Below are 57,407 nucleotides of genomic sequence, written 5' to 3' on the forward strand. Positions count from 1 at the left end.
CGTAAAACTATTCAACAGAACGGGGCACCGCATGTCCGATCAGGAACAGGCCGAAATCAGATTGGCCGTCGCACGACTGAAACAGGAACACGCGGATTTCGATGCTGCCATAAACGCCATGATAGCGGTTGGCTGCGACCAATTGCGCGTCCAGCGCATGAAGAAGAAAAAACTCGCAATCAAGGACAAGCTGCAGGAGATGGAAGATCGGGTGATCCCCGACATCATCGCCTGAATGTCCATAATGATCGATGATAGAGCCGGGGTTCGCCCGGCTTTATCATTTTAATATCACCCGAAACATGCACGAAAGAAGCGGAGCAGGAAGATCAATGAGCGTTACTGCCGATGTCGCCATCATCATGGGAAGCCAGTCCGACTGGGAAACCATGCACCATGCAGCGGACACACTGGAAGCACTCGGCATTTCCTTCGATGCCCGGATCGTTTCCGCGCATCGCACGCCTGACCGGCTCGTTGCCTTTGCCAAAGGTGCCAAAGCGGAAGGGTTCAAGGTCGTTATCGCAGGCGCGGGCGGCGCGGCTCACCTGCCCGGCATGGCTGCAGCCATGACACCGCTGCCTGTCTTCGGCGTTCCGGTCCAGTCCAAGGCGCTTTCGGGTCAGGATTCGCTCCTCTCCATCGTGCAGATGCCAGCTGGCATTCCCGTCGGCACGCTCGCCATCGGTCGCGCCGGTGCGGTCAACGCCGCCCTTCTCGCCGCCGCCGTTCTGGCGCTTTACGATGAGGCGCTTGCAGCCCGCCTCGATGAATGGCGCACTGCGCAAACGGAAAGCGTGGCTGAGCGCCCTTCAAACGAGGCCTGATATGAACAACTCCGCACTCAATTCTGTACTCAGGCCTGGTGCAACCATCGGCATCATCGGCGGCGGTCAGCTCGGCAGAATGCTTGCCATGGCCGCAGCACATCTCGGTTTTGAAACGGTAATCCTGGAGCCACAGGCCGATTGCCCGGCAGCACAGGTTGCCAATCGCCAGATCATTGCCGCCTATGACGATCCGAAAGCGCTTGCAGAACTTGCAGCAGCGTCCGACGTCATTACCTACGAGTTCGAGAACGTGCCGGTCAGCGCTGCCGACAGGCTGGCCGAAACCGCTCTGGTCTTTCCTCCCCCGGCAGCGCTTGAAGTCTCGCAGGATCGCTTTACAGAAAAGCAGTTCCTCAACTCCAGCGACATCGAGACGGCACCCTGGCGTCTTGTGGACGATGAAGAAACCCTGATTGCAGCTCTGGGCGCACTTGGCGAGCGCGGCATCCTGAAGACGCGGCGTCTTGGTTATGACGGCAAGGGACAGGTCCGCCTGACATCACTCGACGAGTCCGAAGCTCACAAGGCGATTCTCGCGATCAATCGTGCCCCGGCCATCCTCGAAGGCTTCGTCGATTTCGAGCGCGAAGTTTCGGTGATCGCAGCACGTGACCGCTCCGGCAATGTCGCAATCTTCGATATTGCCGAAAACGTTCACAAGGACGGCATCCTTGCGACTTCGACCGTACCGGCTGCCGTTTCCGAAAACACGGCCGAAGCGGCTCGCAAGGCCGCTGCAAAGCTTCTGAACGCGCTTGATTATGTTGGCGTGCTCGGACTTGAGTTCTTCGTCCTGAAGGATGGCACGCTACTGGCAAACGAATTCGCCCCGCGTGTCCATAATTCGGGCCACTGGACGGAAGCGGCCTGCGCCATTTCGCAATTCGAACAGCATATCCGTGCCATCGCCGGTCTGCCTTTGGGTAACACCGACCGGCATTCGGATTGCGTGATGGAAAACCTGATCGGCGACGATGTCGAGAAGGTGCCAGCGATTCTCTCTGAAAAGGATGCCGTGCTGCATCTTTACGGTAAAAAGGAAGCACGTCCGGGCCGCAAAATGGGCCATGTGACGCGCATTCACCCCCGCGGGAAATAATGTTCATCGGGAATCCCGTCGATTCCCGATGAATCTTTGCCACCTGCCAAGAATTTCAGCTCCAGTGCCCTGAATCTGCGGCTCAGGAGTTGACATTTGCCTGAAACCTTGTGTATTTCGGCCAACCCTTCGGGCATCTAACAGTGCCTGTAATCAATTGGCGCCTCGAGCGCCTGTTTTTATGAAGCCCCGCGGCATCTGCACGTCAACGGGCCAACAAGACCGGTGATTGACATGAAGATCAAGAACTCGCTTAAAGCGCTCAAGGGCCGTCATCGTGACTGCCAGCTGGTCCGCCGCAAGGGCCGCGTTTACATCATCAATAAGACCGCCCCGCGCTACAAGGCTCGTCAGGGCTAATCTTATTTCTGATTTTGCATTTGACGTTTCGCTGCGCATGGTAAAATCTATGCGCATGCGGAACGTTTTTGCATGTCTGGTTTCTTTTTCTGTACTCGCGTCGCTTGGTACGACGATGCCTTTGGCTTATGCCGAAGTGGCACCCGGCAAAATACCGCTCACCGCACCTCTGACACCCGTTCAAACCGGTCCCGACAGCGAACAGAAACCTGCCCCCGAAAAGCCCGCACCAGCGGCAACCCAGACGCCTGAAGAGCGTCTCGACAAGCTCTTTGCCGATCTTCGCCGCACGACGGACGAAGCCAAGGCGCGGCGCATTGCTTCACAGATCAATACGCTGTGGTCGCAGTCAGGCAGCGCAACAGTCGATCTTCTGATGCAATGGGCCAATGCGGCGATGCTCGAGCGGCGTTATCCCTCGGCAATCGACTTCCTGAATGAAGCGATCGCGCTCGACCCGGAATATGCGGAGGCCTGGAACCGCCGCGCTACGGTCTATTTTCTGCAAAAAGACTACGCCCACGCCATGTACGATATCAATCGTACCCTGGAGCTGGAACCGCGCCATTATGGCGCCCTGACCGGCATGGCGGCCATCTTGCGCCTGCGCGGCCTCAAGGAACAGGCGCTAAAAGCCTATGAGCAGGCTCTCATCGTCTATCCGATGATGCGCGACGCACAGAAGAACTTCAACGATTTGGCCGACGAACTGACGGATACGCGGACTTAGAGCCTGTTCCAGAAGTCGCCTGTATCGCTTTTTGATTCAGGCTCTTAGAACGGCTTCTGCCTCCCCACAAAACATTCTCAAAATTCGGCAAGACCAAAACAAAAAACGCGCTCCAAAGGAGCGCGTTTCTTTAGATGCCGTCCGCCATAACTGGATGAGATTTCGGCTGTGGCGAGCCGGAATCGAAGATGGGCGCTTTAGCGACCAAACTGGTGGAGTTTGAGAACCGGAGCGGAATGTACTGTTGGGTACATGAACACCGGAAGCGCAAAACAACGCCATTTGCCGGCCGTCACGGCTGGCATATTTTCAGTTTAAATGCCTGACTTTCCGTCTGGTCCAATATAGGCGATGCGCAGCATGTTGGTCGCGCCCGGCGTGCCGAATGGGACACCCGCGGTAATGATGACGCGGTCGCCAGCCTTGCCGAATTCTTCATGGAAGACAATTTCGCAGGCATGGTTGACCATATCTTCCAAATCATGCGCATCGGCTGTCACCACGCAATGCAGGCCCCAGACGAGCGACAGCTTGCGCGCAGTATCGACGACCGGCGACAGGGCGATGATCGGCGTGCGCGGACGCTCGCGAGCGGCGCGCAGGCCGGTCGTGCCGGAAGCGGTGTAGGTGACGATGGCCGAAAGCTTCAACGTCTCTGCGATCTGGCGTGCAGCAAGCGAGATCGCGTCGGCACCCGTTGGTTCTGGTGCAGCACGCTGCGCATCGATGATGGTCGAATAGGTCGGTTCCTTTTCAACCTGTTCGGCAATGCGGTTCATGGTGGCAACGGCTTCGACCGGATACTGGCCCGAAGCCGATTCCGCCGACAACATGATCGCATCGGCGCCTTCGAACACTGCCGTCGCAACGTCGGACACCTCTGCACGGGTCGGGACCGGAGCCGTAATCATCGATTCCAGCATCTGGGTAGCGACGACGACCGGTTTGCCAGCGCGGCGCGCCTTGCGGGTAATCTGCTTCTGAATGCCTGGAACGCTTTCAAGTGGCACTTCAACGCCAAGATCACCGCGCGCAACCATCAATGCGTCCGAAAGCTCGATGATTTCATCGAGACGCGTCACGGCTTGCGGCTTTTCGATCTTCGACATCAGGCCGACCTTGCCGCGCGAAACCTTGCGTACCTCGGCCAGATCTTCCGGACGCTGGATGAAGGAAAGCGCAACCCAGTCAATTTCTTCCTTCAGGACGGCATCGAGATCCTTACGGTCCTTTTCCGTCAGCGCACCGACGCCGAGCGTCGTGTCCGGCAAGCTGACGCCCTTGCGGTCCGAAATACGCGTTCCGGAAATCACCTTGCAGCGGATCGACTTGCCGTCGCTTGCCTCGGCAACCAGATGCAGCTTGCCGTCATCGATCAGCAGGCGATGCCCCGGTTCAACAGCTTCAAGAATTTCCGGATGCGGAAGATAGACGCGATGTTCGTCGCCAGGCGCTTCATTGTTGTCGAGGGTGAAGGTCTGGCCGGGAACGAGATCGACCTTACCGTCCTTGAACTTGCCAACGCGCAGCTTCGGGCCCTGAAGGTCGGCGAGAATGCCGATAGGGCGGCCCAGTTCCTTTTCCACATTACGGATGCGCTTGACGAGGGTGCGCATCAGGTCATGGTCGGCATGACTCATATTGATGCGGAACACATCCGCGCCTGCCTCAAACAGCTTGCGGATGACGGCTTCTTCACCCGACGCCGGACCTAGCGTGGCGAGAATCTTGACCTTGCGGTTGCGCTTCATTGACTATTCGTTCCTGTAACGGTGGGGTTTGCTGTCGGCGTTTCATCGGTGAGCTGAACCATCCAGCTCGATTGTTCCCCGGTGTCGTATTCCTGAAAGCCGTTGCGCTGGAAACCGCGCGCGAAGCAATCCTGGACGCCAGTAATACGGAATTCTTTCTCGGCCACGCACATATTGACCTTGCCCTCCAAGCGTCCGCCGCCCTGAGCGTCTTCGGCATAGAGGTAATAATAGCGCGATGTCAGCGGCCCCTCGATGAGGGTTTTGCAGCTTGATCCGTCGATATGCCACCAGCCTTCGGTCACCCAGCCGGTTTTGGCTCTGTAGCCGATGGACACACCAACCAGGTTCTGGGTTGCATTGCATACGCGGAAATCCGCACGAGCCTCTATGGATGTCATGCCCAGCGCAGTCATCAGCACACCGGCAAACAAAACTAGAGATAGTGGAAGTCGCATACGCAGAACCCCTTCAGCCCGCTATCGGTTTTATCGAACAATTTATATTGCACAGGGAAATCCCATCTCGGGCAAATCCCATCTCGGGTCGCTCTCTTTTCGGCAGTTTCGCCTTTGATGTCAACGCAATCCCATTGAGAACAGGTACTCTTCATCAAAGAATGATCGTTGCAATCCGGGCTTTCTCATGACAGACCTGAAACAGCTTCCCGCACAACACAGAAATAATCCCCTTATTTAGCCTCGGATTTCGCTCCATGCCGCTTCAATCCGGATCAACCGCTTCGCCGCCATTCTCACCGGCATACAGTGTCGACGGCGATTTTAGTCTCGGCCTGCTCCTGACCGCCGATCATGCACGGCGTGATGTTCCAGCCGAATATGGCACGCTTGGTTTGCGGACAAGTGAATTCGACCGGCATATCGCTTATGACATTGGCGTCGAGAATCTGACCCGCAAACTTGCAACCCGCCTGAACGCGCCTGCCGTCCTTGGCGGCTTTTCACGCCTTTTGATCGATCCCAATCGTGGCGAAGACGACCCGACGCTTATCATGCAATTGTCCGATGGGGCGGTCATTTCCGGCAATTACCCAATGTCGACAGGTGAACGCGAGGAACGGCTTGAACGCTTCTATCGTCCCTATCACGACACGGTCGCGCGAGCGAGCGAACGCGTGGTGGCTGAAAGCAGGGCAGCGCCTTTCATCGTCTCGATCCATTCCTTCACGCCGCGCTGGAAGGAAAAGTCCCGCCCCTGGCAGATCGGCCTTCTCTGGGACAAGGACGACCGCGCCGTAAAGCCGCTTTTGTCGCTGCTGCGTGAAAACGTCGATCTGACGGTTGGCGATAACGAACCTTATGACGGCGCCCTCAAGAACGATGCCATGTATCGCCACGCGACGGCAAAGGGCTTCGCCCATGTCCTGATCGAGGTACGACAGGACCTGATTGCCGATGACAAAGGAGCAGCTGAATGGGCTGACAGGCTGACGCCAATGATCGCGCACATCAACACCTTGCCCGGCATTCATGCGGCCCAGTATTTCGGCTCACGTGCTGATCGCAGTGAGTAGCAGGCCTGTCAGGAGAGGCTTTACCCGCTATCCACAGGGCTTGACCCGCCAAATCGGGTCGTGCATCGAAAAAGGCTCTTAATTTTGCCTGCGACTCGCGGGAAAAACGGTCCAGACTTTCGATAAGCGGTTTTCACGCAATGCGTGTCCGCATCATCACAGATTTTGAATTGGAGAACTCCTCGTGAGCGACGACATTACCAGCGAAGCCCAAACCATTGCTGTCGGCCAGTTGCGTGCTTTCATCGAGCGCATCGAGCGCCTGGAAGAAGAAAAAAAGACCATCGGTGACGATATCAAGGAAGTTTACGCGGAATTGAAGGGCTCGGGGTTTGACAGCAAGGTCGTGAGGACCATTATTCGTCTGCGTAAAAAAGAAGACCATGAACGTCAGGAAGAAGAAGCCATGCTGCAGCTTTATATGGATGCGCTTGGCATGAGCTGATTTCGGCTCTTCCCGGAGCCTTCCTTCTTCCCGAAATCGAAACCCGACGGATCGTCCGCGATTCGTATTCAGAGGAAGGGGATAAGGTCTATGGAGTTCAGGAAGCTCGGACGTACCGAACTCAATGTTTCGCCACTTTGCTTCGGTGGCAATGTATTTGGATGGACGGTCGATGAAGCGACGTCTTTTTCGCTTCTCGACCGTTTTGTCGATGCCGGATTCAATTTCATCGACACAGCGGATGCTTATTCCGCCTGGGCGCCCGGAAATGTGGGCGGCGAATCCGAAACCATTATCGGCAACTGGCTGAAATCTCGCGGCCTGCGCGACAAAGTCGTCATTGCCACCAAGGTCGGCTCCGAAATGGGGCCTGACGAAAAAGGTCTTTCCCCGGCCTATATCCGCAAAGCGGTCGATGCCTCCCTCAAACGGCTGCAGACGGATTATATCGATCTCTATCAATCGCACTGGGACGATCCCGAAACACCGTTCGAAGATGTGCTCGGCACCTATAAAGAGCTGATCGACGCAGGCAAAGTGCGCGCCATCGGTGCGTCCAATCTCACGCCTGAGCGACTGACTGAAGCGCTTGATGTCGCCCGGACCAACAATCTGCCGCGCTATGAAAGCCTGCAGCCGCTTTATAATCTGTATGATCGAGCAGATTTCGAGAATGGGCTGGAGAAAATCTGCCACGAAAACGAGCTTGGCGTTATTTCCTATTATTCGCTCGCAGCAGGGTTCCTGACCGGGAAATATCGTTCTGCTGACGATCTCGGACAAAGCGCACGCGGCAAATCGGTCGAAAAATATCTGACGGATCGTGGTTCGCGGATCATAGCGGCACTCGATGACGTAGCACGAAATCTCGATGTCACGCTTGCGCAGGTTGCAATCGCATGGCTCATCGCGCAGCCATCAGTCACAGCCCCTATCGCCAGCGCCACACGCTCGGCTCAGCTCGGTGAGCTGATTAGCGCAGCCGAACTGAAACTCAGCGACAATGAAATCGCCTTGCTGAACAAGGCGAGCAGTTAAGTTCGAAGATTATGTCGAAGGGTAGCCCTACCCTTCGATTTCCTCTCGCAGCATTTCCAGCTCCAGCCATTCTTCTTCAATGGCCGCATTTTCGGAGCGCTTCTTCTCAAGAAGATCGGCAGTCTTGGCAAAAAGCGCCGGGTCCTTGGCATAAAGCTGCGGATCGGCGAGCTTGCCTTCCAGCACTACGATTTCCTTCGAGAGAGCGTCCATCTTGCCGGGCAGCGTTTCGAGCGCGAATTTCTGCTTGTAGGAGAGCTTGCGCTTTTCCTCACGCTTGGGCTGTGGCGCGTCCTCTTCCGACTTCTCGTCACTGCGGACGCCTGAGACCTTGACCGAGCGGCGGCTCAAGGCCTGCTCCTTGCGCTGCGCCATCATGTCGGCATAGCCGCCTGCATATTCGAGCCAGCGCCCGTCACCTTCCGGCGCAATCACCGACGTAACCGTGCGATCCAGAAAATCACGGTCGTGGCTGACCAGAATGACTGTGCCGGGAAAACCTGCGACCAGTTCCTGCAGCAGATCGAGCGTTTCCATATCAAGATCGTTGGTAGGCTCATCGAGGATAAGCAGGTTGGCGGGCCGCGCCAAAACACGGGCCAGCATCAATCGCGCACGTTCACCACCGGAAAGCTCCCGAATGGGGGTACGCGCCTGCTCAGGCTGGAACAGAAAGTCCTTCATATAGGATACGACATGCCGCTGCTCGCCGTTGACGACAAGGCTTTCGCCGCGCCCATCCGTCAGATAATGCGCCAATGTCTCATCCAGATTGAGACTTTCGCGCTTCTGGTCGAGTTCGGCCATTTCGAGATTGACGCCAAGCCGCAATGTTCCGGAATCCGGCGCAAGCTTGCCAGTCAGAAGCGACAGAAGCGTGGTCTTTCCGGCACCGTTGGGTCCAACGAGACCGATACGGTCACCGCGCTGCACACGGATCGAAAAATCCTTGACCAGAACACGCTCGCCATAGGCCTTGCTCAACCCCTTGGCTTCGATCACCAGCTTGCCGGATTCCTTGGTATCGCTTGCCGCCAGTACCGCCGTCCCTTGTGCCTTGCGATGATTGCGAAAATCGGCACGCATGGAATGCAGTTCGCCGAGACGGCGCATATTACGCTTGCGCCGGGCGGTGACCCCGTAGCGCAGCCAGTGCTCCTCGCGCGCGATCTGCCGCCCCAGCTTGTGATGGTCGCGCTCTTCCTCTTCCAGCACCTTGTCGCGCCATTCCTCGAAATGGCCAAAGCCCTGCTCCAGACGACGCGTAAGACCGCGATCCAGCCAGACCGTCGCCCGGCTGACATTTTCCAGAAAGCGGCGGTCATGCGAGATCAGCACAATCGCCGAGCGAATCTGGCGCAGTTCGCTTTCCAGCCATTCGATGGTGGTCAGATCCAGATGGTTGGTTGGTTCATCCAGCAGCAGAACGTCGGGCTGCGGCGCGATCACTCGCGCCAGAGCGGCACGGCGTGCCTCGCCGCCGGACAGATGATCCGGCTTTTCGTCGCCAGTTAGTCCGAGATGCTCGAGAAGATAAGTGACACGATGCGGGTCATCGGCAGGCCCCAGCCCCGCTTCCACATAGGCGCGAACATTGGCAAAGCCATCCATATCCGGCACCTGCGGGAGATAGCGGACAGTTGCACCCGGATGTTTGAAAACCTCACCCGACGTCGCTTCCACCATACCGGCGGCGATCTTGAGCAGCGTGGATTTACCCGAACCATTGCGTCCGACCAGCGCGATGCGATCGCCTTCGCTTACCGAAAGGCTGGCATCTTCCAGAAGCGGCGTGCCTCCGAAGGTTAGCTTGATCTCGTCGAGGCGAAGGAGCGGTGGTGCCATGGTTCTCTTCGATAAACAGGGTTAAAAATTCCGCCCTGCTTGTCCGCGACAAAAGCCGTTCTGTCAAATGGTACGGCACGAAAAGACCCGTGAAAAACAAACAGGCCGGGTTTCCCCGACCTGTCAGCAAACTTATTTATCCAGCTATTGCTGGCCCAGTCAGCACTGGCCCAGTGTTACTGGCAAGGCGCTTCGTAGACGCGGCCATAAGGATCGCGGTAACGGCAGTACTGCGTTCCGTTGCGCGTCTGGGCTGCACCAAGGAGCGTACCGGCAACGCCGCCGATAGCAGCACCGGCAAGAGCGCCACGGCCATTGCCGCCAATTGCACCACCGGCGAGTGCGCCGAGTGCTGCGCCACCAACGCCGTACCCGGCCGTGCGCTGTTCATTCGTCGTGCATGCAGCCGTCGAGAACGCGAGCACGCCAGCAACAGCAATCATCGTAAGACGTGACTTCATTGAAACATCTCCTACAAGAGTTGAACTAATCACCGACTTTGCGTCCCCAATTTCGGCGTAAAGCAGATGACACCCGCTTGGCCCATTTACAATACGTTTCGCCTGCCAGCGTCAAGCTCTTTCGATTGATAAGGTTATCGGCCCCGGAGCGGTGTTTCCTCCATCGCCAAGTTGGCGATAAGTATCGCTAATCCAGAACTCGCAGTAACGCGAAGTGTTCCACGAACTACATTGGAAACTGTCCATGAAGAGCCGAATGGCAGTGTCACATTATCTAACGGCCACTCCGCATTCGTGATCGAAAGGCCTTCGATAGTGCTGAAATTAATCACACTGAACGGCGTCCCGTCCGGAAAATCATAAACATAATCTCCGGGCGGCAAAGGCCAGGCCTCCTCGGAACCGCTGGACAACAGCACGTTCCGCCCTTTTGCAGCCTGCGCTGTTGCCATGGTCAGATGCAGAAGCGTGTGATCGGTGCGCTGACCGCCGAAGGCTCCGCAAAGGATCACCCGATCCGCACCCCGCATATAGGCCTCCTCGAAGGCCAGTTCCCCGTCCGTCATGTCCTTGGCAGCAGGGAACCTCTTTTGCGGCACGTGTCCATATTGCACGCGAAGCTCAGCAGAAGCCGAATCGAAATCGCCAAGCCAAAGTTCCGGTTCGACACCAAGAGCAGCAGCGTGCCTGATCCCGCTATCGGCAGCGAGAATACGCGCACCTGCAATTTGGCGTTTCAGGCGATCGGTCACGACCAGATCACCGCCGAGAAGAATGACGAATGTGCTCATAAGCCGCTCATAACACGGGCAAATCCATGCCGGAAGCCTGCATTCGCCGCCATTGCGCTCCCTTGCCCTTCCCGTTGCGAAAGATTATTGTCGCAACCGCTCTAACGGGGTGCCGTCTGCTTTCGCGGATGGCTGAGAGGTCGCATTCCCGGCCAACCCGCTGAACCTGATCCGGTTTGCACCGGCGGAGGGATTAGATGCTCCATAAACGGCGCTCAATCCTCTTGTTGTAAAAGAAAGGAAGTGCCGTGATGCGGCTTTTATCTTTGCTGGCCTTTTCATTCTCCACAGCCCTCGCTTTCACGCCTTCTGCGCAGGCGAAGGACAAGCTCACTGTTTATACCTATGACAGTTTCGTTTCCGAATGGGGTCCGGGCCCGAAGATCAAGGAAAACTTCGAGAAGGAATGCGATTGCGAAGTGGACTGGATCGCTTCGGCCGACGGTGTCGCGCTGCTCAACCGCCTGAAGCTTGAAGGTGGCAATACCAAAGCCGATATCGTCCTCGGTCTCGATACCAATCTGACGACCGAAGCACGCGCCACCGGCTTTTTTGCTCCAAGCGGCATCGACCAAAGCAATGTGAGCATTCCGGGCGGGTTCAAGGACGATATCTTCGTTCCCTATGATTATGGCTACTTCGCCGTGGTTTACGATTCGGAAAAATTGCCCAATCCGCCCAAGAGCCTGAAAGAACTGGTGGAAGGCGATGCTTCCCAGAAGATCGTGCTGCAAGACCCGCGCACGTCGACGCCAGGGCTGGGCATGTTGCTCTGGATGAAATCGGTTTATGGCGACGAAGCGGAAGCGGCCTGGCAGAAACTGCAGAAGCGTGTTCTCACCGTCACACCCGGCTGGTCGGAAGCCTATGGTCTTTTCACCAAGGGTGAAGCGCCGATGGTGCTGTCCTATACAACGTCTCCCGCCTATCACATGATTGCGGAAAAGACGGAGCGCTATAAGGCTCTGGCCTATCCGGAAGGTAATTATCTCCAGATCGAGCTGGCCGCCCAGACCACCACTGGTGCGAAAAATCCACTGGCACAAAAGTTCCTGGCTTTCATGACCAGCCCCGGCTTTCAGGATGTTATTCCTGAAACCAACTGGATGTATCCAGCGAGCAAGACATCCACCCCGCTTCCAGCCGCTTTCGACGCGATGCCGAAGCCGGAAAAGACTCTTCTCCTGCCTTCCGACGAAGTAGCCAAGAACCGGAAGTCATGGGTCGATGAATGGCTGGCGGCGACCAGTAAATGACGACATTCCCGGCACAGCACCGCTCGAAAGACGCACCCGCCGCCAGACCGGCTGCGGGCGTACTGGCGCTTGTCTTTCTGGTCGTGCTTGCCGGTGGTGCGCTTGTCGCACTGGCATTCGAAGCGGGCCGCGGTGGTTTTGACGCCGCGGTTAATTTCGACACCTATCTGTGGCGGGTTGCGCGCTTCACGATCCTGCAGGCGATCGCTTCAAGCCTGCTTTCCGTGCTGTTTGCGGTTCCGGTCGCCCGTGCACTTTATGCCGAAGCGAGCTTTGCGGGGCGCGGGCTTATTCTGCGCCTGTTTGCCCTGCCGCTTGCTCTGCCTGCACTCGTCGCAGTGCTCGGCGTCACCAGTATCTATGGTCGCAACGGGTTCATTGCGCATCTGTCAGAAGCCGCAGGACATCCGTTCCAACCGGACATTTACGGTATTACGGGCATATTGATCGCCCATGTTTTCTTCAACATGCCGCTCGCTGTCCGTCTCATTCTTGCAGGCTACGACTCGATACCAACCGATTACTGGAAACTATCCGCGCAGCTTGGCATGGGCAATGGAGCGCGCTTCCGGCTCATCGAATGGCCCGTAATCCGGCGCAATCTGCCGGGCATGATCGGCCTCCTGTTCATGCTCTGCGTGACGAGTTTCACAACTGTGCTGACGCTGGGCGGCGGCCCGCGTGCCACCACGCTGGAAGTCGCAATCTATCAAAGCTTGCATTTCGATTTTGATCCGGGTCGCGCGGTCGCCCTCACCTTCACGCAGCTTGCATTGACGTTGCTGGTCCTTCTGGCCCTGCGGATGACCGGTAGTCCGTCTGAAGAAGGCTTCACCCACGCGGCGACACCGCGACGCTACGGCAAGATGTCAACAGCTGAACGTGTTACGAACGTCATCGTCATCGGCATAGGTTTCCTCTATGTCGCACTGCCGATTGCCGGCGTTGTCATCTCCGGCCTCGCCGCAGATCTTGCGCGACTTCTGACCGAGAGAACAGTCTGGCGCGCCATTGGCACCAGTCTGGCCCTCGGTTTTTCTGCGGCATTGCTCTCGGTCATCCTGTCACTTGCGCTTGTGTCGGCACGTGAAGCGATGAAAAAAAGCAAGGTCGCCAGTATTTTCGATACGGGTGCCAGCCTGATCCTCGTCATGCCGCCTATCGTCATCGGTGCCGGCTGGTTCATCCTGCTTCGTCATTTCACCGATCCGTTCGCGATGGCACCGTTTATGGTCGTCAGCGTCAATGCGGCCATGGCCATGCCCTTTGCCGTGCGTCTTCTACGCCCCGCGTGGGATACGGCAGCAAGCCGCCACAACCGGCTTTGCGCACAGTTGGGCATTCGCGGCATCAGCCGTTTCCGGCTCATCGACTGGCCTTCGATCCGCAAACCTTTCGGCATGGCCTTCGCCTTTGCCATGGCACTTTCCCTTGGCGATCTCGGCACGATTGCCCTGTTTGGCAGTGACGCGCTTTTGACGCTGCCCTATCTCCTCTTGCAGCGCATGGGCAGCTATCGCACATTCGACGCGGCAGGTCTGGCGCTTATTCTCGGGCTGCTTTGCCTCGTATTGATGATGATCGCGGATCGCGCATCCCGAAAGGAAACGCCTTCTCTATGAATGCCCGGATGGATGCCTCGATGAACGCCCCAATAAACGTCCTCGCCGAAATTCGCCTTGATGACGTTCGTTTCAGCTATGGTGAAACCGCCATGCATTTCGATGCGACGATAGAGGGCGGTGTTATTGCTGCAATTGTCGGACCAAGCGGTTCGGGCAAGTCGACACTTCTTAACCTGATTGCCGGTTTCGAATTTCCGCAATCCGGTCGCATCTTCATCGGCGATAAAGACGTCAGTGAACTTTCGCCAGCGGACCGGCCTGTTTCGATGGTGTTTCAGGAAAACAACCTGTTTGCCCATCTGACCGTCGAACAGAATGTCGGCCTCGGACGCTCGCCGAACCTGAAGCTCTCCGCGCAAGACCACGCCGATATTGCGGAGGCTTTGTCGCGTGTCGGGCTCGCAGGCAAAGAACAGCGCAAGCCGGAAGCGCTTTCCGGTGGCGAACGCCAGCGCGTGGCGATTGCCCGGGCTCTTATACGCCAGCGCCCGGTTCTGCTCCTTGACGAAGCCTTTGCCTCGCTTGGCCCAGCGCTACGACACCAGATGCTGGATCTTGTCAGGGAGCTTCAACTTGAAACCCGTATGATGGTGCTGATGGTGACCCATACGCCTGAAGATGCGCTCTATCTCGACGCGGTGTTGCTTTTTCTCGACAGTGGCCGGATTTCCGCAATAGGCCCCGCCACTGAACTACTCTCTCCGACTGGACCGGAAGCATTGCGGCACTATATCGGCGAAAAGCAGAATTCGGCGCTAAACCTCAAATAGAGTTACGGTTGCGGACATATTTTGTTCGCAATCTGCCGGAAGAACCGGCTACAGCTTTCTTATAGTGCCCATGTACGGCTTGTACGCTTTCTGGTCTGTGGCTAGATTTGGCCCCGGATCAAGCAATCTGATTCAGAAGCGAGGATAAAATACTGTTCCGTCAATCGACCCGTTCCCGGGCCTTCCTGTGTCTACCCATCTCCCTGCCAGAATGGACGCAGCACAATTGGCGGAAACCAGCCATCGGTCTTGGCTTGCTTGCGGTCGCCCTGATTTCAGGTTGCCAGTCGATCAATTCCAGCAAGGATCTTGGACTGCAGCCTTCCGACAATCCCGTGACGGTCGACAATGTGACGCGCAATGACCGGCTGGCGCAGCTCGGTGCGCAACAACATCCGCGCATTCTCGCGACCTATGGCGGCGAGTACAAGGACCAGAGGCTTGAACGTATGGTGGCCAAGATCGTCGGCAAGCTGACGACGGTTACCGACAAGCCGGACCAGACCTATCGCATCACCATTCTCGATAGTCCCAATATCAATGCCTTCGCATTGCCGGGCGGCTATCTCTACGTTACGCGCGGCCTGCTTGCACTCGCCAACGACTCTTCCGAAGTCGCCGCCGTGATTGCCCACGAAATGGGCCATGTCATCGCCAATCACGGCATTCTGCGCCAGGAGAAGGAAGCCGAAACGGCCATCGCCGGACGTGTCGCCAGCGAAGTGTTACACAATGAATCTGCCAGCCGCGAGGAAGCCCTGCGCGGCAAGCTTCGGCTTGCGCAGTTCTCGCGCAATCAGGAATTGCAGGCGGATGCCATCGGCATCAAGATGATCGGCGAAGCCGGTTACGATCCGTTCGCTTCGGCGCGTTTCCTGCAATCTATGGAAGCCTATCAGGGCTTTCGTTCGGTTTCGGGCGCGACCGATGCCAGCCTCGACTTTCTTGCAAGCCATCCGGCAACGCCGCAGCGCATCCAGCTTGCGCTTGGTCATGCACGCCGCATCGGCGCACCCGGCGTCGGCACAACCGATCGCGATTCCTTCCTCAACGGAATTGACGGCCTTCTCTACGGCGACTCGCCCAATGAAGGTTATGTCCGCGAACAGACCTTCATCCATCCGAAGCTCGGTGTCACTTTCCGCGCACCAGATGGCTTCACCATCGACAATTCGGCCAATGCGGTCATGGCAAGCGGCCCCGGCGAAGTTGCCATTCGTTTCGATGGCGCATCTCTTCCGGCGGGATCAAACCTTGCCGACTATATCCGCTCGGGCTGGGTAACCGGTCTCGACGACAGTTCGATCCAGACCACCACCATCAACGGGTTGCCCGCCGCGACTGCGCGCGCCAGCGCCGACCGGTGGCAGTTCGACATTGTGGTCATCGGTGCAAACAACAAGGTCTATCGCTTCCTGACAGCAGCACCGAAAGGCAGCAACGCCCTTCTGCCTGCTTCGCAGACGGTCACGCAATCCTTCCGCTTGCTGTCGCCTGCCGAACAGAACGCCATCAAGCCGCTGCGCATCCGCGTCGTGACGGTGAAGCCGGGCGACACGCTGGCCAGCCTGTCGGCACGCATGCAGGGCACCACCCGCAAATTGGAACTGTTCCGCCTTCTCAATGCCATGTCGGCAGGGGCGACGGTTTCGGTCGGTGACCGCGTGAAGCTGATCAGCGAGTAGGTCGTGATGACGGAAACATGCATCCACTCTGTCCTTGCCGGAAAAATCGCTCCTCTCGGACCGCGTAGCGTTCCAAGCGGCATCGACAAACAGCCAGTTACTGGCAAAGTCCGCGTGACTTTCGAGGGGCTGGACTGCGATGCGCAGGGCGACCGGAAAGTGCATGGTGGACCGGAAAAAGCGCTCCATCATTATCCGCACGATCATTATGCGGTCTGGCGCGAAGAGATCGGCGAAAACCCGCGTCTGAGCGCGCGTGGTGCTTTCGGCGAAAACATCTCCACATCGGGTCTGAACGAGCACAATGTCGCCGTAGGCGACAGGTTCCGGCTCGGCAGTGCACTTGTCGAGGTTTCACAGGGCCGCCAGCCCTGCTGGAAACTGAACGAACGCTTTGCAACCGCCGACATGGCCGTGCGCGTGCAGAAGACGGGGCGGACAGGCTGGTATTATCGTGTTCTGGAAGAAGGCAATGTTGAAGCTGGCGATTCGATGATCCTCGCCGACCGCCTTTCACCAAACTGGACACTGCATCGTGTCTGGCACCTGCTTTATGTCGACACGTTGAACTATGACGAACTGTCCGTGATGGCGGAGCTTTCGCACCTCGCCGACAGCTGGAAACGCTATGCCGTGCGCCGCCTCGAAAATCGCAAGGTCGAGGACTGGTCGTCACGGCTTGAAGGCAAGGCCACCGAACCACAAAAGTAAGGAGCCGTTCGGCCCCTCTACTTGTGTTGCGCTGATTGTAACAGCTTACGCCTGATAGGCTGCCAGTTCGTGCTGGCTCAACAAGGCAATCTTCAGCTTCTCCATCGCACGGCTTTCGATCTGTCGCACCCGCTCCTTGGAAATACCAAGCTTTTCGCCCAGCGCTTCGAGCGTCACGCCGTCATCATCAAGGCGACGCTCGCGAATAATGTGCAATTCGCGCTCGTTCAACGTATCGAGAGCAACATTGAGCCATTGATTGCGACGTTCCATATCGATGGAACTTTCGGCGATCTCATCCTGCAAGGGATGGTCGTCAACCAGAAAATCCATGCGACGCACTGCACCCGATTCCTCGTTGTTCACTGGTGCCGACAAGGAGCTATCCGGCCCCGAAAGACGGCTGTCCATGATCTCGACATCGCTTGTCGAAACGCCCAGCTGATCGGAAATTTCGCGATACATCTCGGCCTTGGTCATATTGTCGTCGGACTGAGCCAATTTTGAACGAAGCCGCCGCAGATTGAAGAACAGCGCCTTTTGCGCCGAACTTGTTCCGCCGCGCACGATGGACCAGTTACGCAGGATATAATCCTGCATAGACGCACGAATCCACCACGATGCATAGGTCGAGAAGCGCACTTCCCGTTCGGGGTCAAAACGGGCAGCAGCTTCAAGAAGGCCGACATAGCCTTCCTGGATGAGATCGTTCATCGGCAGTTTGAACTTGCGGAAGCGCCCGGCCATGGAAATGACCAGTCGCATATGTGCGGATGTTATGCGGTGAAGTGCGTCCTGATCTTTCAGTTCCTTCCAGCGAATGGCGAGGGCTCGTTCCTCTTCGCGCTCAAGATAGGGAGCCGACATTGCGCTGCGGATCATTGACTGAGAAGAGGCTGCTGTCGCTGGGAGGCTACGCGCAACCATAGGTATGCGATTGGCTGGAACTGCGGAAGAACTGCTCATGGATGACTGCTTCATCTGGTTCTCCTGTTCTGAACTCACGCCCATCGGGCGTTCAGTGGAAGGATATGCCAGTCCCACAAAGACTCATTGGACAAACTTGCGAATTCGCCCAAAACTCCCCGCTAGGCCTATTCTTTGGCCAAAGTAGTTACGCCGCAAAACAAACCCGTTTACGAACTGGTGTCTGGGAGAACGCGTCAGCTGCGATCAGGTTCCCACCAAGCAAGGATAAATCTCTGACAATGCAGGAAGATGACTAGGAAGGTTAATGACTGGCTGCAAAATTCAATAGAATTTTAACTAAGTGGCCCACTCAAAGAGCGGGCCACTTGTCAGATCTCATTTAGATCTGCGTCAACCCTCCGTCGACGACAAGGTCTGTTCCCGTCGAGAAGCTGCTTTCGTCCGATGCAAGGAAAAGGGCTGCAGATGCCAGCTCTTCCGGGCGTCCCAGACGTCCCAGCGGCACATAAGCGGCACTGTTCGTGCGATACGCCGCTGCTTCCTCCGGTGTTGTGACCTGCGACTCAATAATGGGAGTGTCTATCGGCCCAGGGCTTAGCGTGTTCACCCTTATCTTGTTTGCAAGTAGTTCCGCCGCCGCCGAACGCGCGAGAGATCGCACAGCCGCCTTCGTAGCATTATAGACGCTGTAGCCCGGCGTTCCCTTGCTTGTCATACATGTAGAAAGAAGAATGATCGAACCGCCGTCACGCATCACGGGAAGAGCTCCCTGGACGGTGAAGTATGTACCTTTCACATTGATATCGAACATCTTGTCGAAGTGATCTTCCGAAGCATCGCGGATCGAACTCAATTCCACAACGCCGGCATTGGCGACAAGAATATCGAGACCACCCTCCTCGTTCTGGACTGTTTCAAATAGCCGATCCAAGCTACCCAGATCGGATATGTCGGCCTGAATTGCCGTAGCACCTCGTCCCAGCTTATTTACGGCGGCTTCAAGTTCCGCCTTGCGACGACCAGCAATATAGACAGTCGCGCCTTCCTTGATAAAGCGCTGTGCGATGGCAAATCCAATACCGCTGGAACCACCTGTGACAACGGCGACTTTGGAAACGAGCTTACCCATGAAATCCTCGCTTGGGTTCGTTGAACGACAGGGAGCCGCAGGTCCATGCGCGATATTGCGCATACCCTGCCTGACAGCTAGATATGACGAACCCGTGGAGGTTTAAACTGAAGATAAACGCACAACCCTCGTGAGAAAACGCACCATGGATCACTGGAATGAGGTTCGCATGTTTCTCGCGGTCGCTCAGGGCGGCACGGTTCGCGCTGCAGCAGATGCGTTGGACGTCAATCATGCCACGATCATACGTGGTATCAGTCGGCTGGAAGAAACACTGGAAACAAAACTGTTCGACAGGCTGGCATCCGGATACCGGCTTACGGATGCGGGAAGCGACATTGTTGAACTCGCAGGACAGATGGCGACAGCCTCATCCCAGATCGAGGCTCGGATTTTTGGGCGCGATCAGCGTGTCTCCGGGCCTCTGAGGTTCACGCTCCCGATTTCAATGGCGACTGACCTGCTGATGCCATCCCTCGCAGATTTCAAGGCCGCCTATCCAGACATTGGGCTGGAAATCGTGGGCTCGACGTCAATGATTAATCTCGTCAACCGCGAAGCTGATGTCGCTTTGCGTGTGGTCGTTGGCGGGAAGACGCCACCCGACAATTTATACGGAACAAGACTCTGCCAATTCCATATGGCATTCTACATTCATCGAAATCTGATGACACAACCGTCACCAGCTTCCGCAACCTGGTTGCTGGGACCAAACGAAAATGCCCCATCAGATTGGGAGTCAGCGACCGGGATTAAAATGGCTGCCAATCCGGTCCGCTTTGCGGAGATAGGATCACAGTTTCAAGCAACGCGGGCTGGGATGGGCATCTCGTTTCTCCCATGCTTTCTTGGCGATAGCGAACCGAAACTCATCCGCGTACCCGGAACTGCCAGTTCCTGTGTAGGCGATATCTGGCTACTGACCCATAGCGATACCCGACAAACAAGGCGCGTCCGCCTGCTATGCGATCACGTGCGAAGGGCAATACAGGGATTTGTGGGGCTATTGAATGGCCAAACAATATCTTAGCAGGTCAGACACCGACATCCCCAGACATACAAGGGCAAACAACTCATGAGCGCTGATCCAACAGATCGAGCAAGTCGGCCAGCCGCTCGACGCGATGCATTTTGAAGCAATCTGCTTTCCATCACACGGAGAATGACGCAGGCGAACTCTTCTCAATGGAGAAAAAAAGCCCGGCTATAATGCCGGGCCTTTTTGAAAGAAAGAGAAGTAAAGCTGCTTATGCCGCTTCAACTTCATCGTCATCGAGGTCCGCTTCAGCGTCGGCTTTGCCGCGCTTCGGTCCCTTGGCGAGATTCGCTTCGATCAGACGAACAGCTTCGGTTTCCGAAAGCTTGTTCACGGCAGCGATTTCGCGCGCCATACGATCAAGGGCAGCTTCATAGAGCTGGCGTTCCGAATAAGACTGTTCCGGCTGGTTCTCAGCGCGGAAAAGATCGCGAACGACTTCCGAGATCGAGATCAGATCGCCGGAATTGATCTTTGCATCATATTCCTGGGCGCGGCGCGACCACATGGTACGCTTCACACGTGCGCGGCCCTGTACGACCTTGAGTGCACGTTCAACATAGTCGGTCTCCGACAGCTTGCGCATACCGATGGAAGCGGCTTTGGCAACCGGCACCTTCAGGCGCATCTTGTCTTTTTCGAAATCGATTACGAAAAGCTCGAGCTTGTGGCCTGCCACTTCCTGCTCTTCGATAGTGACGATCTGACCAACGCCATGAGCCGGATACACGATGGCCTCACCGGCCTTGAAACCGCCACGCGCTACTGGAGACTTTTTCTGCTGGGATGACATACGCTTCATTACTCCCTGTTGTGCCCGGCGCGACCCGCCGGTTGACACATGATGTTCGACCGCGCTCCGGAGAAATGAAGCACGGAAGTTGTTTGTCGGCTTGGAACTGAAAACGTATCTGACGGCAAATCTAGCCGACCGGGTGTACGGTGAGGGGGACGACGCCAAATCGCAATCATCTTCCCCGGTGCCATCAGCCCGGTACTAAAGATCAGCCCTTTCAGAGATTAACGCATAGCGCCACGAATTGACGTCCAGTCACCGAAATTATTGGAGCAACCTAACACAATTTCGCGAAAGAATCAACAAATTGCCAAATATGTCGTATCTGGCAATGCAACACGCCTAAAATATGAGCGTTTTCCCGTGATTTCATTCGTCTTTTGCCGATGCATTGCAGAAAAAGCAAGTGATAAATCCTGCATTCCTGTAATGTCGGACAACCTGGCAGTCTTGCCAGGCTGAACGTACACGTTCCTGGAGCGCAAAGTCTTCCGGAACGAAGACATACTTATACAATACCGTCCAGCTCGCAACAGCCTGCAAGCAGTACCCGCAATGCTGGCCGGGTATTAGTCACCGCTACCAGGCTCGGCGGAGAAATACTTCTCCAGTTTGCCAGCCACACCGTCCATTTCCTTGGCTTCCGGCAGGGCATCCTTCTTCGCGGTAATATTGGGCCATTTTGCCGCATATTCCGTATTCAATTCCAACCACTTGTCGAGGCCCGGCTCGGTGTCGGGGCTGATCGCCTCGGCAGGGCATTCCGGTTCACATACGCCACAGTCGATGCACTCGTCGGGATTGATGACGAGCATGTTTTCGCCTTCGTAGAAGCAATCGACCGGACAGACCTCGACGCAGTCCGTATATTTGCAGCGAATGCAATTATCGGTCACGACATACGTCATCGTCGAACTCCTGTTGCCGCCCGAATTCCAGAACAGGCGGCTTATCTATCCTACAGCTTTGCGCCGATACTCCGGCAAGCCGACAATCGGCTCGGGGCTTTGGAATATCTCGCCACGAAGTCACTGTGCACGGAAATGGTTGCTAGTGGATTGAATTTGACGTTTGATACCCGTCCGACATCAATCTCATTTCAAACGTCAAATTCGAAAAATCCACTAGATCCATGGGTTTATTAGTGGTCTTTTAGCTTCCGACATTTGCTCAACGTCTGTATCAGTGGGACGCAAATGTCGGAATCAGACCACTAGCCTCAGCCCATGCCCTTTTATGACAATGCGTGAGGTAACGATTTTATCCTGCCATGACAAGGGTACAAACGCCGCAATGTCACGAAGTAACGCACATCTGAAACAGCATTTCGTTTGACGGCTTTTGCTTGGAAAACGCTTTCGCCAGAACGGTTTGATGCGCAATTTCCATCACTGCCGTAACGAGCCTGCGGCAACGCGTCCGTGTCAGCTTCCGCGTAAACGATCCGTTTCGCGACGTTCTTTCTTGGTCGGGCGCCCGGCTCCGCTTTCGCGCTGCGGCGCTACGGCCTCCGACGATATCGTAGAAGTGGATGCAGGTGGAGGCGTAAGATCTTCATAAAGCAGTTGGGCTTCGGGCGCCGGACCACGACGCTCCCCCGGAGCGAGTATCTTGTAAACGAGGATGCGTCGGTCGAGGGTAATGGTCAGCACATCGCCAACCTTCACCTGATGAGCCGCCTGCTCGATCTTGTCACGGTTGACCCGGACCTTGCCGCCGACGGCGAGTTTCGCCGCCAGCGATCTTGATTTGACCACGCGCGCGAAGAACAGCCACTTGTCGATTCGCTGTCTTGCGCCCGCATCTACAGTCATTTTACTTCTTCATCTGTTCTTTCAGAGCCAGAAGCTTGGCGAAAGGCGAATCGGGATCGATACGTGCAGGACGTTCCTGCTCGACGCGCTTGCCGCCCTGATGGCCGTGATCGCGCTTCGGCTGACGCTGATTGCCACCACGGAAGTCACCCTTGGAGCCTTCGCGCTTGCCTTCGCCGTCATGACGCTTTTGCTTGTCGAAGCGCTTGCCACCGCGATCATTACGCGCCTGCTGGTCTGCACCACCTTCAGACTTGCGTGCTTCACCGCCCTGATCACGGTTCTGATGACCGCGATTCTGGTTGCCGCGATTTTGACGCTGACGGTTCTGGTCCTGATTGCGGTTGCGGCCTTCGAAACGACCCTGACGCCACAGAAGAACAGGCTTTGGCTCTTCAGCTGCCGCTTCTGCGGTTTCACCTACCGGTGCGGCTTCTGCAGCCACCGGAGCTTCTTCCGTTTTGGCTTCAGTTTCCGTCTCGGCGACAACAACCGGTGCTGGCACAGGTTCAGCCGCTGGCACAGCAGGTTTCTCAGCCTCTGCGACCGGCGAAGCGCCAATTTCCTTGGCTGCAGCTTCAGCCGCGAAAGCATCCAGTTCTGCAAGCTTCGCCGTGACCGCAGCGGCTTCCATAGCCTCGTGACGATAGCCGAGGCTCTTCAGGATTTCTTCCATGTCGTCGGTCGTCGCGCCGAGAATCGACATCATGGCAGGCGTGACGATAAAACGTCCGCCGTCATAAGCGCCATCCGGACGCGCACCGGAACCCGGTCGCCAGGCAAGCGCCGGGCGAATGAGATCGGCAAGACGTTCCAGAATATCGATGCGCACAGCGCGACGGCCCAGCACACGATAGCCTGCCAGACGGTAGAACATCGGATCGAAAGCCGGATCGACGACGACCGAAGTGCGACCAGCGGCCAGCACGTTCACGACATCGCCATAACCGGCACGTTCGCGGCCATCGTTCTTCAGCGCCCAGAGCAGCGTGATGAGGCCAGCCGGAGCGGGTTTCAGCAGCATGGGCATGAAGACGTGATAGGCACCGAAACGCACGCCGAGACGACGGAGCGCCGCACGCGAATCCTGATCGAGCCCGCGCACTTCCTCTGCCACATCGCGGCGCGGGAGAATGCCGAGATTCTCGACGATCTGGAAAGCAAGGCCGCGTGTCATGCCGGTCAGAGCATCGGCGGCAGCCAGATCGGTGAGCGGCTTCAGAATGGTTTCGATATGATGAGCGACGAACCGTTCGATACGCGCGGCGACCTTGTCGCGTGCTGCTCCGGTAAGCTGTTCGTCGGCCAGGATCACCGCGCGCGGCTTCAGCAGGTCATCACCCGCAACCAGCGTTGCGACCGTTGCACCAACCCAGCGCATAACGCCGTCCGAGCCCAGCGCGAAATCGCCATTCGGCGCGGCAGCAAAGCGCTCCGCGCGACGTTCGAACTCGGCGGCCAGCGCCTTTTGTGCAGCCGACTTCACCGCCTTGGCGTCCGGCCCCTCGGCCTGAACGTCAGCGGTAAAACGGAATCCTTCCAGTTGCCCGACATTGTGGCCTTCGACAATCACGTCTCCGGCCGGGCTGATTTCTGCTTCAAGCATGGCATTCTCTCTCAGGCGCCTCATAAGCACGCTTGTCCTGCGGTCTACAAAGCGTTTCGTCAACCTTTCATGCAGCGCGTCGGACAATCTGTCCTCAATTTCGCGCGTCTTTTCCTGCCAGTGTGTCGGATCGGCAAGCCATCCCGGCCTGTGCGACACAAAAGTCCAGGTTCGAATTTGCGCCACACGATGCGACAGGGTGTCAATTTCCCCCTCTGTGCTATCGGCGCGGCGCACCTGTTCGCTCATATAATCTTCATCGACGCTCCCTCGGCGGACAAGATCCTGGTAGATGGTTGCAATGATATCGGCATGCTGCGCCGGCGCGATCTTGCGATAATCGGGCAGCGCGCAGGCGTCCCACAAAAGCTCGATGCGTGCCGGTGTCTTGGCGAGCCGCACAATCTCTTCGTCTTTCGACAAATTTTCAAGCGCTTGTTGATCAACGGCAGGCAAAGCCTTGGCCAATCCTTCAATCGGTGCGGGCGTTTCCAGAGAATACCGCAGAGAATCGAGCGATGAAAAGTCGAAACGGGCCGTGCGCCACTGCAGAACTTTCACCGGATCGAAATTATGCGCTTCCACCCGTTCGACCAGTTCTTCGTCGAATGGATGCACCTGCCCGGTCACACCGAATGTGCCGTCACGCAGATGACGTCCAGCGCGCCCGGCTATCTGCCCAACTTCGGCAGGCGTCAGATCGCGGAACTGATAACCGTCGAATTTGCGGTTCTGCGCAAAGGCGACATGGTCAACATCCAGATTGAGCCCCATGCCGATGGCATCGGTCGCCACCAGAAAATCGACGTCACCCGACTGGTAAAGCTCTACCTGCGCATTGCGCGTGCGCGGACTGAGCGCGCCCATGACCACCGCAGCACCACCGCGCTGGCGGCGGATCAGTTCAGCAATCGCATAAACCTCGTCGGCAGAAAAGGCGACAATGGCGGAACGGTTCGGCAGGCGGGTAATCTTCTTGGCCCCAGCATAGGCCAGATGCGACAGGCGCGGACGCGTTACCACATTGATGCCGCGCAAGAGCTTTTCCAGAATGCCGCGCATCGTCCCAGCGCCAAGCAGGAGCGTCTCCTGCCGTCCCCGCAAATGCAGGATGCGGTCGGTGAATATATGCCCGCGTTCCAGATCACCGGCGAGCTGCACTTCATCGATAGCCACAAAAGCCACATCAGTGCGGCGCGGCATGGCCTCGACCGTGCAGACGGAATAGCGCGCGCCAGGCGGCACGATCTTTTCCTCACCCGTGACCAGCGCGACATTGGCCGCCCCGACCCGTTCCACCACGCGGTTATAGACCTCGCGCGCCAGAAGGCGCAGCGGCAGGCCGATCATCCCGCTTCCATGCGACAGCATGCGTTCGATGGCCAGATGCGTTTTGCCGGTATTGGTCGGCCCAAGTACCGCAGTCACATCGCGGCCACTCAAGGTCAGCGGCAAATCATGGGCAGGGAGTTGGTTCATGCCAATAATCGGATTCCCGGTACAAGCGCCCGTCACGGGCTGGATGCTGGTTCTTGCGATAGCACTATACGACCTGCACCGAAAGCGCTCCTGTTAAGTTTCAGTATGGACGAGTTGCCAACCTTTCGGCGACCGATCTGCAGCCGGTCAATAACTTGTCGATTAACGATTGGAACGACTCTGGAACGAATCGGCGACGAATCGCTGACTCAGAGAGCTTCGCCTTTTGTTCACGGCAACATATAGTAAGCCTAACACAAAACCCCACAACATAATGAATCGGATGTTCCGCTTTTCCTCGTTCTCCCGACGCGGAACAACACCGCCGTTAACTTTTGGCAAAACCTGTCAACAGGCTGTTCCGATTACAATGCAATTCTTCAGAAAATCTTAATGATTACTGATAGTTCGTTAATGCCGAAGCGGATGGAAACTCGATTCTCGTTAACCTTCAGGCCAAAGCCGGAACGAATCGGCGACGAATCGCTGATCTGCAAAGTTTCTCCGTTTGTTCTCACCACATCTGGTAGTCCGTGATCGCAATGCGCCATAGAAAACCAGTATTAAACAGACTTTGAGCACCGTCTCATCGGTTTCGCGTTAACTTTCTGACAAAGCCACCATACCGACGCCAGCGATTTCAAACGTCTCATTGCGGAAACAAAAAGGCGGACGGAGCCAAATCTCCGTCCGCCTCTGTTCCAGTGAAGGAGAAGGTCAGTCGCGCTCGACGCACAAGGCAACGCCCATGCCGCCGCCGATGCAAAGTGTCGCCAGACCGCGCTTGGCATCGCGGCGCTGCATTTCGTAAAGCAGCGTCGTCAGAACGCGTGCGCCTGATGCGCCGATCGGATGACCGATCGCGATTGCTCCGCCATTGACGTTGACGATATGGGGGTTGAGACCAAGATCACGCACAACAGCACAGGACTGTGCTGCAAAGGCTTCGTTGGCTTCGACCAGATCGAGATCGCCGACGCTCCAGCCTGCCTTTTCCAGCGCCTTCTTCGTCGCCGGAATCGGGCCTGTTCCCATGATCGAAGGATCGACGCCAGCCGTTGCCCAGGAAACGATGCGCGCAAGCGGCTTCACACCACGCTTGGTGGCTTCATCCGCATCCATCAGCACGACAGCCGCAGCACCATCGTTAATCCCGGATGCGTTGCCTGCAGTAACCGTCCCCTCCTTGTCGAAAGCGGGCTTCAACTTGGTCAATGCCTCAATCGTCGTGCCGGGACGGATATATTCATCCGCCGAAATGACGATATCGCCCTTGCGACCCTTTACAGTGAACGGAACAATTTCATCCTCGAACCTGCCCGCATTCTGTGCCGCCTCTGCCTTCTGCTGGGAAGCAAGTGCGAACTCGTCCTGATCGGCGCGGGTCAACTGCCACTGGCTGGCGATATTCTCGGCAGTGATCCCCATATGATAGCCATGAAAGGCATCAATCAGGCCGTCCTTCAGCATGGTATCGACCATCTTGAAGTCGCCCATCTTCACGCCGGACCGTAAATGCGCGCAATGCGGCGCCATGGACATGGATTCCTGACCGCCTGCCACGATGATCTTGGCATCGCCGGAAAGAATCTGCTGCATGCCGAGCGCAACCGCTCGCAAACCGGAACCGCATAGCTGGTTGATCGAGAAGGCTGTCGTCTCTTTCGGGCAACCGGCATCCATCGCCGCCTGCCGCGCAGGGTTCTGGCCCTCGCCTGCCGTCAACACCTGTCCGAGAATAACCTCGTCCACATCCGTCGCCGCCACACCGGCGCGTTCCAGCGCTCCTTTGATAACCGTCGCGCCCAATTCATGTGCGGGGATATTGGCAAACGCACCGTTGAAAGCGCCCACTGCGGTACGCGCCGCGCTGGCAATGACGATGGCTTTCTGGTCGGACATTCTTTCCTCCTTGAAATGTTGCGCAACACAAAGACCAAAATTCCGGCCTTGGCAAGCTTTGCCGTGTGCCCGCAACCGTCTTCATGAAAATCGATAAAGTGTTTTTCCCATGACGAGCAGCATTGGAGTGTGCATTGCCGGTCATGATCGCTAAATTGCATTTAGCTATAAATAGGAGATATTCATGACTTCACTGACGCTCGAACAAGCCAATGGGATTATTGCTGGTGCCTTTGCCAAGGCAGCCGAGCTGAAACTGAAGCCGCTGGCTGTCTCCGTCTTTGACGCAGGCGGAAACCTGAAAGCGTTTCAGCGGCAGGACGGAACTTCGATCCTTCGTTTCGAGATCGCCTCGGGCAAGGCTTTCGGTGCACTCGCCGTCGGAACGGGCTCGCGCTGGCTGCACAATCAGGCCAAGGACCGTCCACACTTCCTGGAAGGTTTGTCGGGCGTGTCCGGCGGCAAGGTCGTGCCGGTGCCGGGCGGCGTTCTGATCAAGGATGCAGGCGGCGAAATCCTCGGTGCCGTCGGCATTTCCGGTGATACATCAGACAATGACGAAATTGCAGCCATTTCCGGTATCGAAGGCGCAGGCTTTGCATCAGACGCAGGCTGATTTTCAGCAAAAGCTCACGATCAAGGCCGCTTTATGCGGCCTTTTTCATGCAGCTTGCAGAGAAGACCGCACAAAAGAAAACGCCGCTTCCGGAAACCGGAAACGGCGTTTTTGAAAACCATCTTTCGGCTGCAATGCAGCGTCAGACTTATTCCTTGGCTTCGAGGACCTGACGGCCGCGATACATACCGCTCTTCAGATCGATATGATGCGGACGACGAAGTTCGCCCGAGTTCTTGTCCTCGACATAGGTCGGGGCCTTGAGAGCGTCAGCCGAACGACGCATGCCACGCTTCGACGGAGACGTTTTTCGTTTTGGTACTGCCATGGATTCAGCTCCACTGATCGGTCAATAAACGTCCGGCACGGCCCCGAAGAGCCTGTCACATCGGACAAAATTCCGGAAAGTCACGTGCCTATACACGCTCTAACGGCATTTGACCAGCGGGAGTCTTATCTTTTTTTCGTATCATGCATTTATTGCACGCAAACCACATAGGGACCTGACCGTGCGGCGCGTCCGGCGACGATCCGGGCAATGCGCTGCATGTTGCGCGTCGGCTTGGCGGGGTTGCGCAAGGCCGGGTTTGGCAGCGTGACGGCAAGTAGCGCGGATTGCTGTGCATTGAGTTTTGCTGCCGGGCGCTTGAAATGATGCTGGGCTGCGGCCTCGATTCCGTAAATGCCCGGTCCCCACTCGGCGATATTGAGATAGATTTCCATAATGCGCTTTTTGGACAGAATACCGTCGGCAGCCAGCGCCAGCGGAAATTCGAGCCCCTTGCGGACATAGGAGCGCCCATTCCACAGGAAGAGGTTCTTCACGGTCTGCATCGTGATCGTGGAAGCGCCGCGGCTCGGACCACCCTCGCCCGTATCGTCCAGAACCAGCCCCAGCTGATGCCAGTCCACCCCGCCATGGCTGCAGAACTGGCCGTCCTCGGCCATCATTACCGAATTGACAAGAACCGGCGCGATATCGTCGATACTGACCCATCTCCGGTCCACGCCCTGAAACAGAACATAGTCCTTGACCATCAGGGTCGAGATCGGGCGGACAAAGGGTACGGAATAGACGAAAAGCAGGAAAATCGGCAGCACGGCCAGAATCACCAGAATCTTGAGCGCGAGAGCAATCCGGGCACCCCAAACAGGATCCGCCAGATAATTGCGTCCATCTTTGCTCTTGATGATGATTTTTGCCACTGCCACCGCCTGCTACCTTCCCCCAAGCGACATAAACCATTCCTTAATAAGTTTGAACCGGATTCCATAATCCAACCGGGGAAACAAGTCGAAACACGCCGTTTCGTGACGTTCAAATGAAAAAGCCTGTGCTGATCGTTGTGGCCAGTTGACCAAATCAGCGCTTTCGTCCATCCCCTTTGACATGGAAAAGCTGTCGACCGATTTCACCGCCATTCTCAACCATCGTGCCATGGAAGTAGAAATGGCACTGACGGGCCTTCTGGACCAGCGCCTCAAGACGGGAGAAATCGCCCGCCCGGAACGGCTGCTCGCCGCCATGCGGCATGGTGTCCTGAACGGTGGCAAGCGCCTCCGGCCTTTTCTCGTTGTCGAAAGTGCCGCTTTGTTCGGCAAAGGTAGCGACGCCGTTCTGCGTGTTGCAGCCGCGCTCGAATGCATTCACTGCTATTCGCTTGTCCATGACGATCTGCCAGCCATGGATGACGATGACCTGCGGCGCGGCCAGCCGACCGTGCACAAGGCATTTGATGAAGCTGCCGCCATTCTGGCCGGTGACGGCCTTCTGACCTATGCTTTCGATATCATCTCGTCGGATGAAACCGATCTCGATGCAGCAATTCGCCTGCAACTGGTTTCAGCGCTCGCCCGTGCATCCGGTCTCGGTGGCATGGTGGGCGGACAGGCTCTCGATCTGATGGCCGAAACCAGCAAGCCTGACGAAGCCGGCATCATCACGTTGCAGGCAATGAAGACTGGCGCATTGATCCGCTTCGCCTGCGAGGCCGGAGCCATCATCGCCAATGCATCCAGCGAAGACCGCGAGCGCATGGCCGAATTCGGCTCCGCTATTGGCCTTGCCTTCCAGCTGGCGGACGATCTTCTGGACGTGACCGCCGACGCCGAGGCGATGGGCAAGGCCACTGGTAAAGATGCCGCCGCCGGAAAGGCCACGCTGGTTTCACTCCACGGCATCGACTGGACCCGCAAGCAACTGTCCGGACTGGTTGCCCAGGCGGAAAGCTTGCTGGCACCTTTTGGCAAGGATGCGGATATCCTGAAGCAGGCCGCCCGCTTCATCGCCGAACGGCAGAGCTAAAGCATGTCTCCCGCAAGCGGGAACCGATTTTTCTCAAGAAAATGTGTAAAAACAACGACTTAAATATCGTCTTCACGTACCTTGACGATAACCACATCGTCAGCGGAAAGCATGCGCCCGTCCTGAGAACGCACATCAAGCGCGGCCACGTCCTCGCCTGAAACGCTGTCGACAAGACGCGAATGAGTTTCACCCGGCGCAAAGAGATGCTTTTCTCCCCATTGCCTGAGCGACACGATGACAGGCAGCAGATCGCGCCCTTTTGCCGTCAGGCGATACTCCTGATGCGCGCCACCATTAGGGTCTGGCACGGATTCCATGATTCCCTCTCCCGTCAGCTTGCGCAGACGTTCCGAGAGAATATTGCGGGCGATTCCGAGATTCTTCTGAAAGGCGCTGAAACGTGTCACGCCGTCGAAGGCTTCACGGACGATCAGCAGCGACCACCAGTCGCCGATCACATCAAGCGCGCGCGCACTCGGGCAATAATCGCCTTTCATGCTTTTCTTTCGAACCATGTTAACTCCACAGATTGCAATCTGGTTGCAATATAAAACCTTTTTCGCTACAAGCAAAATGGTTTCATTTTAAAACCGTTTTGCAGGAGTCCGTCATGCAACCTTCAACCGGCGCGGCAGCAACGCTGTCCGCGAACCCTGATGCACGCCCTTTGCTTTCCTCGACTACCCTTTTTCTGTTTGCGGCTGCAAGCGGACTGGCGGTAGCCAATGTCTACTTTGCTCACCCGCTGCTCGATGTGATGGCCGATGACCTTGGCCTCAAACGCTCAACAGCAGGTCTCATCGTCGCCGCCAGCCAGCTCGGTTATGCAATCGGCTTGATCTTTCTCGTCCCGCTTGGCGACCTCTTCAACCGGCGCAAACTCATCATCACGCATTTCCTTCTGTCGGTCCTGTCCCTGATCGCAATCGGCTTTGCGGCCAATGCCACCGTGCTTCTGGTCGCCATGGCCACTATGGGCCTGCTCGCCGTCGTCACACAGGCACTTGTCGCCTATGCGGCCAGCCTCGCAGCACCGGCGCGACGCGGCCATGTGGTTGGCATCGTAACCAGCGGCATCGTGCTCGGCATATTGCTGGCGCGCGCGATAGCCGGCGCGCTCACCGACATTGGCGGCTGGCGCAGCGTCTACTTCGTTTCCGCTATTCTCACGCTTTTGATCGCGCTCCTGCTGTGGCGCAGCCTGCCCGACCAAAAGCGGCAGCCGACCAGCGTTAGCTATCCGGCACTCATTCTGTCGCTTGTGACGCTGTTTCGCTCCGAGCCGGTACTACGCATTCGCGCCATCATCGCCATGCTGATCTTCGCCAATATTACCACTTTGCTCGCGCCACTGGTCATGCCGCTCAGTGCACCACCCTTCGAACTGAGCCATGCAGAGATCGGTCTGTTCGGACTGGCAGGTGCTGCAGGAGCGCTTGCCGCGTCGCGTGCTGGCGGTGTTGCCGACCGGGGTTATGCCCAGCGAATGACAGGCATCGCTTTGCTGCTGATGTTCATGTCATGGGGTCTGATAGCCCTGCTGGGACATTCGCTACTCTGGCTGATCGCAGGTGTGCTGATTATCGACTTCGGCCTTCAGGCTGTCCACGTCACCAATCAGGCGATGATCTACCGTGTACGCCCAGACGCGCAGAACAGGCTCACCGCCGCCTATATGGTTTTCTATTCCATCGGCAGCGCAAGCGGTTCGGCGGTTTCAACCTGGGTCTATGCTTATGCAGGCTGGAATGGCGTTTGCCTGCTTGGCGCAGGCATCAGCCTTGTCACGCTCATCTTCTGGGCAGCAACATTAAAGGCTACACCAGAGACCGCTACGCGCGCGGTCACCTGTACCGCTTAGTTCTGGCCAGCAGCGATTTTCTGATCGAGTCCGAAGCGGTTCTCGATGTAATCGGCAACCATTTTCTGGAAGTCCTCGGCAATAGCAGGACCGCGCAACGTCGTGACTTTCTTGCCATCGACAAAGACCGGTGCGGACGGCGTTTCGCCCGTGCCGGGAAGCGAGATGCCGATATCAGCGTGCTTCGATTCGCCCGGCCCGTTGACAATGCAGCCCATCACGGCAACCGACAGCGCTTCTACGCCGGGATATTTCTCGCGCCAGACCGGCATGTTGCGGCGGATATCGTCCTGAATGGTCTGGGCCAGTTCCTGAAACACGGTCGATGTCGTACGACCGCAACCGGGGCACGCCGCAACAATCGGAATAAATTGCCGGAAGCCCATGGTCTGCAGAAGCTCCTGCGAAACCTGCACTTCGCGGGTGCGGTCGCCGCCGGGTTCAGGGGTAAGCGAAATGCGGATTGTGTCGCCAATGCCCTGCTGCAGCAGAATACCCATAGCCGCCGACGAAGCGACAATGCCCTTGGTGCCCATGCCTGCTTCGGTGAGGCCGAGATGCAGCGCATGATTGGAACGCTGCGCCAGCATCGTATAGACGGCGATCAGGTCCTGCACCTGACTGACCTTGGCCGACAGAATGATCTTGTCGCGGCCAAGACCGATCTCTTCGGCAAGATTGGCGGAAATCAGAGCCGACTGCACAATGGCCTCGCGCATGACTTCCTGTGCGCTCAATGGCGCGCCAGCGTCCTGATTGCGATCCATCAGCGTGGTCAGGAGTTCCTGATCGAGTGATCCCCAGTTCACACCAATACGCACCGGCTTGTCGTAACGGATCGCCATTTCGACGATATCAGCGAACTGCTTGTCCTTCTTGTCCTTGAAGCCGACATTGCCCGGATTGATACGATATTTTGCAAGCGCTTCCGCACAGGCCGGATGATCGGCCAGCAGTTTGTGACCGATATAATGGAAATCGCCGACCAGCGGTACATCATGCCCCAGACGCTCCAGCCGTTCGCGGATTTTAGGCACGGCAGCAGCCGATTCATCGCGATCCACCGTGATGCGCACGATTTCCGAACCGGCACGGTGAAGTGCAGCCACCTGCGCGACCGTAGAGTCCACATCCGCTGTGTCCGTGTTGGTCATTGACTGCACGACGACGGGCGCACTGCCGCCGACGATAACGCCACCGACACTGACGCCAACCGACTGGCGACGAGGAAATGGATGCGAAAAATAGCTGACGGCCTCGGAAGACATTTTGCTCTGTTCTTAACTGTACCTGTTCTCAGGTGGCGCAGCGCGACGCGAATGTCAACGCCCGCGTATATTGAGGCCCGCATATATCTGGGTCTGCGTATATCCGGCTCTCGCTTTATATAATCGCTTGCCGTTGCCTTGTCGCCCTCTCATTATGTCGCCGGGAACAAGGAGGAAATCACGCATGAATGCTGCATCTGCCTGCAAGACCGCAATCGTCACCGGATCGAATTCCGGGATCGGCCTCGGTATAGCCCATGCGCTGGCGGCGGCAGGACACAACGTCGTGATCAACTCTTTCACCGACCGTGAGGAGGATCATACCCTCGCACGCAAGCTCGGCGAGGAACATGGCGTCAGCGTGGTCTATATTGCGGCCGACATGTCGAAGGCCGACCAATGCCGCGCACTGATCGCAGAAACGGTAAAGCAGTTCAGCAGTGTGGACATTCTCGTCAACAACGCCGGTATCCAGCATGTGTCTCCCGTCGAGGAGTTTCCGGCCGAACAATGGGACCGCATCATCGCGATAAACCTGACATCGGCCTTTCACACCTCGGCTGCCTCGATCCCGCATATGCGCAAGACCGGCTGGGGCCGCATTATCAATATCGCTTCAGCCCACGGCCTCGTGGCATCGCCGTTCAAGTCGGCTTATGTTGCCGCCAAGCATGGCATTGTCGGTTTTACCAAAACACTGGCGCTGGAACTTGCAACCGCAAAGATCACGGCCAATTCCATCTGTCCCGGCTATGTGCTGACGCCGCTTGTCGAAGCGCAGATACCGGACCAGATGAAGGCCTACCACATGGACCGCGAAACCGTGATCCGCGAAGTGATGCTAGATAAGCAGCCGACGAAGGAATTCGTCACCACCGCACAGATCGGCGCCCTTGCCGCTTTCCTCGCAAGCGATGCGGCAGCGCAGATCAATGGCGCTGCCATTCCTGTCGATGGCGGCTGGACAGCAGAATAGCGCATCCAGAAAAGTGGAAACCGGTTTTCGGATAAGATGCGCGGCATAAGAAAGCTTAATGCTTATGATCCGCGTATCGGGCCAGACTTGAAAAGGCCAGCACGACCAGCAGCAAGACCGGAAGCGCCAGAAACACCACGCCAAAGCCGCTATGCTTGGCAACAAAACCGATCAGCGACGGTGCCACCAGCATACCCGAATAGCCGAGCGTCGTTGCGATGGACAGGCCGACACTCGGATTGACGCCCGGCATGTTACCAGCCATCGAGAAGCCGATCGGCACCATGTTGGAAATACCGATCCCGCAGATCGCGAAGCCGATAATCGCCGTTGCTGAGCTGTTTCCGAAACCGACGATCAGCATGCCGATGATTGCAATGATCGTGCAGGCACGAAGGGTTTTGACTGCACCGAACCGGTCGCGGACCAGATCGCCTGCAAAACGCATGATAGCCATTGAACCCGAGAAGGCTGCGAAGCCGAAGCCTGCCACCGTGACGGAGGCGCCCAGATCCTGGCGCATATGATAGGCGCCCCAATCGAGAATCGCCCCTTCCGGCACCATGGAAAACAGCGCCATGACACCGACAAGCCATGGCAGAGGATTGCGCGGCAAGGTCAGCTTCTGCTTTTCGCCGCTTGGATGATGATGCTCCGTGTCCGGGATGATCGAAGGCCATGCGATAGCAATCAGGATTGCGGCGACAATCGTTGTCACCAGCGCATGAACGGTCGATCCGAATTGCGCGATAAGAAAGCCGCCTGTCGCAGCACCGATAAGGCCGCCGAGGCTCCAGAATGCATGGCAGGACGACATGATTGCCCGGCGCATTTTTTTCTCGACCGCGACCGCATTGGCGTTCATCGACACATCCATCGCAGCCATGGTCCCGCCGAAATAGAACATCACGATCACAGCCGTGACCACATTCGGCACCAGTGCGATGATGAGCAGCGCCGGGATAAAGGCGAGTGCAAAAATGCGCACCACCATGCCCGAACCGCGATGTGCTGAAAGCGCACCTGCGACCGGCATCATGGCCAGAGAACCAAGGCCGAAGACGAGGATCATCAACCCCATGCCTGCACTATCAAGTCCGAGGCGTTCGGCAAATTCCGGAATTTTCGGGGCCCAGCCGCCGAAAATATAGCCGTTCATCAGAAAGAGTAGCGCAACGGCAATCCGCTCTCTGGTTACAATCGGCGCACGCGCAGGCGCCGCATCTTCGCGTCCGGAAACCTGTTCCATCTGTCCCTCAGTTGCGGTCCGCTGCCGCACGTAAAATCTTCATATCCGATGTCGCATAGGGCGCAAGCGCTGCTTCATCCGCATCATACTCGACAGCCATGACACCGACATCGTCCAGGGGAACAACATCATGGGCGGCAACCGTACCGAGCTTGTCGCTCGTAATGGCCAATGCCACCACCCGGCTGCGTCCGGCTATCACTCGCTTGAATTCCGCATCGTCCAGATGCAGCGCCGTTACGCCGATTTCGGCGGCAATACCGCACGCGCCCAAAACACAAAGATCAGGCCGCAGCAGTTCCGCATCACGCAACGCGCGCGCGCCGACGGCGGCACTCACCCGCCGGTCGATGGGACCACCAATCATGATCAGCTCAATTTCCGGCGAGCCCATAAGAATTGCAGCGATAGACGGCGTATTGGTGACGACGGTGATGGCTTCACCGCGTTCGACCAAAAGCCGCGCCAGAGCCGTATTCACCGAAGATGCATCGAGAAACACCGTCATGCCGGGTTCGACCAGTTCCGCAAGGACCGCAGCCAGGGCGGCTTTCGCTTGTGGTCGCTCGGAATCCCGTTCTGCGAGCGGAGAAGGCTCGGGCACGGCACGCAACGCGCCGCCATAGACACGCTTGCAGAGCCCCGCCGCCGCCATCTCGCGCAGATCGCGCCGGATCGTATCCTCGGACACGCCGAAACTTTCAGCCAGTTCAGCAGCCAGTACACGACCAGACTGCTGTAGCAGTTCCTGAATGCGCGCCTGTCTTTCGTGAAGCAGAAGCTCTGTCACCACCACCCTCCTTATCATGCACAATCATGCATAAATCGGCACAAACATGCATATCAGATTTTGGGAACCCTGCAAGCGCAAAAAAAGCCGTACCTTTTGACAGGCACGGCATTAACGTTTCTGATGCTTTTAACGACTCGAAAGCGACAGTTACGGTCTCTGATGGGCCGCTACGCTTCCCCCTCATCCTGAGCTTGTCGAAAGACGAGGGTAGGCGTTGTGCATTTCCCTCGCCCTTCGAGACGCCGTTTTCAACGGCTCCTCAGGATGAGGGAAAAGGAGACCTGGAACGCGATCCGAAGATCGATCCACTTTGACAGAAGCCCATAACTGTTACGAGTAGACGACGAGCAAATCCTTGGCATCGATCTGTTCGCCGGGACGTACCAGCACTTCCGTGATAGTGCCATCGCGTTCGGCATGGATGGCGGTTTCCATCTTCATCGCCTCTATGGAAAGCAGCACATCACCCTGCGTAACCGCCTGGCCGGTCGCCACGGCAACCGTTGATACGACACCCGGCATCGGTGCACCAACCTGCCTGTCGTTCCCGGCTTCCACCTTGCGACGCACACCGCCAGAAGCGCCTTTGGCCCGGTTCGGCACCTTGATGCGGCGCGGCTGACCATTCAGCTCGAAGAACACCGTCACCATGCCCTTCTCATCGGTTTCGCTCATTGCCTGATTGACGATCACCAGCGTCTTGCCGCGCTCCAGATCGACGAAGACTTCTTCTTCCGGCTTCAGGCCGTAGAAATAGACCGGCGTTGGCAGAACACTTGTCGGACCATAGGTTTCCTGCGCGGATGCATAATCGGTGAAGACCTTCGGATACATCAGTGCCGACGCGAATTCCTGATCGGAAATCTTGCGATCGACTGTCTCCTCGAACCCTTCACGCTCGGCGTTCAGATCGGCAGGTTCCAGCAGGGCACCGGGACGCACGGTAAACGGCTCTTCGCCCTTCAGAATCTTTTTCTGAAGCGCCTTCGGCCATCCCGATGGCGGCTGGCCAAGATCGCCGCGCATCATCGACACCACGGAATCCGGGAAAGCAATGTCCTTTGCCGGATTTTCGACGTCGGCAACCGTCAGGTCCTGACTGACCATCATCAGTGCCATGTCGCCCACAACCTTGGAGGATGGCGTGACCTTGACGATATCGCCGAACATGCGGTTCACATCAGCATAGGCCTGCGCCACCTCATGCCAGCGGGTTTCAAGTCCCAGCGAACGGGCCTGCTCTTTCAGGTTGGTGAACTGACCACCCGGCATTTCATGCAGATAAACTTCTGAAGCTGGTCCCTTGAGGTCGCTTTCGAAGGCGGCATACTGGTTGCGTACGGCTTCCCAATAGAAAGAGATGCGGCGGATCGAATCCGGATCAAGGCCCGGATCGCGCTCGGAACCGTGCAGTGCCTCGACAATGGAACCGAGGCAAGGCTGCGATGTGTTGCCGGAGAGAGCGTCCATCGCCGCATCGACCACATCCACGCCCGCATCGATCGCGGCAAGTACGGTCGCCGCCGAAATGCCCGACGTATCATGCGTATGGAAATGGATCGGCAGATCGGTTTCCTCGCGTAGCGCCTTGAACAGGGCGCGGGCCGCGGCAGGCTTCAAAAGCCCCGCCATATCCTTCACCGCAATGATATGCGCGCCAGCTTTTTCAACTTCCTTCGCCAGATTGACGTAATATTTGAGGTCATACTTGGCGCGTTCCGGATTGAGAATATCACCTGTGTAACAGATCGCTGCTTCGCAGAGCTTGTTTTCCTCCAGCACCGCATCCATCGATACGCGCATGTTTTCGACCCAGTTCAGACTGTCGAAAACGCGGAACAGATCGATGCCGCCGCGTGCTGCCTCGCGCACGAAATATTTTACGACATTATCGGGATAAGATTTGTAGCCGACGCCGTTTGCACCGCGCAAAAGCATCTGCAAAAGAAGGTTCGGCGCCGCTTCACGCACCAGCGCCAGACGCTCCCACGGGTCTTCGGTGAGGAAGCGCATCGAAACGTCGAATGTCGCACCGCCCCAGCATTCCAGCGAAAACAGATTCGGCAGTGCCTGCGCATAGGAATTGGCGATGCGGGCAATGTCGTATGTGCGCATGCGCGTCGCCAGAAGCGATTGATGGCCGTCGCGCATGGTCGTATCGGTAATCAGCGCACGCTTTTCGTTGCGCACCCATTCCGCGAACTTCTTCGGCCCAAGCTGGTCCAGACGCTGCTTGGTGCCATCAGCGACCGGCTTATCGCCGAACCACGGCACGCGCGGCTTGGCGGCATCCTTAGCCGGCTTTGCGCGCCCCTTGGTTTCTGGATGGCCATTGACCGTCACGTCGGCGATATAGGTTAGAAGCTTGGTGGCACGATCCTGCCGCTTGACCTGCTCGAACAGTTCCGGCGTCGTGTCGATGAAGCGCGTCGTGTAGTCGTTTGCCTGAAACTTCGGATGATTGATGATCGCTTCCAGGAAGGTAAGATTCGTCGCCACGCCACGGATGCGGAATTCGCGCAAGGCGCGATCCATCCGGCGAATGGCTTCCAGAGGCGTTGCGCCTGAAGCAGTCACCTTGACCAGCAGCGGATCGTAGTAGCGGGTGATGAACGCACCCGAATAGGCCGTACCGCCATCCAGACGAATGCCGAAGCCCGACGCCGAGCGATAGGCCTGAATGCGTCCATAATCAGGAATGAAGTTCTGTTCCGGATCTTCCGTGGTGATACGGCACTGGAGCGCATGGCCATTAAGGCGAATATCCTCCTGACGCGGCACACCCGATTCCGGCGTGCCTATGGCAAAGCCTTCGAGAATATGAATCTGCGCCTTGACGATATCGATACCGGTCACCTGTTCGGTCACCGTGTGCTCGACCTGAATGCGCGGGTTGACCTCGATGAAATAGAACTTGCCGCTATCGGCATCCATCAGGAACTCGACAGTACCCGCGCCGATATAATCGGTCGCATGGGCAATCTTCAGACCATAGCCTGCCAGTTCCTGACGCTGCGCGTCATCGAGATAGGGCGCCGGTGCGCGCTCCACGACCTTCTGGTTGCGGCGCTGGATCGAGCAGTCACGCTCGAAAAGATGAACCGCATTGCCATGGGTATCGCCCAGTATCTGCACTTCGACATGGCGCGCGCGTTCAATCAGCTTTTCGAGATAAACCTCATCCTTGCCGAATGCGGCCTTGGCCTCGCGCTTGGCTTCCGTCACTTCACGGGCAAGATCAGCCTCGGCGCGGATAGCACGCATGCCGCGACCGCCACCGCCCCAGCTTGCCTTCAGCATCAGCGGATAGCCGATTTCTGCCGCAAGTTTCTTCACTTCCTCAATATCGTCGGGAAGCGGGTCGGTGGCTGGAACCACCGGCACGCCGATTTCAATGGCGAGATTGCGTGCCGCAACCTTGTTGCCGAGGCGGCGCATGGTCTCCGGCTTCGGGCCGATGAAGATGATGCCATTTTCAGCGCAGGCTTCAGCAAATTCCGGGCTTTCGGACAAAAGGCCATAGCCGGGGTGGATCGCATCGGCGCCCGAAACCTTGGCGACGCGGATAATCTCATCGATAGAAAGATAGCTTTCAATCGGACCAAGATCTCGATCCAGATGCGGACCGCGACCGACCTGATAACTTTCATCAGCTTTGAAGCGATGCAGGGAAAGTTTGTCTTCCTCAGCCCATATGGCCACCGTTTTGAGCCCCAGCTCATTGGCGGCGCGGAATACGCGGATTGCGATTTCAGATCGGTTGGCGACCAGAATTTTCCGGATAGGCTTTTGGGCGAAAGACAAGGCAGATCTCCCTAACTGCAATGACAAAGGCGCCATTGCTTAACCTGCAATAGACACAAGCGCAAACAAACTGTGCAACAGGGAGATAAAAACAAAATGCCCGACTAAATGCCGGGCAGATTGATGAATTTTGTAGCACTTTATGCTAATATATCAGGCACAAGAGTGGTTCCTATTATGAAGCAATCATCAGAACCGTTCTAAGCATCTGTGTTCTCGCATTATCCAACGCAAAACCGCTTCGCACTTTTGCTGGAAATGCTCCATTACTTCTGGAAGTAATTATACTTGCCGTCTTCACCCTTGCGCCATTCGAACATGACGTAAGGCGAAAGGCTCGGATCGCCCTTGGCGTCGAACGAGATGTCGCCAAGCACGGTCTTGAATGGACCCTTTTCCTTCATCGCGGTTGCAACTTCCTGCGGATCGTTGCTTGCGGCAGCATTGGCGGCATTGACCAGCGACTGCACACCGGCATAGGCATAGAAGGTATAGGCTTCGGGCTCAAAACCCTTGTCGCGGAATGCCTTGATCAGTTCCGCATTCGACTTGTCGTCGCGCGGATCGGGACCGAAAGTGTTCATGACACCACCAACAGCATCACCGGCAATCGAGGCAAGTTCGTTGGACACGATGCCATCGCCCGAAATGAACTGTGCCTTGAGGCCCTGATCATCCATCTGACGGATGAGCAGTCCCGCTTCCGGATGCATGCCGCCCCAGTAAACAGCAGTAATGCCAGCAGCCTTCATCTTGGAGATGAGCGCGGAGAAGTCCTTGTCGCCCTGGTTTACACCTTCGTAGAGCGTTTCCTTCATGCCGTTGTCGTTGAGCGACTTCTTGGTTTCGTCGGCAAGGCCCTGACCGTAAGGGGTCTTGTCGTGAAGGATTGCGACTTTGCCGTCCTTGTAATTGTCGGCGATATATTTGCCGGCAACGATGCCCTGCTGGTCATCGCGACGGCAGGTGCGGAACGTGTTCCAAAGTTCGCGCTCGGTGAAGGTCGGGTTGGTGGTGCCGGGCGCGATCATCAGCACGCCGTTTTCAGCATAGATGTCCGACGTCGGAATGCTGACGCCGGAATTGAAGTGACCGATAACGAACTGAACACCATCACCCACGAACTTGTTTGCAACGGAAATGCCCTGCTTCGGATCGGCAGCGTCGTCGCCATAGACGATGGTGATCTGCTCGCCGTTCATGCCGCCCTTGGCATTGGCTTCTGCGACAGCCGCTTCGACACCGCGCTTGATCTGCTCGCCGAAAGCTGCCTGGCTGCCGGTCAACGGTGCGCCGACGCCGAGCTGGATGTCGGCAGAAGACACGCCACCCATCGCAACCAGTGCCGAAAGGCAGACGCCGCAGAATAAGGATTTCTTCATTTCAGTTGCTCCCACTAAGCGCATCCCGAAAGGTATGAAACGATTTTCGAGACACACGTCAAAATAGTCATTCAGAGCGGCAGTCTGACAGGATCAGATGACCGCCATTTTTTGCAGGCATGAACAGCAACACCAGAGGCGTTGCATAAACCTGATATTCGAATGGGAGACTGCATCAGCGCCAGAAACGCAATTCGGGCTTGAAACTGCCCGCGCTGAAACTGCTCCTCCCACCAGAACGCGAGACTGGATATAGAGATTCGCCCTATATTCAGCCGTCAAGCTAGATACAATCACGTTCAATACCGAAGTAAAGTAATGATTTAGTCTATATCTTGCTTTTTCCGCATGACTTTATGCGGACCGACGCCATCGAAACGAAAATGCCCGGCTTGAAGCCGGGCATTTCCATTCATCGGGAAAGAATGTAAGCGAAACTTACTGCTGAATGTAAGTATATTTCCCGTCAGCGCCCTTTTCCCACTTGTACATGACATAGCCTGGAAGCTTCGGATCGCCCTTTTCGTCATAGGACAGGTCGCCAAGCACGGTCTTGAACGGACCCTTTTCCTTAAGCGCCTTGGCAACTTCCTGCGGGTCGTTGCTTCCGGCAGCCTTCGCAGCCCCAGCCAGAGACTGAACGGCAGCGTAAGAGTAAAGCGTGTAGGCTTCCGGTTCGAAGCCAGCATCGCGGAACTTCTTCACCAAATCGGCATTGTTCGGGTTATTGCGCGGGTCTGGGCCAAACGTATTCAGCGTACCGGCAACCGCATCGCCTGCGATGGAGGCCAGCTCGTTGGAAACGATACCGTCGCCAGAGATAAACTGGACCTTCAGCCCCTGATCGGCAAGCTGACGGATAATCAGACCGGCTTCAGCGTGCAGACCACCCCAATAAAGGACCGTAACGCCCTGCTGTTTCAGTTTGGCGATCAGAGCCGAGAAATCCTTCTCGCCAACATTCACGCCTTCATAGACGGCTTCCTTGACGCCAAGCTCGTTGAGCTTCTTCTTGGTTTCATCGGCAAGGCCCTGACCATAAGGGGTCTTGTCGTGAATGACGGCAATTTTCCCGTCTTTGAAATTGTCGAAAATATACTGACCGGCCACGATGCCCTGCTGATCGTCGCGACCGCAGGTACGGAACGTGTTCCAGAGCTGGCGCTCTGTATAGACCGGGTTGGTCGCAGCAGGCGAGATTTCGAGAATGCCGTTTTCGGCATAAACGTCCGAAGCCGGGATCGAAACGCCCGAATTGAAGTGACCGATAACGTATTTCACGCCATCAGCTGCGAACTTGTTGGCAACCGAGATACCCTGCTTCGGATCCGATACGTCATCGCCGAGAGTGATCGCGATTTTTTCGCCGTTGATGCCGCCCGCATCGTTGATTTCCTTGATGGCCGCTTCCGCGCCCTTCTGGATCTGCGCACCGTAAACGGCATTTGGGCCCGTCAGTGGCGCACCAATACCGACAAGAACATCAGCCCAAGCCGAGCCCCCGAAAGCCATAACTGCTGCAAGAGCAACGCCTGAGAAAAGTGATTTCTTCATTGTTGGAACTCCCATCATTGTATTTACCCCGAAACGATGTTTTGCATCGCCTTATTTTCTTGCTGAATACTCAGCAATATCTACGCTGAATCTTATTACTGTCAACGTGATCTTACAAAAAAGCTTCGCCGCATGACGGCGAAGCTTTAAAATTATTTTGCCTTCCAGCTGAGAGGCGAAGCTTTTTCATAAAGCCAGCTATATTGCCGCACCATCTGCTTGGTGCGGGTGAAGCGAAAGCCGACCGTACCTATGATCATCAGGACGATCGTATCCACCAGATAATAGTGGAACGAAAGAAGCGTTCCCTCAAACAGTGCGAAATGGATGAAGCGCACCGCAGCTCCCAGCGGGATCAGATAGAGCAGAAGCTGCGGATAGGTGCGCCACGTCGAAGCACAGGCACGCCCCGTCATCCAGGCGGCCCAGCCGCCCAGCAGACAGGTGATGAGGAAAAACAACCAGAATGACGATTCTTCGTAGAGAATACCCTGCATCTTATCCTCCTAGTGCCTTCCGCCTTCGAGATAGGCGGCGCGGACTTCCGGATCGGCCAGCAATTCGCGGCCAGCGCCGCTCATGGTGATCGAGCCGTTGACCATCACATAGCCACGGTCTGCGAGCTTGAGAGCACCGAATGCGTTCTGCTCAACGAGGAACACCGTCAGCCCCTGCGTGCGGTTCAGTTCCTTGATCGCTTCGAAAATCTGCTTCACGATCAGCGGTGCCAGACCGAGCGACGGTTCATCCAGAAGCAAGAGCTTCGGACGCGCCATCAGCGCGCGGGCAATGGCCAGCATCTGCTGTTCGCCGCCCGAAAGCGTGCCGCCACGCTGGTTGATGCGTTCCTTCAGGCGCGGGAACAGGTCGAACATCAGTTTCACGTCTTCTTCGAAGTGTTGCTGATGATCGAGACTTGCGCCCATCTGGAGATTTTCCAAAACCGTCATGCGCGGGAAGATGCGACGGCCTTCCGGAGACTGCGCAATGCGCAGCTTGGCAATCTCATGCGGCGGCATGGATGTAATATCCATGCCGTTGAAGAGAATGCGGCCGGTACGCGCCTTCGGCGAGCCGAAGATCGTCATCATAAGCGTCGACTTGCCGGCACCGTTAGCGCCAATCAGCGCGACGATCTCGCCCTCATCGACGGTAAGGTCAATGCCCTTGAGGGCACAAATATTGCCGTAATAGGTCTCGACCTTCTCGACGGCCAGAAGCGGTTGCTTTTTCTGCATGGTTTCGGCCTGCATCATTCGCCTCCCTTCTTGGGCTTGGCCGCGGTTTTAGTCGGTGCTTTAGCGCGTTTCGCACCACCGCTTTTGGCAGCCTTTACGGGAGCAGTCTTATGGCTCGTCGGAACATCACCCTGTTCAACGCGCTCGGAGAACTCTGTCGCCTGACCAGCGGCAAGTTGTTTGGCCTGCCCGACCCAGTCTTCGCGCGCGATACGCCCGTCGAATTCCAGATAGGTTTCAGCGTCCACAATGTCCGCGTCGCTCCAGGCGGCAATCTGATCGAAATGATAGATCCCGTGTTCGTGAAGCTTCTTTTCGTTGACCGCGCCGATACCCTTGATGAGGGTCAGGTTATCGGCCTTGCCACCACGTGCCTCCGCCAGACCACCGGTGAGAGAAACGCGTCCGGACGATGCTTCACCTGTCTCTTCGGCAATTTCTTCCTCGATGGCTTCCTCGGCGAGTTGTGCCGCCACGAAGTCCGCCGCATCACCGGTACCCGGCTTGTCCGCCTCTTCGATAAGCTCGGCAATCTCTTCGTCATCGACGCCGAGATAAGCGGCAATAACGCGCGGATCATTCTTGACTGCTTCTGGAGCACCGTCAGAAATCTTGGTGCCGTATTCCAGCACGATCACATGATCGGAGATTTCCATGACCACCGACATGTCGTGCTCGATCAGCAGGATTGACGTCCCGGTTTCCTTGCGGATATCGAGCAGGAGCTTGTTGAGCTCTGCCGATTCACGCGGATTGAGACCGGCGGCCGGTTCATCGAGGCAAAGAATTTCCGGCTCGGTGCACATGGCGCGGGCGATTTCCAGACGGCGCTGATCGCCATAAGGCAGATCGCCTGCCGGATCGTCCGCACGACCGATCAGGTTGATTTTCTCCAGCCAGTGACGCGCTTTTTCAATCGCATCCTTCGCCGCAGACTTGTAGCCGGGCAAACCGAGAAGACCGAGGATCGTGAAGCCCGACGAACGCATCAGCGTGTTGTGCTGCGCGACCAGCAGGTTCTCCAGAACAGTGAGACCCGAGAACAGGCGAATGTTCTGGAAGGTACGCGCCACCTTGGCCTGCTTGGTGATCTGGAAGTCGGGCAGGCGTTCCAGCAGGAACTTGTCGCCCGTCTTCCGGTTCATCGTCAGCATGCCGCCCGTCGGCTTGTAGAAGCCGGTGATGCAGTTGAAGACCGTGGTCTTGCCTGCACCGTTCGGGCCGATGATCGCCGTGATATCCCCACGCTTCACATTGAAGCTCAGATCGTTGATGGCGACGAGACCGCCAAAGCGCATCGAAAGATGCTCGACCTGCAGGATCGTGTCTTTTTCAGTGTTGCCCAATTCGGCTTTATCAGGCGCAGTGCCAGACATAGTGCTTATCTCCGCCATCAGCCGTGCCCTTCCTTGGTAAAGGCACCCGACACCATCTTCTTCTCATGCAGGAAGGCACTGGGTTCTCGACTTCCGACGAAACCGCGCGGTTTCCAGACCATGACCACGACCATGGCAAGGCCGAAGATGAGCATGCGATAGAGTTCCGGCGTGAAATCTGGGCCGAAAATCGCTTTCAGGAAGCTCATTTCACGCAGGATTTCAGTGCCGCCGATCATGACGATCGCAGCAATGGCGATACCGACCAGGGAGCCCATGCCGCCCAGAACGACGATGGCAAGAATGACGGCGGATTCGAGAAACACGAAGGATTCCGGGCTGACGAAGCCCTGGCGTGCTGCAAAGAAGGAACCGGCAAAACCACCGAACATCGCGCCCGTGGCAAAGGCCGTGAGCTTGGTCGTGGTGGTGTTGATGCCAAGCGAACGGCAGGCAATTTCATCTTCACGCAGTGCTTCCCAAGCACGGCCAACCGGCATGCGGCGCAGACGGATGGTGACCCAGGCCGTCAGCAGCGCCAGCAGAAGGATGACGTAATAGAGGAAGAACTTGTAATGCGCCGCCGAGAAGGTGAGGCCGAAGTGGGCCGCAAAACCGTCCTTGCTGGCATTGAAAGGCAGGCCGAAGAAGGTTGCCTTGGCAATGCCGGAAACGCCGAAGGTGCCGCGGGTGACATCTGTCCAGTTGATGAGCACCAGACGGATGATTTCACCGAAGGCAAGCGTCACGATGGCAAGATAGTCACCGCGCAGACGCAAGACCGGAAAGCCCAGAATGACGCCCCATGTTGCAGCAAGAATACCGGCAATCGGCAGCAGCATCCAGAAGGACAGACCGAAATAGGCCGACAGGAGTGCATAGGAATAGGCGCCGACTGCATAGAAGGCGACGTAACCCAGATCGAGAAGACCGGCGAGGCCCACCACGATGTTGAGGCCCCAGGCCAGCATCACATAGATGAGGATCTGAACGCCGAAATTATCGACCCATTTGAGCGATCCCTGCCAGCCCAGAAAGGTGACGATCAGGACCGGGTAGACAAAAAGGAAGGCAACGCCGAGGCGCGAGAAGTTGCGGCGCACGAAAGACGGGCTTTCGTCGACCGCAGCGGTCGGCTGCTTGCTCTTGGCAAGCTTGCGCGCCTCCAGCGTTGGCTGAAGGAAGGCAACGAACAGGAAACGACCAACCGCAGCGAGCGCGACCATGACGGCCAGTGTGCCCCAGCGCTGAACGAGCACCAGTTCGTTGTTGATGTTCTGATCGGTCTTGAAACCGATGATGAGGCAGAAGAGACCCAGAGCCAGAAGACCGGCGAAGAACCCTTCACGAATGGCCCGGCCAAAAAGGGAATCCGGGCGTGAACTCGACTGTGCAGCCATGATTAAACCTTTTCGACTTCAGGACGGCCAAGAATGCCGGACGGCATGAAGATCAGCACGATGGCGAGGATCGAAAACGCGGCAACGTCCTTGTAGTCGATCGAGAAATACGCCGACCACAATGCCTCGATGAGACCGATGAGCAAGCCACCGACCACAGCACCCGGAAGCGATCCGATACCGCCCAGAACTGCCGCCGTGAACGCCTTCACGCCAGGGATGAACCCGTCGGCAAAGGAAATCACACCGTAGAAGGAGAGGTAGAGCGTACCGGCCACAGCCGCGAGCATCGCACCCATCACGAAGGTGAGCGAAATGACCCGATCGACATTGATGCCGAGAAGCGCTGCCATTTTGCGATCCTGCTCACAGGCACGCTGCGCGCGACCAAGCGAGGTGCGATTGACGATATACCAGAAGATCGTCAGCAGCACGGCTGTCACCACAATGACCACAATCTGCTTCAGCGAGATCGTCACGTTGGTTCCCATGATATTGTAGGAACCGTTCAGCAGCTGAGGCACCGGCTTGTTACGCGGACCCTGCGTTACCTGTACGAAGTTGGACAAGGCAATCGACATGCCGATAGCCGTGATCAACGGTGCGAGGCGAAACGAACCACGCAGCGGCCGGTAGGCCACGCGCTCGATCGTCCAGCTCCACAAACCCGTCAGCAACATGGCGACGATCATCATCAGAAGAAGCATCAGCGCAATCGGCAATGCTCCAATGAAGGTTGTGATCATGAGAAAAACAATCAGCGCCATGAAGGCGCCGAGCATGAAGACATCGCCATGAGCAAAGTTGATCATGCCGATAATGCCATAGACCATCGTGTAGCCGATGGCGATCAGGCCATAGATCGAGCCGAGCGCGAGCCCGTTGATCACCTGCTGGAAGAAATATTCCATCGAGAAGCCACCCATTTTACCGCCCGGGATTTTATTGACGCATCTTTATTTCGTGCGCCTTCATTTTATTCCCGGCTCTTTACACCTAACGGCTGTATAGAGGAATGCAACCCCCTTTTGCCTCAGACAAAAGACTAAGGGCATCATCCCTCCACAAACTAGTTATGTCCCCTACTAAACGTCCTGTATATGTTTTTTTCTCCTACCCAGGACGCCTTATTCCATACTTTCTACATGGCCGAAAAGCCAAAAAATTGGGGGCCAGCATTAAAATTACCGACCGTACCCACTTTACGCGACCGTAAACCCATGTGCAAAGGGATCACGGTCGTCGATGAAGATCGTATTATATCCCGTCATGCGTGCCCAGCCCGCAATTGAAGGAATAATCGCCGGCAATGTGCGGTCCTGGCCTACAACTTCGGTAGCACGTTCCACACGGCCATGGAAAAGCGACCCGATGATGGATTCATGCACAAACTCGTCGCCGGGCTTCAATTTGCCCTTGGCAGCCAGTTGCGCCATGCGAGCAGACGTACCGGTTCCGCATGGCGAACGGTCGATTGCCTTGTCGCCGTAGAAGACGGCATTGCGGGCATGCGCTTCCGGATGTTTCGGCTTCCCAGTCCACAGAATATGGCTCAGACGGTTGATATCCGGCAGCAGCGGATGCTGGAATTTGTACTTCTCATTTAACCGCTCACGCAGTATCGGACTCCAGGCAATCAGCTGCAGCGCAGAATAATCTTCCATATCGGTGTAATTTTCTTGCGGCTCGACGATAGCGTAGAAATTGCCGCCATAAGCCACATCGACCTTGAGGTTGCCAAGGTCCGGGCATTCGACCTCAAGTCCTTCAGCATAAAGGAAAGCCGGAACATTGGTGAGACGAACGCGCTCGACATACTGGCCGTTCTGCTCATACTCGATCGCCACCAGACCGGCAGGCGTATCCAGATTGAGCTTGCCCGGTGTCTTCGGCGTCACCAGCCCCTGCTCTATCGCCATCGTCACGGTTCCGATGGTGCCGTGACCGCACATCGGCAGACACCCCGAGGTTTCAATAAAAAGCACCGCAACATCGCAATCGGGACGTGTCGGCGGGTAGAGAATGGAGCCGGACATCATGTCATGGCCGCGCGGCTCGAACATAAGACCAGTACGGATCCAGTCATACTCGCGCAAAAAATGCGCGCGCTTTTCCATCATGGTCGAACCTTCGAGGTTCGGCCCGCCGCCAGCCACGAGACGCACGGGGTTGCCGCATGTATGTCCGTCGACGCAGAAGAAGGAATGTCTTGCCATGATGGTCAGTTCCGAAAACGTTGTGGCTTGAAAGGTTCGATATCGATTGCAGGCGCAGCCCCCGTGATGAGATCACGGATAAGCCGCCCGGTTGCCGCCGATTGCGTGAGGCCGAGATGGCCATGGCCGAAGCCGTAATAGATGTTGCCACCTGCCGAGGCCCGGCCGATGACCGGTACGGAATCCGGCATGGATGGCCGATAGCCCATCCACTGTCGCCCGCCCTCTGTCCGAAAGCCCGGCAGAAACATGGAAGCCTTCTTAAGCATGGCTTCAGATCGCGCGAAATTTGGTGGCAGGTCGAGCCCGCCGAATTCCACCGCACCACCGACACGCAGGCCGGTTTCCATCGGCGTGATGACAAAGCCATGGCCAGGAAAGGTCAATTGCCGTTTCACATCGAAACTGCCCACTGGCAGCGTCGTGTTGTAGCCGCGTTCCGTATCGAGCGGCACCGCATCACCAAAACCCTTGGCAAGATCGCGAGACCATGCGCCCGCCATAAGGACAAGATGCGTCGTCTTGATTTTCGTTCCATCCTCAAGATGAACGCTCGCCCCGCCATGGCCCGGCTTTGCATTCGTGACCTTGGCCTGAAGGAAGCGCGCACCCTTGCTCTGGGCATAAGCCCAGATCGCCTTGCCGAACAGTTTCGGATCGCTGACATTCTTCCAGCCGGGAACGAAAGTTCCGGCAACGAAACGCGGGTTCAGGCCGGGCTGCAGTTCGGCAAGCCGGTCACCGCGCACATGTTCATAGGCAATTCCGGCTTGTTCGCGAACATCCCAGCCCGGCTGTGAGGCAGCGAGTTCGGCTTCGCTTTCATAAAGCTCCAGATTGCCATTCTCGCGCAATCTTCCGCGCAGCCCTGCCCTGTCGATCAACGCCATCATCTCGCTGCCGGCAAGACGCATGATGTCAGCCTGCGCAATTGCAGTTTTCGCCAATGCATCCGCGCTGCTTGCGCGCCAGAAGCGGTAGAGCCACGGCACCATTTTGGGAAAATAGGAAGGACGGATCGTAAACGGACCAAGCGGGTCCATCAGCCAGCCTGGCACCTTGCGCATGACTCCCTTGGAGGCCAGCGGAAGAATGTCCGAAAAAGCGAGCGCCGCAGCATTGCCAGAACTGGTCTCTTCGCAAATACCGGTTCTGTCGACGACCAAAACCTCGCGTCCAGCCTCGGCAAGCAGGGCGGCAGTGGCAACCCCGACAATACCGCCACCGATAATGAGAATATCCTGCTGACCCTGCGGATCAGATTTCATCTTGTGCGGCTCCCCACCGGATTCATTTTTGCCTATAGCCTTGCCAAAGAACCGGACAATGTCGACGCTTCGAGCAATTGGCGTTCAGTATGTTCAATGCCAGCCTTTCGGCTCTGTCCATCGATTTTTTGGAATGACACTGTGCTGAAAGTTCGCCATCGCTTGAAAAAGCCACAAAGGCAAAGTTAGGGATCGACAAACTCAAATCACCTCATATTGATATATCAGAGATATATCTGTAAGATTGCACTATGTCAATCGTCGTAACCACAGGGCATGGACAGGCATGGAAGAAGCAAACGTTCGAGACAGGTTGACGCGGAGCCCGGCAAACATGCCGTTGGCGACCATGGACAGCTGGGGTAGCGAAAGCCTCGCCGAGCAAGCCTATCGCATTCTGGAGCGCTCCATCGTCACACTGGAACTCGAACCGGGCACCGTTGTCAACGAGCGCACGCTGATCGAGCTGACCGGTATGGGCCGCACGCCGATGCGCGAAGCCATTCAGAGGCTCGCCTGGGAAGGTCTCGTGGAAGTGCGTCCGCGCTCGGGCATTGCCATCGCGGCCATCGATCCGACGGATTTCATCAAGGTGCTGGATGCCCGCGAAGGTGTCGAGCGCGTTCTGGCGCGCGATGCCGCACGCTTTGGCAGCCCTCGCGATTATGAACGGCTTGAAGCCGCTGCAGCCGCCATGCGGCAGGCCATCCCCAACGAGGATGTGGCCCTGTTTCTCGATGCCGACAAGGCATTCGATATTGTTCTGGGCGCGGCGGCGAGCAATCCCTATGCCGCGCGTATTGCAGCCCCCCTGCAAACCCACAGCCGCCGCTTCTGGTTCCGCCTTCGCCCCTCGACCGGCATAGCCGGTTCTGCCAATGCCCATGCGACACTGATCGAGGCGATCGTCTCCCGTCAGCCGGAACGGGCCAGCGACACGGCCAGTGAACTGATGGCCTATCTGCGCACTCTTGCACCCTGACACCCGGCGTCCGACCAATATGGCTTTGTAGGGATGGACGCCCTCTCCTCAATGGTGCTCAACAAATCCATTCTGCCACATTAGAGCGCGTTTCGATCTGATTGAATCAGATCGGCGCTCTAATCATTTGTTTTTACGCGCATCTTTTCCGAAAACCGTTTCACACTTTTCGGGATGCGCTCTAAGGCCGTCGGAAGGGCGTCCATCCCACAAGAACCAATCCCAATCAATGAGCCTTGTGTTCGCCCTGCTCCACTTCGGTCGTGACAGGCATGGCACTTTGGAAAAGTTCGGCACGGTTCTCGCCGCTCACGACAAGCGTTCCGACCAATCCGCGTGCCGCTCGCGACAGCGCGTGATCCACCAGAGTGTATTCGCCGGGAACTTCCAGCTTGATGTCGACCGCCGCCGCGCCTCCCGGTGGGACCGTAATTGTCTGGACATCGGATAGCGGCTCCGTCGTCAAGGAGCCCAGCTGATAAACCTTGTCGAAGATTTCTCCGATCACATGAAAGCTCGACGTCTTGTTGGGTCCGCCGACACCGAAGTAGATGCGTACGGTTTCGCCGACCTTCGCCGTCAGGGCATTGTCGCCTGTGAGTGCATTGGCAGCCCCGTTAAAGACATAGTACTCCGGGTCCTCCTTGAGCAGGCGTTCGACGCTCTCGGTCAGCTTCCCCTTGGATCCGTATGGCTGCGACGTGTAGAGCTCGCCCTGCATTACATAGAACTCCCGGTCAACGGGCGGCAGATCGTCTGCCGGCTCGACGAGGATCAGGCCATACATACCGTTGGCGATGTGATGTGCGGCCATTGGCACAGCACAGTGATAGACGTACAGCCCCGGTTTCAGCGCCTTGAACGAGAAGGCCTTGGTTTCGCCTGGTGCGGCATCGGTCGCCGCCGCTCCGCCGCCTGGTCCGGTCACAGCATGGAAGTCTACGCTGTGACGTTCGCTGCTGTCGGCCTTGTTGGAGAGCTCCACCAGGATCGTGTCACCTACTCGGGCGCGCACGAACGGGCCGGGGACCTTCTTGTTGAACGTCCAATAGTGGTAGGCTGCGCCGTCTGCGAGCTGTCCCGTCACCTCGACGGTATCGAGCTTTACCTTGATGGTCGCTGGCTCGCTTCTTGTAATTGGCGATGCCAGGTCATTCGCCGGACGGACAATGTTGAGTGGAGCTTTGACACTGCCGTTTTCCGCCGGATGCTCGTGCGAACCAGATGCGAGGGCTGATGTCCCGGTCACCGCCAGAAATGCGAGTGCCACGGCTGTGTACGAGGGTCTGGAAAGGCGTATCATGAGAACTCCTGAGCAATGGTGTTACTCAGGTATTCAAGACCTCACCGACCTTGCGATCTTTGATCTGCGACAAGGACGGCATGTCCTCGCAAGATCGTGATTGCCGGAGCATTTCCTGTTTCATTTGAATCGTTGGAAATACTCTATCTCTTTGTTCTTACGCATGTCTCCCAAAACCGGTTCCCACTTTGGGGAGACATGCACTAGGTGACCGGCTCACTGGAACGTAGCCAAACGTCAATTGCTACGAATTGAACAGATGCGCCGAAATTGTCATCACGGTTATCGTATCAGGTTGTAACGACGTAGCTGACACTGATGAAAACTTACGGCAAAACAACCCGATCAGTGGGTCTTGTTCATCGATTCTGACATTTTGCGAAGCACGTTGAGCGCGATGCTCAACTCCTCATCGGTTACACCTTCCAGCAAATCCTCGCGGACATCACCGGCGAGCTTCACGACCTGTTCAGCCAGAATCTTGCCTTCCGCCGTCATCACCACGCGCTTGGCGCGGCGGTCACCCTGAACGGTTTGCCGTTCGATGAATGACTGGCGCTCCAGACCGTCGAGCAGGCGGACCATAGTCGCATTCTCAATTTCCAGCGCTTCTGCCAGTTCTTTCTGGTAGAGGCCTTCCTGTTCCATCAAGGCAAGCAGGGTGCGCGCCCGCGCCAGGGTCAGGCCCCGTTCCTTCACACGCGCGTCGAAAACAGTGCGGAGCCTGCGATTAACCTTCGCCATGGCATCAATCATTTCAGCTTTAAGATCTGCCGTATCCATGCCAACCGCCTCATATATTAGTAAACTAATGATTACGGATTTGGATAAATCGCTGGCGAACTATTTTCAAGCGAACTTCCTGAACTCACGCAAGCGTGATGGGATTTAGCGGCAATATGACAGTTCTGCGAACAAATTCACTGGAGAGCAGATGATCTGAAAAAGAAAAAGCGGGCAAAAGCCCGCTTTCCCGAAAAACGATAGAATGCTGCCGATCAGGCTGGCATGATCGTTCCCTGCAGCGTCATCAGCTGGTGCAGGAAGATTTCCGCCTTGGTGCGGTGTTCGTTCGACGAAGCATCGTCCAGAGCCTTGCGGGCATGTTCAATGCGGCGCTGAATATCTGCCGGGTCGATATCGTCCACATGGGTCGCCGATTCGGCCAGAACGGTGCAACCCTGCGGGGTGATATCGGCGAAACCGCCGAAGACCACGTAGGAGTCGGACTTGCCGTCGGCAAGCTTCACCGAAACGACACCCGGCATGATCGTCGTCATCAGAGGCGAATGACCGGCGAGAGCCGTCAGATAGCCTTCGCTACCCGGAATGACGACTTCCGTCACCTGCGCGGACAGCAGGAGCCGTTCAGGCGACACGAGTTCGAATTGGAAAGCTTGAGCCATGGTTCTCACTTGAATTCAAAAGCACAATCCCGAAAACAAACCGACTTTCAGAACATGCTTAAACAAAATGATTGGCTTTCACGGCGGGCCTTGCGACCCACCGGGAAATTCAATTCATCAAGCAGCTTCAGCTGCCAGCTTCTTCGCCTTTTCGATCGCCTCTTCAATCGATCCGACCATGTAGAAAGCCGGTTCTGGAAGATGATCGTATTCACCTGCGCAAAGGCCCTTGAAGCCCTTGATGGTGTCGGCGAGGTCAACCAGCTTGCCTGGCGAACCGGTGAAGACTTCAGCAACGAAGAACGGCTGAGACAGGAAGCGTTCGATCTTACGAGCGCGCGCAACGGTCAGCTTGTCGTCTTCCGACAGTTCGTCCATGCCAAGGATGGCGATGATGTCCTGAAGCGACTTGTAGCGCTGAAGGATCGACTGAACCTGACGGGCAACGGCGTAGTGTTCTTCACCAACGATCATCGGATCGAGCATACGCGACGTGGATTCAAGAGGATCCACAGCCGGGTAAATACCCTTTTCAGCGATCGAACGGTTCAGCGTCGTGGTCGCGTCCAAGTGAGCGAACGACGTTGCCGGTGCAGGGTCGGTCAAGTCGTCGGCAGGAACGTAAATTGCCTGAACCGAAGTAATCGAACCCTTGGTCGTCGTGGTGATGCGTTCCTGCATCGCGCCCATGTCGGTTGCCAGCGTCGGCTGATAACCCACAGCGGAAGGAATACGGCCGAGAAGAGCTGAAAGTTCCGAACCAGCTTGCGTAAAGCGGAAGATGTTGTCCACGAAGAACAGAACGTCCTGACCCTTGTCACGGAAGTTTTCAGCAACCGTCAGACCCGACAGAGCAACACGAGCGCGCGCACCCGGAGGCTCGTTCATCTGACCGTAAACGAGCGCGGCCTTCGAGCCTTCACCGCCACCGAGCTTGTTAACGCCCGATTCGATCATTTCGTGGTAAAGGTCGTTACCTTCACGGGTACGTTCACCAACGCCTGCGAATACCGAGTAACCGCCGTGCGCCTTGGCGACGTTGTTGATCAGTTCCATGATGAGAACGGTCTTGCCGACGCCTGCGCCGCCGAACAGACCAATCTTGCCACCCTTTGCATAAGGAGCGAGAAGGTCAACGACCTTGATGCCCGTTACGAGGATTTCAGCTTCGGTCGACTGTTCGATATACTCTGGAGCTTCCTGGTGGATCGCGCGACGGGCAGTGGTCTTGATCGGACCAGCTTCGTCAACCGGCTCACCGATAACGTTCATGATGCGGCCGAGCGTTTCTTCGCCAACCGGAACCATGATCGGGTTGCCGGTGTCACGCACTTCGTGACCGCGAACCAGACCTTCGGTCGAGTCCATGGCGATGGTGCGAACAGTGTTCTCGCCCAGATGCTGCGCAACTTCAAGAACCAGACGGCTGCCGAGATTGTCGGTTTCCAGAGCGTTGAGGATCAGCGGAAGCTGACCGTCTTCGAACTGTACGTCGACAACAGCGCCGATGACCTGAGTGATCTTGCCGACTGCGCCGGTCTTTGCAGCCTTGGGAGCTGCATCGGACTTAGCGGCGGCTGTCTTCGCCGGAGCCTTTTTGGCTGGAGCTTTCGCCGCTGCTGGCTTCGCTTCGGCCGCGGCGGTAGTTTTCGGGGTCGCTGCTTTTGCCATCGATCCTTTACCTTCCGATTAGAGCGCTTCCGCGCCCGAAATGATTTCGATCAGTTCCTTGGTGATCTGAGCCTGACGCTGACGGTTATACGTGATCGACAACTTGTTGATCATGTCACCGGCGTTACGCGTCGCATTGTCCATCGCGCTCATCTTCGCACCCATTTCGCCCGCCACATTTTCCAGCAGAGCGCGGAAAATCTGGACCGAAATGTTGCGCGGGATCAGCGTACTCAGGATCGCCGCAGGATCAGGTTCGTACTCATAGATCGCATCGCCTGCAGTCTCCGCCTGCGCAACATCGCCAGCCGAAGCCGGAATGATCTGCTGTGCAGTTGGAATCTGTGCAATCACCGATTTAAATTCGGAATAGAACAGGGTGCAGACATCAAATTCGCCTTGTTCGAACAGCTCGATCACCTTGTGGCCGATCTGGTCGGCATGCACAAAAGCGAGCTGCTTGACTTCGCGCAAATTGACGTGGTCGATAATCAGAGAGGCAAACTCGCGACGCAGAATATCTGCGCCCTTCTTGCCGACCGTGATGATCTTGACCGTCTTGCCTTCAGCGAGGAGCTTGCGGGCATGATCGCGCGCCAGACGCGCGATCTGCGAGTTGAAACCGCCGCAAAGGCCACGTTCTGCGGTGCAGACGACGAGCAGATGCACGTCGTCCTTGCCCGTACCGGCCATCAAAGCCGGCGCATCTTCGCCGGTTACGTTCTGTGCGATATTTGCGAGAACGGCACCCATGCGCTGCGAATAAGGCCTTGCGGCTTCCGCGGCTTCCTGGGCACGGCGCAGCTTCGCCGCGGCGACCATCTGCATCGCCTTGGTGATTTTCTGCGTCGCCTTGACCGAGGCGATACGGTTTCTCAGATCCTTTAGTGAAGGCATCCGTTCATCCCGTCACAAAATTCAAGCGAAAGACTTGGCGAACGCGTCGACCGCTGCCTTGAGCTTTGCTTTGATGTTGTCGGTGAGCGCCTTTTCGTCGCGGATCGCATCCAGCACATCCTTGTGCTCGGTGCGCAGCGAAGAAAGAAGACCTGCTTCGAACTTGCCAACCTGGTTGACGGCGATCTTGTCGAGATAGCCATTCACGCCGGCGAA

The 57,407-nt window shown here is 56.8% G+C and carries 53 protein-coding genes and 1 riboswitch (1 of these 54 only partly in view); of the genes, 19 read left to right on the forward strand and 34 right to left on the reverse strand.

The features are described from left to right. Nucleotides 1-31 precede the first annotated feature (31 nt). The 5 genes from KWJ32_RS19025 (at nt 32) to KWJ32_RS19045 (ending at nt 3,019) form a co-directional block, all read left to right on the forward strand. The gene (locus tag KWJ32_RS19025; protein ID WP_006471281.1) at nt 32-235 is read left to right on the forward strand and encodes a DUF465 domain-containing protein; all 204 of its coding nucleotides are present in this window, start codon (nt 32-34) and stop codon (nt 233-235) included. 97 nt (nt 236-332) lie between these two features. Further along, complete coding sequence (gene purE, locus KWJ32_RS19030; protein WP_151610310.1) at nt 333-827, forward strand: 5-(carboxyamino)imidazole ribonucleotide mutase; 495 nt, start codon at nt 333-335, stop codon at nt 825-827. A gap of 1 nt (nt 828) precedes the next feature. Then, the gene (locus KWJ32_RS19035; protein WP_151610311.1) at nt 829-1,929 is read left to right on the forward strand and encodes a 5-(carboxyamino)imidazole ribonucleotide synthase; all 1,101 of its coding nucleotides are present in this window, start codon (nt 829-831) and stop codon (nt 1,927-1,929) included. A 234-nt stretch (nt 1,930-2,163) separates the two neighbouring features. Further along, nucleotides 2,164-2,289: a type B 50S ribosomal protein L36 gene (gene ykgO / locus KWJ32_RS19040; protein ID WP_010661422.1), complete on the forward strand. Its 126-nt coding sequence runs from the start codon at nt 2,164-2,166 to the stop codon at nt 2,287-2,289. Between the two features lie 37 nt (nt 2,290-2,326). Next, nucleotides 2,327-3,019: a tetratricopeptide repeat protein gene (locus KWJ32_RS19045; protein ID WP_012091306.1), complete on the forward strand. Its 693-nt coding sequence runs from the start codon at nt 2,327-2,329 to the stop codon at nt 3,017-3,019. A 314-nt stretch (nt 3,020-3,333) separates the two neighbouring features. Here the strand turns inward: KWJ32_RS19045 and pyk are convergent, their stop codons facing one another. After that, nucleotides 3,334-4,770 (reverse strand): pyruvate kinase, encoded by a 1,437-nt coding sequence (gene pyk, locus KWJ32_RS19050; RefSeq protein WP_012091305.1) that lies wholly within the window; start codon nt 4,768-4,770, stop codon nt 3,334-3,336. Beyond that, nucleotides 4,767-5,228, reverse strand: a complete 462-nt coding sequence (locus tag KWJ32_RS19055) for a DUF1036 domain-containing protein (protein ID WP_256886168.1) — start codon at nt 5,226-5,228, stop codon at nt 4,767-4,769. Before KWJ32_RS19055 ends, pyk begins: the two co-directional genes overlap by 4 nt. Nucleotides 5,229-5,485: 257 nt before the next feature. Here KWJ32_RS19055 and KWJ32_RS19060 point away from each other — a divergent pair, with 257 nt between their 5' ends. From KWJ32_RS19060 to KWJ32_RS19070, 3 genes are all read left to right on the forward strand, one after another. Further along, the gene (locus KWJ32_RS19060) at nt 5,486-6,304 is read left to right on the forward strand and encodes an N-formylglutamate amidohydrolase (protein WP_151610312.1); all 819 of its coding nucleotides are present in this window, start codon (nt 5,486-5,488) and stop codon (nt 6,302-6,304) included. A gap of 184 nt (nt 6,305-6,488) precedes the next feature. Next, nucleotides 6,489-6,749, forward strand: a complete 261-nt coding sequence (locus KWJ32_RS19065; protein ID WP_002964837.1) for a DUF2312 domain-containing protein — start codon at nt 6,489-6,491, stop codon at nt 6,747-6,749. Between the two features lie 90 nt (nt 6,750-6,839). Beyond that, on the forward strand, nt 6,840-7,787 hold the full coding sequence (locus tag KWJ32_RS19070; protein ID WP_012091289.1) for an aldo/keto reductase: 948 nt from the start codon (nt 6,840-6,842) through the stop codon (nt 7,785-7,787). A gap of 27 nt (nt 7,788-7,814) precedes the next feature. Here the strand turns inward: KWJ32_RS19070 and KWJ32_RS19075 are convergent, their stop codons facing one another. From KWJ32_RS19075 to KWJ32_RS19085, 3 genes are all read right to left on the reverse strand, one after another. Beyond that, nucleotides 7,815-9,632: an ABC-F family ATP-binding cassette domain-containing protein gene (locus tag KWJ32_RS19075; RefSeq protein ID WP_012091288.1), complete on the reverse strand. Its 1,818-nt coding sequence runs from the start codon at nt 9,630-9,632 to the stop codon at nt 7,815-7,817. A gap of 176 nt (nt 9,633-9,808) precedes the next feature. Then, the gene (locus KWJ32_RS19080) at nt 9,809-10,093 is read right to left on the reverse strand and encodes a hypothetical protein (RefSeq protein ID WP_010661429.1); all 285 of its coding nucleotides are present in this window, start codon (nt 10,091-10,093) and stop codon (nt 9,809-9,811) included. A 134-nt stretch (nt 10,094-10,227) separates the two neighbouring features. Continuing rightward, nucleotides 10,228-10,884 carry a thiamine diphosphokinase gene (locus KWJ32_RS19085; protein ID WP_010661430.1) on the reverse strand — a complete coding sequence of 219 codons (657 nt, stop codon included), beginning with the start codon at nt 10,882-10,884 and terminating at the stop codon, nt 10,228-10,230. Between the two features lie 95 nt (nt 10,885-10,979). Beyond that, nucleotides 10,980-11,094: riboswitch (TPP riboswitch) on the forward strand. 41 nt (nt 11,095-11,135) lie between these two features. On the opposite strand from KWJ32_RS19085, the gene thiB reads away from it, so the two are divergent. From thiB to KWJ32_RS19110, 5 genes are all read left to right on the forward strand, one after another. After that, nucleotides 11,136-12,140, forward strand: coding sequence for a thiamine ABC transporter substrate binding subunit (gene thiB, locus KWJ32_RS19090; protein ID WP_151610313.1), 1,005 nt, complete (start codon nt 11,136-11,138; stop codon nt 12,138-12,140). Further along, nucleotides 12,137-13,762: a thiamine/thiamine pyrophosphate ABC transporter permease ThiP gene (gene thiP, locus KWJ32_RS19095; RefSeq protein ID WP_151610314.1), complete on the forward strand. Its 1,626-nt coding sequence runs from the start codon at nt 12,137-12,139 to the stop codon at nt 13,760-13,762. Before thiB ends, thiP begins: the two co-directional genes overlap by 4 nt. Nucleotides 13,763-13,794: 32 nt before the next feature. Further along, nucleotides 13,795-14,535 (forward strand): thiamine ABC transporter ATP-binding protein, encoded by a 741-nt coding sequence (gene thiQ / locus KWJ32_RS19100; protein ID WP_151610334.1) that lies wholly within the window; start codon nt 13,795-13,797, stop codon nt 14,533-14,535. 203 nt (nt 14,536-14,738) lie between these two features. Continuing rightward, complete coding sequence (gene cdlP / locus KWJ32_RS19105) at nt 14,739-16,220, forward strand: cell division protease CdlP (RefSeq protein WP_029376279.1); 1,482 nt, start codon at nt 14,739-14,741, stop codon at nt 16,218-16,220. Nucleotides 16,221-16,226: 6 nt separating this feature from the next. Next, nucleotides 16,227-16,931, forward strand: a complete 705-nt coding sequence (locus tag KWJ32_RS19110) for an MOSC domain-containing protein (RefSeq protein WP_012091284.1) — start codon at nt 16,227-16,229, stop codon at nt 16,929-16,931. 45 nt (nt 16,932-16,976) lie between these two features. Here the strand turns inward: KWJ32_RS19110 and KWJ32_RS19115 are convergent, their stop codons facing one another. Beyond that, complete coding sequence (locus tag KWJ32_RS19115) at nt 16,977-17,912, reverse strand: RNA polymerase factor sigma-32 (RefSeq protein WP_012091283.1); 936 nt, start codon at nt 17,910-17,912, stop codon at nt 16,977-16,979. Nucleotides 17,913-18,240: 328 nt separating this feature from the next. After that, nucleotides 18,241-18,990: a glucose 1-dehydrogenase gene (locus KWJ32_RS19120; protein WP_010661437.1), complete on the reverse strand. Its 750-nt coding sequence runs from the start codon at nt 18,988-18,990 to the stop codon at nt 18,241-18,243. 145 nt (nt 18,991-19,135) lie between these two features. On the opposite strand from KWJ32_RS19120, the gene KWJ32_RS19125 reads away from it, so the two are divergent. Continuing rightward, on the forward strand, nt 19,136-20,020 hold the full coding sequence (locus KWJ32_RS19125; protein WP_094514203.1) for a LysR family transcriptional regulator: 885 nt from the start codon (nt 19,136-19,138) through the stop codon (nt 20,018-20,020). Nucleotides 20,021-20,237: 217 nt separating this feature from the next. Here KWJ32_RS19125 and KWJ32_RS19130 read toward each other — a convergent pair whose 3' ends face one another. From KWJ32_RS19130 to KWJ32_RS19150, 5 genes are all read right to left on the reverse strand, one after another. Then, nucleotides 20,238-20,819 carry a CarD family transcriptional regulator gene (locus KWJ32_RS19130; RefSeq protein WP_006471273.1) on the reverse strand — a complete coding sequence of 194 codons (582 nt, stop codon included), beginning with the start codon at nt 20,817-20,819 and terminating at the stop codon, nt 20,238-20,240. Between the two features lie 572 nt (nt 20,820-21,391). Beyond that, on the reverse strand, nt 21,392-21,730 hold the full coding sequence (gene fdxA / locus KWJ32_RS19135; RefSeq protein WP_006467781.1) for a ferredoxin FdxA: 339 nt from the start codon (nt 21,728-21,730) through the stop codon (nt 21,392-21,394). Nucleotides 21,731-22,246: 516 nt separating this feature from the next. Then, the gene (locus tag KWJ32_RS19140) at nt 22,247-22,636 is read right to left on the reverse strand and encodes an RNA-binding S4 domain-containing protein (RefSeq protein WP_151610315.1); all 390 of its coding nucleotides are present in this window, start codon (nt 22,634-22,636) and stop codon (nt 22,247-22,249) included. 1 nt (nt 22,637) lies between these two features. Continuing rightward, nucleotides 22,638-25,721 carry a helicase-related protein gene (locus KWJ32_RS19145; protein ID WP_151610316.1) on the reverse strand — a complete coding sequence of 1,028 codons (3,084 nt, stop codon included), beginning with the start codon at nt 25,719-25,721 and terminating at the stop codon, nt 22,638-22,640. 717 nt (nt 25,722-26,438) lie between these two features. Then, the gene (locus tag KWJ32_RS19150) at nt 26,439-27,623 is read right to left on the reverse strand and encodes an acetyl-CoA C-acetyltransferase (RefSeq protein WP_012091279.1); all 1,185 of its coding nucleotides are present in this window, start codon (nt 27,621-27,623) and stop codon (nt 26,439-26,441) included. 184 nt (nt 27,624-27,807) lie between these two features. Between KWJ32_RS19150 and KWJ32_RS19155 the strand changes: the two genes are divergently transcribed. After that, nucleotides 27,808-28,239 (forward strand): heme-binding protein, encoded by a 432-nt coding sequence (locus KWJ32_RS19155; RefSeq protein ID WP_012091278.1) that lies wholly within the window; start codon nt 27,808-27,810, stop codon nt 28,237-28,239. Nucleotides 28,240-28,387: 148 nt separating this feature from the next. Here KWJ32_RS19155 and rpmF read toward each other — a convergent pair whose 3' ends face one another. Then, nucleotides 28,388-28,567, reverse strand: a complete 180-nt coding sequence (rpmF, locus tag KWJ32_RS19160; protein WP_006467787.1) for a 50S ribosomal protein L32 — start codon at nt 28,565-28,567, stop codon at nt 28,388-28,390. 149 nt (nt 28,568-28,716) lie between these two features. Beyond that, nucleotides 28,717-29,445: a monofunctional biosynthetic peptidoglycan transglycosylase gene (gene mtgA, locus KWJ32_RS19165; RefSeq protein WP_029376280.1), complete on the reverse strand. Its 729-nt coding sequence runs from the start codon at nt 29,443-29,445 to the stop codon at nt 28,717-28,719. A gap of 184 nt (nt 29,446-29,629) precedes the next feature. On the opposite strand from mtgA, the gene KWJ32_RS19170 reads away from it, so the two are divergent. Next, on the forward strand, nt 29,630-30,544 hold the full coding sequence (locus KWJ32_RS19170) for a polyprenyl synthetase family protein (protein ID WP_012091277.1): 915 nt from the start codon (nt 29,630-29,632) through the stop codon (nt 30,542-30,544). A gap of 59 nt (nt 30,545-30,603) precedes the next feature. On the opposite strand, the gene KWJ32_RS19175 is transcribed toward KWJ32_RS19170, so the two are convergent. After that, on the reverse strand, nt 30,604-31,062 hold the full coding sequence (locus tag KWJ32_RS19175; protein ID WP_012091276.1) for a helix-turn-helix domain-containing protein: 459 nt from the start codon (nt 31,060-31,062) through the stop codon (nt 30,604-30,606). Nucleotides 31,063-31,157: 95 nt separating this feature from the next. Here KWJ32_RS19175 and KWJ32_RS19180 point away from each other — a divergent pair, with 95 nt between their 5' ends. After that, entirely contained in the window at nt 31,158-32,408 is a 1,251-nt protein-coding gene (locus KWJ32_RS19180) for an MFS transporter (protein WP_012091275.1), read from the forward strand. Here the strand turns inward: KWJ32_RS19180 and ispG are convergent. Next, the gene (gene ispG / locus KWJ32_RS19185; protein WP_010661447.1) at nt 32,405-33,676 is read right to left on the reverse strand and encodes a flavodoxin-dependent (E)-4-hydroxy-3-methylbut-2-enyl-diphosphate synthase; all 1,272 of its coding nucleotides are present in this window, start codon (nt 33,674-33,676) and stop codon (nt 32,405-32,407) included. The genes KWJ32_RS19180 and ispG overlap by 4 nt on opposite strands. A gap of 184 nt (nt 33,677-33,860) precedes the next feature. Here ispG and KWJ32_RS19190 point away from each other — a divergent pair, with 184 nt between their 5' ends. Then, nucleotides 33,861-34,652, forward strand: a complete 792-nt coding sequence (locus tag KWJ32_RS19190) for a 3-hydroxybutyrate dehydrogenase (RefSeq protein WP_012091274.1) — start codon at nt 33,861-33,863, stop codon at nt 34,650-34,652. A gap of 55 nt (nt 34,653-34,707) precedes the next feature. Here KWJ32_RS19190 and KWJ32_RS19195 read toward each other — a convergent pair whose 3' ends face one another. The 12 genes from KWJ32_RS19195 to KWJ32_RS19250 form a co-directional block, all read right to left on the reverse strand. Then, nucleotides 34,708-35,901, reverse strand: a complete 1,194-nt coding sequence (locus tag KWJ32_RS19195; RefSeq protein WP_012091273.1) for an MFS transporter — start codon at nt 35,899-35,901, stop codon at nt 34,708-34,710. Nucleotides 35,902-35,908: 7 nt separating this feature from the next. Further along, nucleotides 35,909-36,694 carry a DeoR/GlpR family DNA-binding transcription regulator gene (locus KWJ32_RS19200; protein ID WP_040129085.1) on the reverse strand — a complete coding sequence of 262 codons (786 nt, stop codon included), beginning with the start codon at nt 36,692-36,694 and terminating at the stop codon, nt 35,909-35,911. Between the two features lie 330 nt (nt 36,695-37,024). Then, on the reverse strand, nt 37,025-40,498 hold the full coding sequence (gene pyc, locus KWJ32_RS19205; RefSeq protein ID WP_040129084.1) for a pyruvate carboxylase: 3,474 nt from the start codon (nt 40,496-40,498) through the stop codon (nt 37,025-37,027). Nucleotides 40,499-40,764: 266 nt separating this feature from the next. Beyond that, on the reverse strand, nt 40,765-41,880 hold the full coding sequence (locus KWJ32_RS19210; RefSeq protein WP_012091270.1) for a branched-chain amino acid ABC transporter substrate-binding protein: 1,116 nt from the start codon (nt 41,878-41,880) through the stop codon (nt 40,765-40,767). 438 nt (nt 41,881-42,318) lie between these two features. After that, nucleotides 42,319-43,434 (reverse strand): branched-chain amino acid ABC transporter substrate-binding protein, encoded by a 1,116-nt coding sequence (locus KWJ32_RS19215; protein ID WP_010661453.1) that lies wholly within the window; start codon nt 43,432-43,434, stop codon nt 42,319-42,321. 152 nt (nt 43,435-43,586) lie between these two features. After that, entirely contained in the window at nt 43,587-43,931 is a 345-nt protein-coding gene (locus KWJ32_RS19220; RefSeq protein WP_010661454.1) for a DUF6867 family protein, read from the reverse strand. A 9-nt stretch (nt 43,932-43,940) separates the two neighbouring features. Beyond that, the gene (locus KWJ32_RS19225; RefSeq protein ID WP_012091269.1) at nt 43,941-44,687 is read right to left on the reverse strand and encodes an ABC transporter ATP-binding protein; all 747 of its coding nucleotides are present in this window, start codon (nt 44,685-44,687) and stop codon (nt 43,941-43,943) included. Continuing rightward, entirely contained in the window at nt 44,687-46,048 is a 1,362-nt protein-coding gene (locus KWJ32_RS19230; protein WP_012091268.1) for an ATP-binding cassette domain-containing protein, read from the reverse strand. Before KWJ32_RS19230 ends, KWJ32_RS19225 begins: the two co-directional genes overlap by 1 nt. A 17-nt stretch (nt 46,049-46,065) precedes the next feature. Next, entirely contained in the window at nt 46,066-47,448 is a 1,383-nt protein-coding gene (gene livM / locus KWJ32_RS19235; protein ID WP_125300883.1) for a high-affinity branched-chain amino acid ABC transporter permease LivM, read from the reverse strand. Nucleotides 47,449-47,450: 2 nt separating this feature from the next. Then, on the reverse strand, nt 47,451-48,359 hold the full coding sequence (locus tag KWJ32_RS19240) for a branched-chain amino acid ABC transporter permease (RefSeq protein ID WP_010661458.1): 909 nt from the start codon (nt 48,357-48,359) through the stop codon (nt 47,451-47,453). A 291-nt stretch (nt 48,360-48,650) separates the two neighbouring features. After that, nucleotides 48,651-49,664 (reverse strand): 4-hydroxyproline epimerase, encoded by a 1,014-nt coding sequence (locus KWJ32_RS19245; RefSeq protein WP_012091266.1) that lies wholly within the window; start codon nt 49,662-49,664, stop codon nt 48,651-48,653. Between the two features lie 5 nt (nt 49,665-49,669). Then, nucleotides 49,670-50,932: an FAD-dependent oxidoreductase gene (locus KWJ32_RS19250; protein ID WP_094514221.1), complete on the reverse strand. Its 1,263-nt coding sequence runs from the start codon at nt 50,930-50,932 to the stop codon at nt 49,670-49,672. A 286-nt stretch (nt 50,933-51,218) separates the two neighbouring features. Between KWJ32_RS19250 and KWJ32_RS19255 the strand changes: the two genes are divergently transcribed. Further along, complete coding sequence (locus tag KWJ32_RS19255) at nt 51,219-51,914, forward strand: GntR family transcriptional regulator (RefSeq protein WP_010661461.1); 696 nt, start codon at nt 51,219-51,221, stop codon at nt 51,912-51,914. A gap of 226 nt (nt 51,915-52,140) precedes the next feature. Here the strand turns inward: KWJ32_RS19255 and nirK are convergent, their stop codons facing one another. The 6 genes from nirK to atpA all read right to left on the reverse strand — a co-directional run. Further along, nucleotides 52,141-53,217 carry a copper-containing nitrite reductase gene (gene nirK / locus KWJ32_RS19260; RefSeq protein WP_040129083.1) on the reverse strand — a complete coding sequence of 359 codons (1,077 nt, stop codon included), beginning with the start codon at nt 53,215-53,217 and terminating at the stop codon, nt 52,141-52,143. Between the two features lie 345 nt (nt 53,218-53,562). Beyond that, a complete protein-coding gene (locus KWJ32_RS19265; RefSeq protein ID WP_012091262.1) occupies nt 53,563-54,000 on the reverse strand; it encodes a MarR family transcriptional regulator in 438 nt (145 codons plus the stop codon). A 215-nt stretch (nt 54,001-54,215) separates the two neighbouring features. Next, the gene (locus tag KWJ32_RS19270; RefSeq protein ID WP_010661464.1) at nt 54,216-54,623 is read right to left on the reverse strand and encodes a F0F1 ATP synthase subunit epsilon; all 408 of its coding nucleotides are present in this window, start codon (nt 54,621-54,623) and stop codon (nt 54,216-54,218) included. Between the two features lie 117 nt (nt 54,624-54,740). Further along, nucleotides 54,741-56,294 (reverse strand): F0F1 ATP synthase subunit beta, encoded by a 1,554-nt coding sequence (gene atpD, locus KWJ32_RS19275; RefSeq protein ID WP_012091261.1) that lies wholly within the window; start codon nt 56,292-56,294, stop codon nt 54,741-54,743. Between the two features lie 18 nt (nt 56,295-56,312). Beyond that, a complete protein-coding gene (locus KWJ32_RS19280) occupies nt 56,313-57,191 on the reverse strand; it encodes a F0F1 ATP synthase subunit gamma (RefSeq protein ID WP_012091260.1) in 879 nt (292 codons plus the stop codon). 21 nt (nt 57,192-57,212) lie between these two features. Continuing rightward, nucleotides 57,213-57,407, reverse strand: the 3' portion of a protein-coding gene (gene atpA / locus KWJ32_RS19285) for a F0F1 ATP synthase subunit alpha (RefSeq protein WP_012091259.1). 1,335 nt of this gene lie beyond the right edge of the window; 195 of the gene's 1,530 nt are visible here — the last part of the coding sequence; the start codon falls outside the window, past its right edge; its stop codon occupies nt 57,213-57,215.

This window comes from Ochrobactrum sp. BTU2 (genome assembly GCF_024539785.1).
GTDB classification, from domain to species: domain Bacteria; phylum Pseudomonadota; class Alphaproteobacteria; order Rhizobiales; family Rhizobiaceae; genus Brucella; species Brucella anthropi.

Excerpts from the sequence above, each read along its gene's own strand:
- KWJ32_RS19025 (WP_006471281.1), top strand. The coding sequence starts at position 32 with ATGTCCGATCAGGAACAGGCCGAAATCAGATTGGCCGTCGCACGACTG.
- purE (WP_151610310.1), top strand. The coding sequence starts at position 333 with ATGAGCGTTACTGCCGATGTCGCCATCATCATGGGAAGCCAGTCCGAC.
- KWJ32_RS19035 (WP_151610311.1), top strand. The coding sequence starts at position 829 with ATGAACAACTCCGCACTCAATTCTGTACTCAGGCCTGGTGCAACCATC.
- ykgO (WP_010661422.1), top strand. The coding sequence starts at position 2,164 with ATGAAGATCAAGAACTCGCTTAAAGCGCTCAAGGGCCGTCATCGTGAC.
- KWJ32_RS19045 (WP_012091306.1), top strand. The coding sequence starts at position 2,327 with ATGGTAAAATCTATGCGCATGCGGAACGTTTTTGCATGTCTGGTTTCT.
- pyk (WP_012091305.1), bottom strand. The coding sequence starts at position 4,770 with ATGAAGCGCAACCGCAAGGTCAAGATTCTCGCCACGCTAGGTCCGGCG.
- KWJ32_RS19055 (WP_256886168.1), bottom strand. The coding sequence starts at position 5,228 with ATGCGACTTCCACTATCTCTAGTTTTGTTTGCCGGTGTGCTGATGACT.
- KWJ32_RS19060 (WP_151610312.1), top strand. The coding sequence starts at position 5,486 with ATGCCGCTTCAATCCGGATCAACCGCTTCGCCGCCATTCTCACCGGCA.
- KWJ32_RS19070 (WP_012091289.1), top strand. The coding sequence starts at position 6,840 with ATGGAGTTCAGGAAGCTCGGACGTACCGAACTCAATGTTTCGCCACTT.
- KWJ32_RS19075 (WP_012091288.1), bottom strand. The coding sequence starts at position 9,632 with ATGGCACCACCGCTCCTTCGCCTCGACGAGATCAAGCTAACCTTCGGA.
- KWJ32_RS19080 (WP_010661429.1), bottom strand. The coding sequence starts at position 10,093 with ATGAAGTCACGTCTTACGATGATTGCTGTTGCTGGCGTGCTCGCGTTC.
- KWJ32_RS19085 (WP_010661430.1), bottom strand. The coding sequence starts at position 10,884 with ATGAGCACATTCGTCATTCTTCTCGGCGGTGATCTGGTCGTGACCGAT.
- thiB (WP_151610313.1), top strand. The coding sequence starts at position 11,136 with ATGCGGCTTTTATCTTTGCTGGCCTTTTCATTCTCCACAGCCCTCGCT.
- thiP (WP_151610314.1), top strand. The coding sequence starts at position 12,137 with ATGACGACATTCCCGGCACAGCACCGCTCGAAAGACGCACCCGCCGCC.
- KWJ32_RS19110 (WP_012091284.1), top strand. The coding sequence starts at position 16,227 with ATGACGGAAACATGCATCCACTCTGTCCTTGCCGGAAAAATCGCTCCT.
- KWJ32_RS19115 (WP_012091283.1), bottom strand. The coding sequence starts at position 17,912 with ATGAAGCAGTCATCCATGAGCAGTTCTTCCGCAGTTCCAGCCAATCGC.
- KWJ32_RS19120 (WP_010661437.1), bottom strand. The coding sequence starts at position 18,990 with ATGGGTAAGCTCGTTTCCAAAGTCGCCGTTGTCACAGGTGGTTCCAGC.
- KWJ32_RS19125 (WP_094514203.1), top strand. The coding sequence starts at position 19,136 with ATGGATCACTGGAATGAGGTTCGCATGTTTCTCGCGGTCGCTCAGGGC.
- KWJ32_RS19130 (WP_006471273.1), bottom strand. The coding sequence starts at position 20,819 with ATGTCATCCCAGCAGAAAAAGTCTCCAGTAGCGCGTGGCGGTTTCAAG.
- fdxA (WP_006467781.1), bottom strand. The coding sequence starts at position 21,730 with ATGACGTATGTCGTGACCGATAATTGCATTCGCTGCAAATATACGGAC.
- KWJ32_RS19140 (WP_151610315.1), bottom strand. The coding sequence starts at position 22,636 with ATGACTGTAGATGCGGGCGCAAGACAGCGAATCGACAAGTGGCTGTTC.
- KWJ32_RS19145 (WP_151610316.1), bottom strand. The coding sequence starts at position 25,721 with ATGAACCAACTCCCTGCCCATGATTTGCCGCTGACCTTGAGTGGCCGC.
- KWJ32_RS19150 (WP_012091279.1), bottom strand. The coding sequence starts at position 27,623 with ATGTCCGACCAGAAAGCCATCGTCATTGCCAGCGCGGCGCGTACCGCA.
- KWJ32_RS19155 (WP_012091278.1), top strand. The coding sequence starts at position 27,808 with ATGACTTCACTGACGCTCGAACAAGCCAATGGGATTATTGCTGGTGCC.
- rpmF (WP_006467787.1), bottom strand. The coding sequence starts at position 28,567 with ATGGCAGTACCAAAACGAAAAACGTCTCCGTCGAAGCGTGGCATGCGT.
- KWJ32_RS19170 (WP_012091277.1), top strand. The coding sequence starts at position 29,630 with ATGGAAAAGCTGTCGACCGATTTCACCGCCATTCTCAACCATCGTGCC.
- KWJ32_RS19175 (WP_012091276.1), bottom strand. The coding sequence starts at position 31,062 with ATGGTTCGAAAGAAAAGCATGAAAGGCGATTATTGCCCGAGTGCGCGC.
- KWJ32_RS19180 (WP_012091275.1), top strand. The coding sequence starts at position 31,158 with ATGCAACCTTCAACCGGCGCGGCAGCAACGCTGTCCGCGAACCCTGAT.
- ispG (WP_010661447.1), bottom strand. The coding sequence starts at position 33,676 with ATGTCTTCCGAGGCCGTCAGCTATTTTTCGCATCCATTTCCTCGTCGC.
- KWJ32_RS19190 (WP_012091274.1), top strand. The coding sequence starts at position 33,861 with ATGAATGCTGCATCTGCCTGCAAGACCGCAATCGTCACCGGATCGAAT.
- KWJ32_RS19195 (WP_012091273.1), bottom strand. The coding sequence starts at position 35,901 with ATGGAACAGGTTTCCGGACGCGAAGATGCGGCGCCTGCGCGTGCGCCG.
- KWJ32_RS19210 (WP_012091270.1), bottom strand. The coding sequence starts at position 41,880 with ATGAAGAAATCCTTATTCTGCGGCGTCTGCCTTTCGGCACTGGTTGCG.
- KWJ32_RS19215 (WP_010661453.1), bottom strand. The coding sequence starts at position 43,434 with ATGAAGAAATCACTTTTCTCAGGCGTTGCTCTTGCAGCAGTTATGGCT.
- KWJ32_RS19220 (WP_010661454.1), bottom strand. The coding sequence starts at position 43,931 with ATGCAGGGTATTCTCTACGAAGAATCGTCATTCTGGTTGTTTTTCCTC.
- KWJ32_RS19225 (WP_012091269.1), bottom strand. The coding sequence starts at position 44,687 with ATGCAGGCCGAAACCATGCAGAAAAAGCAACCGCTTCTGGCCGTCGAG.
- KWJ32_RS19230 (WP_012091268.1), bottom strand. The coding sequence starts at position 46,048 with ATGTCTGGCACTGCGCCTGATAAAGCCGAATTGGGCAACACTGAAAAA.
- livM (WP_125300883.1), bottom strand. The coding sequence starts at position 47,448 with ATGGCTGCACAGTCGAGTTCACGCCCGGATTCCCTTTTTGGCCGGGCC.
- KWJ32_RS19240 (WP_010661458.1), bottom strand. The coding sequence starts at position 48,359 with ATGGAATATTTCTTCCAGCAGGTGATCAACGGGCTCGCGCTCGGCTCG.
- KWJ32_RS19245 (WP_012091266.1), bottom strand. The coding sequence starts at position 49,664 with ATGGCAAGACATTCCTTCTTCTGCGTCGACGGACATACATGCGGCAAC.
- KWJ32_RS19250 (WP_094514221.1), bottom strand. The coding sequence starts at position 50,932 with ATGAAATCTGATCCGCAGGGTCAGCAGGATATTCTCATTATCGGTGGC.
- KWJ32_RS19255 (WP_010661461.1), top strand. The coding sequence starts at position 51,219 with ATGGAAGAAGCAAACGTTCGAGACAGGTTGACGCGGAGCCCGGCAAAC.
- nirK (WP_040129083.1), bottom strand. The coding sequence starts at position 53,217 with ATGATACGCCTTTCCAGACCCTCGTACACAGCCGTGGCACTCGCATTT.
- KWJ32_RS19265 (WP_012091262.1), bottom strand. The coding sequence starts at position 54,000 with ATGGATACGGCAGATCTTAAAGCTGAAATGATTGATGCCATGGCGAAG.
- KWJ32_RS19270 (WP_010661464.1), bottom strand. The coding sequence starts at position 54,623 with ATGGCTCAAGCTTTCCAATTCGAACTCGTGTCGCCTGAACGGCTCCTG.
- atpD (WP_012091261.1), bottom strand. The coding sequence starts at position 56,294 with ATGGCAAAAGCAGCGACCCCGAAAACTACCGCCGCGGCCGAAGCGAAG.
- KWJ32_RS19280 (WP_012091260.1), bottom strand. The coding sequence starts at position 57,191 with ATGCCTTCACTAAAGGATCTGAGAAACCGTATCGCCTCGGTCAAGGCG.